Origin of the sequence: Streptomyces sp. NPDC006174, from assembly GCF_040614075.1 — a bacterium.
In the GTDB taxonomy this organism is placed as follows: Bacteria; Actinomycetota; Actinomycetes; order Streptomycetales; family Streptomycetaceae; genus Streptomyces.
This window is the reverse complement of record NZ_JBEXTJ010000006.1, coordinates 455,282-498,164: the sequence shown is the minus strand read 5'-3', so window position 1 is coordinate 498,164 and position 42,883 is coordinate 455,282. Positions and strand designations below refer to the sequence as shown.

Below are 42,883 nucleotides of genomic sequence, written 5' to 3'. Positions count from 1 at the left end.
CGTCAAGGTCGTTCGTACAGTGGCGCGCTCCACCTTGACGCCCTGAACCGCGACCGCTCCACGGTGTGTGGGTCGAAGGCGGACGGGATGGGAGCTGGGGTACGTGGTGCGTGGGGGTGATCTGTCAGCATGAAGGGCACGGGTAAGCCGCTACGTGGGGGATGTCATGTCAGATGGGCTGTACGGACTCTTTGGAGTCATATTGGGCTTGGTCGGCTCAGTCGGTATCAGCCGTTGGAGCCAGCAGCAAGCTCGTCGCGATCAACGGGAAGGCCGATTGGCGGCGCGCGAGGAGGAGGCCGCTCGGGAAGTCAGACAAGCCCTCACTTCGGTGCATCACTTGAAGTCGACCTTGTCCGGCAGAGAGAGGACGGGTGGCCCGGATGAGTTGTTCGCTCTGATCCACACCATCGACAGCGCGGCCCTGGTGCTGGCCTCAGAGGAGTTGCGCCGACGGTTGGACCAGGCGACGACGATCATGTGGCACTGGCATGTGCTCCATGGAGCGGAAGGCCACCCGCTTTGGATAGCGGCAGAGGACGCGAGTCGCTGTCTCGGCGCCTACCTCCGAGGCGAGAAATTGACCGAAGAGACGCAGGATGTGCGTGCCCTTGCCGACGAGGTGGCTGCTCTCAATATTCTCATCGATGAGTACTCGGGGGACGACTGATAGGTGGTTCCATCAAGCTGGAGCCCCTAATCGGTGGTTGCTACCTCGGTTTGGTGGGTGCCACCCGAACATCCTTACCTTTGATCGTCCGCTTCAGGGGAATTGCCTCTCACGATCTTGGCCGCCAGTGCCTTTAGTGCAGCATCTGCCTTTTCCCTGTGCTCTTCTGAGAGGTCATGAGGTGAATTACTATACGTAATGTATTGATTGGGGGTGGTCATGCGTGCCGCATGCCAGGTGAAGGTGAGGAGCGACCGCCAGCCTTTTCGGTGGCCAAGGCGAGCCTCGATCACCACTCGGTAGTTACGTGCTTCCGGTACGAACCCCGGGAACGGGGCACCGAACTCAATGAACATTTGTTCCGCGCCACGTCCGGCTACAGCGAAGACCGCTGGCAAAGCATGCCCGTCATCTGGCTTAGGCATGATCTGCGACCGTGAAGTACGCCACGGTAGCGGCAACGGCACACCAGGCTCGTCTGGAAAAATCAGTCGAAGGTCTTGCACGACGATCGGTTTTGCTCCGGTGTTGAGTACGACGAGAGGAAAGCGCAGTAGGGTCACCTGCTGATTCGCTGCAGCGGCGAAGGAGTGTGGCTCGTATGCCTTCAGGTGTCCCTGGCGTGCGTGGAGCCACCAGAACGAGCCGATCGTAAAGATCAGGGCCAGGATGGCCACGAAAGCAACGGGAGTCCATGCTGCGGATGGAATCTTGGCCTCTGCGGCAAGCGTCAGTAGTGTCACGCTCTGATCATCCCGGACGCAGCTTCCCCGCGCTGCCGTTAGTCGCAACTGGCAGCCCCCGATCGCTCCGCATTCGAGTCGCGGTACAGGGGGTGTGCAAGATGGCAGCGCCTGTGCCGGGGGTTGGCTGCGGCGGGTCGTCGGTGGTGAGTGTGCTGGGCAGTATCTGCGTGGTTCGAGCGATGCCGGCCAAACCCCCTTGGCTAAACAACCTTCCGAAATCGCGTCCAGCCTGCGCTCGGTGACCAGTGGAATATGTCACCTGTATTCCATGTGCTCATAGACCATAGGTGAGTTATTTCCTTTGGTAGCTGTGGGGCAAGCGTTGGTAGAGGGCCGTTAGGTCTCATCAACGGGTCAAGAGATTCAAACGGTGCCGTAGTGAAACCTGGGAGCAGGATAAACGCGTGTCGTTCAAGTGCTCCCGAGTAGCGAAGCTTGCCAAGGTTGTCAGACTGGCTGTGCTCGCCAAGCCAGTCGCTGACCCATTGAGAGAAGGCGTCACCAGTTTCGGGAACCCAGCCGCCAGACCGTTCGGTTGGCAGGCTGATAGTGCAATAGATACTGCCGGGGAAATCGGTCGGAGACTGGTAGGCGGAGATGATTCCCAATCGCTCGGCCCTCTCCATCAAGTCCTCGGTAGGGCTATGAATCTCACTGATCTGAGGAACGCGCATTGCCTTCAGGAGGGCTAGCAGTCGAGGGAGTTCGGAGCGTATGCGCTTGGCCCTTGCAGTCGGAGCAAGGGCCACCATCCATCCCCCAGCAAGCTCCTCTTGAATCCACCTGTCACCGCCGTTGATGATCTTCCACAGCTCCAGCGACGCCGCATCCGCAGCAGCCGTTACCTCCAAGGCCGCGAACCTGTCACCGTCGCGTACAAGGTCGAAGTCATGCATGCCTGGACGGCTACCGTCGTCGTGAAGCCGAACCTCCACATTTGGCAGTGCCTGCTGCAGACATGCGCGCACCCACTGTTCTTCGCTACGGGCTCGTTGCATACGAGGACTATGCCGACGACGAGCTGTCCCCGCGAGCGGTTTCGCGTAGCAGTTGGACGGAGGGGCCGCCGTGGGGCCGTCTCGGGGCCGTGAAAGGCCACTCAACGGCGAACAACGTTGACAACCGCTGACAGCCCGGCAGCAGGTCACAGCACTCCCCCCTACGTGACCCAGGTCAGAACCGCCCTAGCTCACTTCCTGCACAACAAGGAGCGGGAGTGGGAGAAGCACCGTAGCGATGCGACGGCTTGGCGCTGAAGAACTCGCTGAGGGCTGTTGGGTAGGCCTAGAGTCTGCGTATGCAGCTTCGGGCCGACGGCGCTTATTCCGTCGGCCCGAAGCCTTATGCAACCCCCTGAGTCGTCTGCGCCCTTCCTGCGCCTGAGACCGTTATGCGTCGGAGACCGTGCTGAGCGATGCGCTCCCTGTCGGCTTCTGCGCGATAATGAAGGCATGGCCTCAGCTTCCGACGTCCCCGGACTCCGTCGCGCCAGGTTCGCCCGGCGGGTGCCCGCCACGCTGGCGGAGCTTGCCGGCCCGAGTCACGGGACTGTGTCCCTGCCTCTTCACCTGGCGTGGTCGGGGCTGACTCAGTTCGATCTTGATCAGCCCCGCTTGCGGATGAGCTACTACCGCATCGTTCTGGCCGAGGGCATGCACGATGACCTGGTGGACTACCTCAATCGCAATCTGCTCCTCGCCCTATGGCCGACGCTGCGGACGCTGATCAGCCGCGATATCCGTGACGTGTGGGAGAGCACCTTCGATGAGCTGGCGCTGAGCGCCCGGGCCGCTGCGTGAACCTTACCGATCTCCATCGCCGGTTGCTGGCCGACGTATTGGCCGTCGGTGGCGCCTACCCGCTCGCGCTCACCGGCGGCTATGCCGTGCAGGCGCATGGGCTGGTCGACCGGCTCAGTCAAGACCTCGACGTGGCCACCGAGAATCCCGACCCGATGGAAGACATCGCTTCCACCGTCCGGTACGGGCTGGAGCAGCGGGGCTGGCAGGTGCGGGCGCTGGAGGCCGATCCGCTGTCCGCGCGGCTGATCGTCACCGATCCGGACGACGGTGAGGAGTGCGAGGTGGACATCCTCAAGGAGGCACTGTGGCGTCCACCGGTACGTACGCCGCACGGCTTGGTGCTCTCCCTCGAAGACGTCGTCGGCACCAAGGTTCGCGCACTGGCTGATCGTGGCCTCGCGCGTGACCTGATCGATGTGCGGGCCGCCGCCGACCGGTGGAGCCACGTCGAGCTGGAGGAGCTCGGACGGCGACATGCCCGGGACTCCTTCGACCTGACCGAACTTGAGGCGCGGCTGGGTGGCACCGACTGGATTGATGACACCGAGTTCGCCGCGTACGGGCTGGGTGACCCGGAGATCGCCGCCCTGCGGTTGTGGGCGCAGGAGTGGGCTCACGACATTGCCGAGAGGCTCCTGGAAGGGGAAGCGCCGGTCGAGGATTGACGTGGCGCGACCGGTGAACGCCGCACCTTCGGCCTGTTCAGCGCCTTATGGCCGCTCAGGCTTATGCGCCTATGCACTGCAGCCTTTCTCAGGCTTCGGTTGTGCAGAACACGCACCCCGCCCAGAATGGCAGCGCGTCCAGTATCCGACCGACGTACGCATGAAGCCATCGCCGCCCTTCTGCGGCCCGGGCGGGACGTCTGTGCTCACACAGTGAGCGTCAGCACGGCCACGAACACCTCTGTGCCGCCGTTGGCCATCTCCAGGTGCCGACCGCCGCCCTCGAACACGTTCATGCAGCGAGAGTACGGAGCAGGCGGGGTGGCGGGCGGCGGCACCGTTCTACACCGGCGGAGTCCCCGGCGGCGAAGGCGCCGGCGGCGACTTGGGCAGCGGAGGGCCCGGGTTGGGTGGGGGTGGGCCCGGGTCGCCTCGGTGTTTGGCGTTCGGGTGGACCTTGCGGAGTGGCAGGCCGTAGATGCCGAGTGGAGGGAACAGGTCCACGCGGCGCGGGTAGTTCGCCTCCGCGCACTCCTCGCAGAGCAGGTCCCGGCCGGCCTCCGTGTGGCGGGCCGCCGTGACCGGTGCGGTCCAGCAGGCCTCGCAGGTGCGGACGTCCGTGGTGGACAAGGTGATCATCGGGGCCTCCCGGGTCGGGCCGGAAGTAAGGCGTGAGGAACCGGCGTACGCATGAAGTGCCTCCGTCTCGCGGTGAGTTGGTGAGCTGTTCCCCTATGCGCGGGTCTCGCGCCACGCGCGGACGAGCTTCGTCGCGGTGGAGCAGACCGAGCCCGCGCGGCAGGCGCCGCACGTCGTCGTGTGGGCGAGCAGGTCGCGGTAGGCCGCGTCGGGCATGTCGGTCGTGGTCACGGTCGCCTCTCTGCTGATCTCGGCCCAGACGAATTCGGCGGTGCGGGTGAGGGTGTGCCCGAAGTGGTCGGCCGTGGCCAGGGCGGCCAGGACGGCCGCGTGCTCGGCCTCGGTGAGCTCGGTGGGGAGGTCCGCTTCGACACGGATGCCGGCCTCGGTCTCGGCTACGCGCGGCTCGGTGCCGATGGCCGCGGTGAGCATGCCGGTCAGTGCCGCTGCCCGCGCTTGTGCTGAGCGCACACTTCTCCCCTGGTGAAGCCGATATCACTCCGTGTAATGCTGAATACTCAGCTTCAACCTGATGGGTTAGCTTTGTCAATATCGAGCCCTGAACGCCGCACCCTCACGGAGCCGCCGAAATGCCTCGCGATACCCCGTACTTGCAGGTGGCCGACAAGATCCGTGCCCGGGTGCTGTCGGGTGAATGGGCCGTCGGCGACAAGCTGCCGTCCCGCACCCGGTTCGCCGAGGAGTACGGCGTCGGTCATTCCGTCGCCCAGCGCGCCATGGAACGCCTGATCATCGAGGGCATCCTCGAAGGCCGCGCCGGTTCCGGCACGTACGTCCGCAAAGCCCGCCAGCGCCTCAGGATGGTCCGCTCACGCCTCCGTCAGGAGCGCACCGGCTCGCCCTTCCGCGCCGACCTGAAGGACCACGGCGGCGAGGGTACCTGGGAGTGCAACAGCCGCGCACGGGTCCCCGCCACGGAGGACATCGCCGCCCGGCTGGCGATCGAGCCCGGCGACCTCTGCGTCATGACCCACTACGAGTTCCTCGCGGACGGCCAGCCGGCGCAGCTCGCCACGAGCTGGGAGCCGATGGCCATCACCGGCGGTACGGAGGTACTGCTCCCGGAGATGGGGCCGCGCGGCAAGATCGGCGTGGTCGCCCGTATGCGCTCCATCAACGTGAACATCTCCACCGCACTCGAAATGCCGCGACCGGCCCGCGCCACGCGCGAGCAGGCCAACTTCCTCAACATCTCCGTGGGCGACCTGGTCACGCAACTGGAGCGCATCTACTTCGACTCGGAGGGCCGTCCGGTCGAGACCGCCGACATCATCGTCCCGGACATCCGCTGGGAGATCGCGTACGAGATCGACGTCGACGACTCCCGGTTCTGAGCCGGTGCGGTCCTGAAGGCGGCTGCCGTGCCACGGTGCGGTGAGCCGCCTTCGGGCCGTCAGGCCGTGATGAGGGACGAGCCCGTGAAGTCGGTGGCCGGCGTGTCCATCAGGACCTCGTCGCACACCTCGCCGAGCCAGTAGCCCGCCTCGCGCAGGGTTCCGGCGGCCTGGAAGCCGGCCTTCTCGTAGGCGCGTCGCCCGGCATTGTTGGGGGCCGGCACCTTCAGCCGGACCATCCGCAGGTGGGTGTGGAACGCGTAGTCCAGCACCAGCCGGGTGGCGACCGTGCCCAGGCCGCGTCCGCGTGCCTCGGGAGCGAGCATCACGACGTACTCCGCCGTGCGGACGGACGGGTCGGGCAGCAGCGTCGCCACTCCGGCCGGGACGGGGCTGCCGATGGTGAGGTCGTACACCGTGAAGCGGATGTTGTCCCCGCGCAGTTGATGGGCCATGCCCTCCGTGCGGACCTCCAGTGACTCCGGCTGCTGACGTCCGTAACCGACCAGGAGCGCGGGGGCCTGCTCCCAGCGCCAGTACGTCTCCACCAGGTCCGACCGGTACGGGCCGAGCGCGCAGGATGCGGTGCCGATCCAGAGGATGGGGTCAGGCGTGGTGCTGATGGCGGGCTCCAAGGGGTGGCCGAGGCGGGCGGGACCTCGGCGTGCCACCCTCACCCGAACCCCCGCCCCATCTCGTCCAGCACCTCGTCGATCACCGCCGCCGGCTCGCGGGTCAGGTCCTCCTCGATCCACATGCGCATCGCGATCCGGAGCGAGGCGAGGAAGCCCGCCGCCAGGACGATCGGGCGGACCGGGGCCGAGGTCGGGCCCGGGCGGGCGGACACCGCTTCGGCCAGGTCGCGTTCCAGGGCCGCGTGGTTGGCCAACTGGCGGGCCAGGAGTGAGGGGTGGCGCATCGCCAGGCGGGTGCGGACCGCCCAGTCCCGTTCCGGAGGTGCGACCCGTTCCGCGAACTGGGCCACCGCCGCTCTCAGCGCCGGCCAGGCCGGTTCGTCGTCGGGGCGGGCGCGGACCGTGCGGACCAGGGCCCGGATCTGCTGCTCCTCGCCGTAGAGGAGGGCGTCCTCCTTGTTGGTGAAGTAGTTCGAGAACGTCCGGCGGGAGATTCCGGCCGCGTCCGCCACCGCCTCCACCGTCACCTGGTCGAAGCCGTGCTCCACGGTCAGGCGCAGGGTCGCCTCGTGCACGGCCTGCCGGGTGGCTTCCTTCTTGCGTTCCCGGAGTCCCGGGCCCGCGGTGCTGCTGTCCATGGAGGCATTATCCCTTGCCTCGAAAATTGTTGCTCAGTGGGCAAAATTGCGCAGTGTGCATGTATGGTGAAGCCTTCTCTCCCCGTACGAACCTTCCGGAGGTTGCGCGTGAGCGCAGCACACACCACCGCCGCCCCGGCCGGGGCGCCCGCGCCCGCCCCCGTACCGATGGACCACCGCCACGTCCTGCAGGCCCTCAGCGGGCTGCTCATCGTGCTGTTCGTCGCCATGATCAGCACCACCGTGGTCTCGGTCGCGCTGCCGCAGATCATCGGGTCGCTCGACGGCACCCAGTTGCAGTACACCTGGGTCGTCACCGCGACCCTGCTCGCCTCCACCGCCTCCACGCCGATCTGGGGCAAGCTCGCCGATCTGTTCAGCAAGAAGCTGCTGCTCCAGATAGCCATCGGACTCTTCGTCGTCTCGTCGGTCGCCTGCGGGTTCGCCCAGTCCACCGAGCAGCTCATCGCCTTCCGTGCCGTCCAGGGACTCGGCATGGGCGCGCTCCAGGTGCTCGTCCAGGTGATCATCGCCGCGATGATCAGCCCCAAGGAGCGCGGCCGCTACAACGGTTACCTCGGCGGTGTCATGGCCGTCGCCACCGTCGGCGGGCCGCTGCTCGGCGGGTTCATCACCGACGCCTCCTGGCTCGGCTGGCGCTGGTGCTTCTTCATCGCCGTGCCCTTCACGCTGCTCGCCTCCGTGATGCTCGCCCGCACCCTGCACCTCGCCGAGGTCCGCCGGCCCGACACCAAGGTCGACTACCTCGGCGCCTCGCTCATCGCCGCCGGTGTCAGCCTCCTGCTCCTCTGGGTCACCTTCGTCGGCAACGACTTCGACTGGATCTCCTGGCAGAGCGCCGTCATGGTCGGCGGCAGCGTGCTCATCCTCGGCGCCGCCGTCCTCGTCGAGGCGCGCGTCAAGGAGCCCGTCGTCCCGCTGCACGTCGTCCGGCGCCGCGACCCCGCTCTCGCCATCGTCGCCAGCCTCGCGGTCGGCATGGCGATGTTCGGCGGCGCGGTCTTCCTCGGCCAGTACTTCCAGATCGGCCGCGGCTACTCGCCGACCGAGGCCGGGCTCCTCACCATTCCGCTCATGGCGGGCGTGCTCGTCTCCTCCACCGTCGCCGGACGCCTCGTCTCCAAGACCGGCAAGGTCAAGCCGTACATCCTCACCGGTGTCGTCGTCCTGGCTCTCGGCTTCCTCGGGCTCTCCTTCATCGACCACGAAACGCCGCTCGTCGCCGTCTCGTTGGGGATGCTCGGTGTCGGCATCGGTGTCGGTATGTCGATGCAGAATCTGGTGCTCGTCCTCCAGAACACCGTGCCGCTCAGCGAGATCGGCGCGGCCAGCGGAGCCATCACCTTCTTCCGCTCCCTCGGCGGCACCATGGGCGTCTCCGTCCTCGGCGCGGTCCTCGCCCACCAGGTCGCGAACAAGATCGCCCACGGGCTGGCGGAGCTGGGCATCGATCCGGCCGCCTCCGGCTCCGGCGGATCCACGCTGAACGTCGCCGCCATGCCGCCGCAGATCCAGGAGGTCGTCCGGGCCGCCTACGGGGACGCCACCGGGCACATCTTCCTCATCTCGGCCGGCATCGCGGTGGTCGGAGTCATCGCCTCGCTGTTCCTGACGCCGACGAAGCTCCGCGACAGCGTGGATCTGTAGACCGCCGTACAACAGCCCGCGCCCACCTGGCGCGGGCTGTTGTACTGTTACGACCCCCCGTGCACCGGTACGGGGACGGACCGAGGAGGTGAGACCCATCAACGCTCGATCAGGCCGGGTGCTCACCTCGTACGATCGCGTCGACCGACCGGCTTAAGCAGGCTGGACGGCCCGAACCGATCGCGGAGCGCCCATCGGATGTCCCGAAAGGCATTGCCCCGCATGTCGGTTCACCCCGTGAGTTCTCTCTCCGCCACCGTCTCCGCCCTCCGCCGCGCCGGATGCGTCTTCGCCGAGGACGAGGCCCGCCTCCTCCACGAGGCCGCCGCGTCCCCGGACCAGCTCGCCTCGCTCGTCGAGGACCGCGCCGCCGGACTGCCGCTCGAACACGTCCTGGGCTGGGCCGAGTTCCGCGGCCGGCGCCTCGCCGTGGACACCGGCGTCTTCGTGCCCCGCCGGCGTACCGAGTTCCTGGTGGCGCAGGCCGCCGCCCTCGCGCCCCGCCGAGCCGTCGTCGTCGACCTCTGCTGCGGCTCGGGCGCACTCGGCGTCGCGCTCGCCACCGAGGCGTCCGCCGGCCCGGGCCGGGTCGAGCTGCACGCCTGTGACGTCGAACCCGCCGCCGTACGCTGCGCCCGGCGCAACATCGGCGGTCTCGGGCAGGTCTATCAAGGCGACCTCTTCGAGCCCCTTCCCGCCGGTCTGCGCGGCCGCGTCGACGTGCTGCTGGCCAACGTCCCGTACGTGCCGACCGCCGACGTCGAGCTGCTTCCGGCCGAGGCCCGCGTCCACGAACCGCGCGTCGCCCTGGACGGCGGCGGAGACGGGCTCGACGTCATGCGCCGGGTCGCCGCCGAGGCTCCCGGCTGGCTCGCGCCGTGCGGCAGTCTGCTGGTGGAGGCCAGTGAGCGGCAGCGGGACGCGGCGGTGCGCATGCTCCGCGACGCCGGACTGGTCCCGCGCGTGGTGGTCTGCGAGGAGCTGTACGCCACCGTCGTCATCGGGACCAGCCCTGCGGATCACCCGAACCGGTAGCGCGTCTGGCTGTACGGCTCTCCCTTGCCGAAGCCGAACGCCGTACGAGGACGGACCGCGAACACGTGCGCGTGGCCCGCCTCCGGCTGGACGAAGCCGCCGTCCGCGACGTCGAAGTGCCAGTCACCGCCGTACTTCGCCTCCCACTCCCGGGCCAGCGCGGTCAGCCGGCCGTGGTCCGTGACGCGGTCCGCCCGGCCCTCGACCACCACGTCGAAGCCGGAGTCGAGAGCGTTGGCGCCCGTCGTCAGGACCACCTCGGGGTTGGCGGTGAGGTTGCGCGCCTTGCGTTCCGCCGGGCCCGTACAGAAGTGGAGGGCGCCCTCCGACCACACGCCGATGAGCGGAGTGACGTGCGGGCGGCCGTCGGGGCGGACCGTGGAGAGCCAGTACAGCGGGGCTTCGGTGAGTACGACGACCGTCTCCGGCCAGGGACGCGCCGTCGCGCCCTCGCTGCTGTAGCGGGCGTCCAGCTCGGTGGCCGGGGGAGTGGCGGAGAGGGGCTGCTCGGGTGTGGACATCGTTCCTCCGTGGTGACGTAAGGGCCGCGAGTACGGCGTCGTAGGTGTCTGTCAGGTGCTTTCCCCGTGGGTGGACTCCGCCCCCGCACCGAATTCATCGGCACAGGACTAGGCTCGGAGAGCTGGTCGCTGCGAGAGAGCGGCCGAGCAGATAAGCAGATCGGGTCGGGCGGCAGGAGAGCGTGCAATGACGACGGTGCCGGGACGCAGGAGCAGTACGTTCACCAGGCTGCTGCGGCACGGATTCACCGACCCGTCCGCCGCCGAGCAGCTCCTGGAGCTGGACGACCTCGCCTCCGTACGGTCCGATCCCGTCCTCCTGGAGGCACTCGGCGCCACCGCCGACCCCGATCTGGCCCTGCGCGGCCTCGTCCGGCTCGTGGAGGCCGAGGAGGAGGCCGAGCGGCAGGTGCTGCTCGACACGCTCATCACCGCCAAGCCCCTGCGCGACCGGCTCCTCGGCGTGCTCGGCGCGTCCGAGGCGCTCGGCGACCATCTGGCCCGGCACCCGCGCGACTGGCAGGCGCTCGTCACGTACGAGGCGATCGACCTGCACCCGGGCGTCGCCGAGTTCGAGCGCGGGCTCGCCGACGCCGTCGACCCGGACTCGCTGCGCGTCGCCTACCGCCGGTGCATGCTGACCCTGGCCGCCCGCGACGTCTGCGGCACCACCGGCCTCGCCCAGACCGCCGCCGAACTGGCCGACCTCGCCACCGCCACCCTCCGCGCCGCCCTCGCCATCGCCCGCACGGCGGCTCCCGAGGACGCGGCGCAGTGCCGGCTCGCCGTCGTCGCGATGGGCAAGTGCGGCGGACACGAGCTGAACTACGTCTCCGACGTCGACGTGATCTTCGTCGGCGAGGCGCGTGACGGGGTCGAGGAGCACAAGGCCATGCAGGCCGCCACCCGGCTGGCCGCCCACATGATGCGGATCTGCTCCGAGACCACCGTCGAAGGCACGATCTGGGAGGTCGACGCCAACCTCCGGCCCGAGGGCCGCAACGGGCCGCTCGTCCGCACGCTCAGCTCCCACCTCGCCTACTACCAGCGGTGGGCCAAGACCTGGGAGTTCCAGGCGCTGCTGAAAGCGCGCGCGGTCGCCGGCGATCCGGAGCTCGGCGCGGAGTACGTCGACGCCGTCTCACCGCTCGTCTGGCAGGCCGCCGACCGCGAGAACTTCGTCCCCGACGTGCAGAAGATGCGCCGCCGCGTCGTCGACAACATCCCCGTCGACCGCATAGACCGCGAGCTGAAGCTCGGGCCCGGCGGGCTGCGCGATGTCGAATTCGCCGTCCAGCTCCTCCAGTTGGTGCACGGGCGCAGCGACGCCTCGCTCCACAGCGGGACCACGCTGGAGGCGCTGCGGGCGCTCGCCGAAGGCGGATACGTGGGCCGCGCGGACGCCGCGCAGCTCGACGAGGCGTACCGCTTCCTGCGCTCCATGGAGCACCGCATCCAGCTCTACCGGCTGCGCCGCACCCATCTGGTCCCGGAGGACGAGGCGGATCTGCGGCGGCTCGGACGGTCGCTCGGGATGCGGACCGACCCGGTCGCCGAGCTGAACAAGGCGTGGCGGCGGCACGCCTCCGTCGTCCGGCGGCTCCACGAGAAGATCTTCTACCGGCCGCTGCTGGACGCCGTCGCCCAGCTGGCGCCCGGCGAGTCCCGGCTCAGCACCAAGGCCGCCGCGATCCGGCTGGAGGCGCTGGGCTACGCGGACCCGGCGGCGGCCCTGCGCCACCTGGAGGCCCTCTCCTCCGGGGTCTCGCGCAAGGCGGCGATCCAGCGCACGCTGCTGCCGGTGCTGCTCGGCTGGTTCGCGGACTCGGCCGACCCGGACGCCGGTCTGCTCGGCTTCCGGAAGGTGTCCGACGCGCTCGGCAAGACGCCGTGGTACCTGCGGCTCCTGCGCGACGAAGGCGCGGCGGCGGAGAACCTCGCCCGGGTCCTCTCCGCCGGCCGCCTCGCCCCGGACCTCCTCATGCGGGCTCCGGAGGCGGTGGCGATCCTCGGCGACCCGGAAGGGCTCACACCCCGCACCCGCGAGCACCTGGAGCAGGAGGTGCTGGCGGCGGTGGGGCGTGCGGGAGGCGCGGAGCCGGCGATCGCGGTGGTACGGGGCGTGCGGCGGCGGGAGCTGTTCCGTACGACGGCCGCCGACATCATCGGCTCGTACGGCACCGAGGACAGCCCGGCCGAGCAGGACCACGGAGCCCTCGTCGACCGCGTCGGCTCCGCCGTCACCGACCTCAACGCCGCCACCATCGCGGGCGCGCTGCGAGCCGCCGTACGCGAGCAGTGGGGCGACACCCTGCCGACCCGGTTCGCCGTCATCGGCATGGGCCGCTTCGGTGGCCACGAGCTGAGTTACGGCTCCGACGCCGACGTCCTCTTCGTGCACCGGCCGCGCGAGGGCGTGAGCGACGAGGAGGCGGCGCGGGCGGCGAACGCGATGGTCGGTGAGATGCGGCGGCTGCTCCAACTGCCGACCGCCGACCCGCCGTTGCTGATCGACGCCGACCTGCGGCCCGAAGGCAAGACCGGGCCGATGGTGCGGACGCTGAAGTCGTACGGGGCGTACTACCGGCGCTGGTCGTTGGTCTGGGAGAGCCAGGCGCTGCTGCGGGCCGAACACATGGCGGGCGACGAGGAGTTGGGGCGGGAGTTCATCGAGCTGGTGGACCCGTTGAGGTATCCGGTGGAAGGGCTCGGTGAGGACGCCGTACGCGAGATCCGCCGGCTCAAGGCGCGGATGGAGTCCGAGCGGATGCCGCGCGGCGCGGACCCGACGCTCCACGCGAAGCTGGGGCGCGGCGGGCTGAGCGATGTCGAGTGGACCGTGCAGCTGATGCAGATGCAGCACGGGTGGGCGGAGCCGGGACTGCGGACGACCCGTACGCGCGAGGCGCTGGCGGCGGCGTGTGCGGCGGAGCTGATCCCGGGTGAGGACGCGCAGATGCTGGACGAGGCGTGGGTGCTGGCGACACGGGTGCGGAACGCGGTGATGCTGGTGCGGGGGCGGCCGGGCGACACGTTTCCGTCGGACCCTCGGGAGCTGGCTGCGGTGGGGCGGTACCTCGGGTACGAGCCGGGGCATGTCGGGGACATGTTGGACGACTACCGGCGGATCACACGGAGGGCTCGGGCGGTGATGGAGGAGCGGTTCTACGGGGCGGTGGTCTAGGGCGCGTCCTCGCGGGGCTCGCCCCGCACCCCGCCTCCTCAAGCGCCGGAGGGGCTGGAATTCGGGCCTCCGTGCGCGAGCCGAAAGATGTCCTCAAGCGCCGGACGGGCTGGTGTGGGACCGGCAGTGGTCCACGAACGCCTTCAGTGCCAGTTCGAACGCCGCGTCCGCTCGTCTCGGTCCCGTCGCCGCCAGGGCCTCCGCCAGGCTCTTCGTTCCCGAGGCGTCCTGCGGTAGTTCCCACATCCTCTCCGGGGCCGCCAGGTCCAGTGCCGAGCCCAGGACCAGGTTCTCCAGCGTTCTTCCGGAAGATCCCGCACCGCGAGGGCGTCTTGCGCACCGTCGTCGCTCCGCTGGTGGCGGCCGTGCTGCTGACCGGGGCCATCGGGCTCGTCTCGTACAACGTGGAGCTGTTCACCGGCGCCTCGACCGGCGTGAACGTCCTCCTCGTCGCGCTCGTGCCCGGCGTCTTCCTGCTCGGGCTCCTCCTCGCCCGCCGGCTCCGGCGCCGTCGGCCCGAGGTGTAAGCCTCCTTCGCCGCCGAGCCGCCGGAGGACGGCCGCGACGGCCTCCCGGACCCGCCCGCGAAACCCGTCTCCACCTCCGTAACCCTCTGACCAGCCTGCAAGGAGCCTCCACCGTGCCGTCCTCAGCCGACCTCCTCATCACCGGAGCCCGCGTCCGCACCCTCGATCCGGACCGGCCCGCCGCCACCGCCGTCGCCGTCCGGGGCGGGACGATCATCGGTGTCGGGGACGCCGACGACCTGCGTGAACTGCGCGGACCCGGTACCGAGCGGCTCGATCTCGGCGGAGCCACCCTCACCCCGGGACTCACCGACGCCCACAGCCATCCCGTCTGGGGTCTGGAGATGGCCACCGGCACCGACCTCACCGCCGTCCGCGATCTCGACCAGCTCCGCGCCGCCCTCGTAGCCGCCCCGCGCACCGAAGGGTGGGTGATCGGATGGGGACTGGATCACAACGTGTTCGGGCGGCTGCCTGTCAGCCACGCTCACATCGAGGACGCTCTCGGTGGCGCGCCCGCCTTCCTCCGGCTCTACGACGGGCACTCCGCTCTCGCCTCCGCGGCCGCCCTGGAGCGCGCCCGCGTCACCGGGCCGCGTACCTTCGCCCAGCGCGCCGAAGTCGTCTGCGATCCGGACGGCCGGCCCACCGGGCACCTCGTCGAGCATGCCGCGATGGACCTTCTCGCTCCGTTCCTGCCCCGGCCCTCCGTCGCCGAGCGGCGGGCCGGTCTGGTGGAGCTGCTCTCCGCGATGGCGGCCACCGGGCTGACCGGGGCGCATGTGATGGACCTCGGCGACGGTTCCGTACCCGCCTTCCTCGCCGCCGTGGAGGAGGACGCCGACCTGCCCGTACGGCTCCGGCTCGCGCCCTGGTGCATGCCGGGCGCGGACACGGAGGTGCTGGAGGAGCTGGTACGGCTCCAGCGCGAGGCCGGGCGGCTGTGGCGGGTCGGCGGGGTCAAGTTCTTCATGGACGGGACCGTCGAGGGCGGCACCGCCTGGCTGGAGGAGGCCGACTGCCACGGTCAGGGCACCGAGGCGTTCTGGCCGGACCCGGCCGCGTACACCGAGGCCGTCACGCATCTGCACCGCGCCGGCGTCCGCACCGCCACCCATGCCATCGGGGACGCGGCCGTACGGCATGTCCTGGACACCGTGGAAGGGCTCGGCGGGAGCGGGCGGCTGCGCCACCGCGTCGAGCACATCGAGTCGATCCCGCACGAGGTGGCCGAGCGGTTCGTCCGGCTCGGCGTGATCGCCGCCCGGGTTCCGGGCCGATCTGACCGCCTTCGGCGTGGATCCGGTGGAGGCTCCGGCGGACGAGCTGGGCGATGCGCCGGTCCGGCTCACGGTGACGGGTGGACGCGTCGGGCACCGGGGTTGGAGCAGCGGGAAGCGGGCGGACATGGCGTCCGCCCGCTTCTGAGTACCGGCTGAGGTCTCCGCCTCCGTACCGGCTAAGGTCTCCGCGCTCCCGCGGGCTCCGGCTCTCCGGCCGGCTCCTCCGACGGTCGTGGCAGCCGGGCCGTCGCCCGTACGCCCGTCAGCCGGCCGCCGCGCTTGGCCGGGACCCACTTCGGCAGGTGGTGCGGCAGTGAGCCGTACCAGACGCGGGACACCGCGTAGCCGAAGGCGAGACAGGCCATGCCGCCGACCGCGTCCAGCCAGAAGTGGTTGGCGGTGGCCACGATGACGACCAGCGTGAGCGTCGGGTAGAGCAGGCCCAGGATGCGGGCCCAGGGCGCCGAGGCCAGCGCGAATATCGTCAGGCCGCACCAGAGGGACCAGCCGATGTGCATCGACGGCATCGCCGCGTACTGGTTCGACATGTTCTTGAAGTTGCCCGAGGCCATCGAGCCCCAGGTCTCGTGCACGAGCACGGTGTCGATGAAGTTCTCGCCGTTCATCAGACGCGGTGGCGCGAGTGGATAGAGGTAGTAGCCGAGCAGCGCCACCCCCGTCGTCGCGAAGAGGACGAGGCGCGTGGCCGCGTACCGGCCCGGGTGGCGGCGGAAGAGCCAGACGAGGACGCCGATGGTCACGACGAAGTGCAGCGTCGCGTAGTAGTAGTTCATCGACACGATCAGCCAGGTCACGGAGTTGACCGCGTGGTTGACCGTTTCCTCGAACGCGAGGCCCAGGGACTTCTCCGCCGACCAGATCCAGTCCGCGTTCCGCAGGGCCTGGGCCTTCTGCTCCGGTACGGCGTTTCGCACGAGCGAGTACAGCCAGTAACTGACCGCGATGAGCAGGATCTCGAACCAGAGCCGGGGGCGACCGGGCGATCGCAAGGAACGGAAGCGGTCCGACCAGCCGGTCTTCCCGTCTTCCTGTGCTGTCACGTCCGTTTCACCCATAGGCAGAGAGTCTTCCATAGAGATTCCCCTGCCCCCGATCATCCTCCGGTCGGGTTCGGGTCGCACATCCTGCATCTCAAGGACGAGGACATCGGCCTCAAGGACGAGACGGAAACCCTGAGACGCCCACCGGTCCCGAAGCCGTCGTCCCGCGCACCACCAGCTCCGGCATAAAGACGAACTCGCTGTGCGGCGCGGGTGTTCCGCCGATCTCCTCCAGCAGCGTGCGCACCGCGGCCTGGCCCATCGCCGTGACCGGCTGCCGGATGGTGGTGAGCGGCGGGTCGGTGAACGCTATGAGCGGTGAGTCGTCGTAGCCGACCACGGAGAGGTCGCGCGGAACCTCCTTGGAGAGCCGGCGGGCCGCGCGGATCGCGCCGAGCGCCATCATGTCGCTCGCGCAGACGACCGCCGTGCAGCCTCGCTCCATCAGAGCGGAGGCGGCGGCCTGGCCGCCCTCCAGCGTGTACAGCGAGTGCTGGATCAGCTCCTCCACCGCGTCCGGGTCCAGGCCCAGCTGCTCGCGCATCGTGGCGTGGAAGCCCTCGATCTTGCGGAGCACCGGCACGAAGCGCTTCGGGCCGACCGCGAGGCCGATCCGGGTGTGGCCGAGCGCCACCAGGTGCGTCACCGCCAGCCGCATCGCCGCCCGGTCGTCGGGCGAGATGAAGGGCGCCTGCACCTTGGCGGAGAAGCCGTTGACCAGGACGAAAGGGACGCCTTGGCCGCGCAGTTGCTCGTAGCGCTGCATATCGGCCGAGGTGTCGGCGTGCAGCCCGGAGACGAAGATGATGCCCGAGACGCCCCGGTCCACCAGCATTTCGGTGAGTTCGTCCTCGGTGGAGCCGCCGGGCGTCTGCGTGGCGAGGACCGGCGTGTATCCCTGCCGGGTCAGCGCCTGGCCGATCACCTGGGCCAGCGCCGGGAAGATCGGGTTCTCGAGCTCGGGAGTGATCAGTCCGACCAGGCCCGCGCTGCGCCGGCGCAGCCGTACCGGACGTTCGTAGCCCAAGACGTCGAGCGCCGCGAGGACGGATTCGCGGGTGGTCGCCGCGACCCCGGGCTTGCCGTTCAGGACTCGGCTGACCGTCGCTTCGCTGACCCCCGCCTGAGTTGCGATATCGGCAAGCCGTGCGGTCATGTCAGTGGACTGTACCGGGCCGGTGTCGGATTGCCCACTGTGCGTCGGCAGGGCACACACACCCCTGTACCGGGCCCGTCCGAGCCCCATACCTCGGCAAGGTCTTGCAAGCTCTTGCGGCCTTCCACTGCGGGCCGCGTTCGGATCGTCGCGCTGCGGTGATGGCGTGCGTATCCCGTGCGTGGCCTGCCCTTGCCAGGGTTCCACCGGTTCCGTCAAGGGGCTTGACGGCAACCTTGAGGACACGCGAATGTAACGATCAGCAGGGCTTGCAGAAATCTTCCGCAAGGTCTTTCGGTGGTCTTTCATCCTTGTTACGTTCACGTCGACCCGGCGCCGCGACGGAGCGGTACGGCAGTTGAAGGAGTTCAGATGCGACGTGGCATAACGGCCACCGCCCTGGTCGCGGCCCTGGCGCTCGCGGCGACCGCCTGCGGCAGCGGCGACGAGACCGGCGGCAGCGAGAGCTCGGGTGAGCTCTCCGGCACCGTGACCTGGTGGGACACCTCCAGCGTCGGCAGCGAGGACAAGGTCTTCAAGAAGCTGGCCGAAGGCTTCGAGAAGAAGCACCCGAAGGTCGACGTCAAGTACGTCAGCGTCCCGTTCGGCGACGCGCAGAACAAGTTCAAGAACGCGGCCCAGGCCGGCAGCTCCGCGCCCGACGTGATCCGCTCCGAGGTCGCCTGGACGCCGGACTTCGCCTCGCTCGGCTACCTGGCCCCGCTGGACGGCACCGCCGCGCTGAAGAACCAGGACGACTTCCTGCCGCAGGCCGTCGCGTCCACCAAGTACGAGGACAAGACCTTCGCCGTCCCGCAGGTCATCGACTCCATGGGCATCTTCTACAACAAGAAGCTGATGGAGAAGGCGGGCGTCGAGGCGCCCACCGACCTGGCCGAGCTGAAGAGCGTCTCGAAGAAGATCAAGGACAAGACCGGCAAGACCGGTCTCTACCTGCGCGGCGACGACCCGTACTTCTTCCTCTCCTTCCTGTACGGCGAAGGCGGCGACCTGGTCGACGCCGAGTCCAAGACCGTCACCGTGGACAAGCCGGAGGGCGTCAAGGCGTTCAAGGCGGTCAAGGCCCTGGTCGACGACGGCACCGCGAAGACGGATGCCTCGGACGGCTGGGAGAACATGATGCAGGCGTTCAAGAACGGCGACGTGGCGATGATGATCAACGGCCCGTGGGCCGTCGCCGACACGCTGACCGGCAAGGAGTTCACGGACAAGGACAACCTCGGCATCGCCACGGTCCCGGCCGGCTCCGCCGCGCACGGCGCTCCGCAGGGCGGCCACAACCTCGCCGTCTACGCCGGTTCGAAGAACCTGGAAGCCTCCTACGCCTTCGTCGAGTACATGACGTCCGTGGAGTCCCAGGCCACCGCCGCCGGTGAGCTGAACCTGCTGCCGACGCGCACCTCCGCGTATGCCAAGAAGGAAGCCGTCAACAGCGAGATCGTCGGCTTCTTCAAGCCGGTCGTCGAGACCGCCGTCGAGCGCCCCTGGATCCCCGAGGGCGGCAGCCTCTTCGCTCCGCTCGGCATCGAGTACACCAAGGTCCTCACCGACCAGACCACGCCGGAGAAGGCCGCCAAGGCCACCGGTGACGCGTACCGCAAGCTCCTGAAGGACTGGAAGTAACAGGAAGGTTGGCCGACTGATGGCTGTCCACACCAGCCAGTCGGTGGTGAAGGCCGCGGGCGATGACGTCGCCCGCGGCCGGAGCCGCGGTACTGGCACCCCACCACCGGCCCCCGGCCGTTTCCGGCGCGGCCTGTCGACCCACTGGTACGCCTGGACCATGGTCGCCCCGGTCGTCGTCGTGATCGGCGTGATCATCGGCTACCCGCTGCTGCGCGGGATCTACCTGTCGATGACCGACGCCGACGAGCGCAACGTCGCGCGCTCCATCGGCGTCAACGAACTGCCCGCCACCTACAAGTTCGTCGGTGCCGACAACTACATCGACGCGCTGACCGGCTCGCAGTTCCTCGGCACGCTCGGCTGGACGCTGGTGTGGACGGTCTCCTGCGTGAGCATCACGTTCGCGCTCGGCATGGCACTGGCCAACATCCTCAACCGCCGTATCGCCGGCCGCTCCGCCTACCGCATGGCCCTCATCCTGCCCTGGGCCATCCCCGGCTTCGTCTCGGTCTTCGCCTGGCGCTTCCTCTACAACGAGGAGCGCGGCCTGCTCAACACCGTCCTCGGCGGTATCGGCATCGACGGCATCCCGTGGCTGAACGACCCGACCTGGGCCAAGTTCGCGGTCATCGCCGTCAACGTCTGGCTCGGCGTCCCGTTCATGATGGTCGCGCTGCTCGGCGGACTGCAGTCCATCCCCTCGGAGCAGTACGAGGCCGCCGAGATGGACGGCGCCACCGCCTGGCAGCGGTTCCGCCACATCACGCTGCCCGGACTGCGCCCGGTCTCCACCACGGTGATCCTGCTCTCCACCATCTGGACCTTCAACATGTTCCCGGTGATCTTCCTGCTGACCCGCGGCGGACCCGGTGAGGCCACCCAGATCCTCGTCACCCAGGCGTACAAGTTCTCCTTCGAGATCAGCCCGCGCGACTTCGCGCAGTCCTCCACGTGGGGCGTGCTGATCCTCGTACTCCTGATGCTCTTCGCCGTGGTCTACCGGCGAGTCCTGCGCTCCCAGGGAGACAACTGGTGACCACCGTTACCGACACCTCCGCACGCCGCACCGGGCGCAAGGTCCGCCTCCGCGGCGACCGTTCGCCGCTCGCCTCGGTCGTGCTGCACCTCACCCTGATCGTCACCTCGGTGATCGCGGTCTTCCCGGTGCTGTGGGTCCTGCTGACCTCGCTCAAGCCCGCCAAGTTCGCGACCACGACGGACTTCTTCCGCGAGACCACGTTCGTCAACTACACGAACCTGATCCGCGACACCGAGTTCCTCACCTGGTTCGCCAACTCCGCGATCATCGCCGGGCTCTCCACCGTCATCGGTGTCTTCGTCGCCGCCACCACCGGCTACGCGGTCAGCCGCTTCCGCTTCCCCGGCAAGCGCGGGCTGATGTGGACGCTGCTGATCACGCAGATGTTCCCGGTCGCCGTCCTCATCGTGCCGATCTACAACATCATGGCCAACCTGGGCCTGCTCAACCAGCCCGCCGGTCTCGTCATCACCTACCTCACCATCTCGGTGCCGTTCTGCGCCTGGATGATGAAGGGCTTCTTCGACACCATCCCGCGCGAGATCGACGAGTCGGGCGAGGTCGACGGCCTCACGCCGTTCGGCACGTTCTGGCGGCTGATCCTGCCGCTGGCCAAGCCGGGCCTCGCGGTCACCGCGTTCTACTCCTTCATCACCGCCTGGGGCGAGGTGGCGTACGCCTCCGCCTTCCTGGTCGGTGACGAGAACCTGACGCTCGCCGGCGGACTCCAGAAGTTCGTCAACCAGTACGGCGCCCAGTGGGGCCCGATGACGGCGGCCTCCGTGCTCATCGCCATCCCGGCCGCCCTGGTCTTCCTGTTCGCGCAGAAGCACCTGGTCACCGGTATGTCCGCCGGAGCCGTCAAGGGCTGACACCGCCAGGACGCCAGCACCCGCACGCACCACCGCATTCGTCACGGCGGCGCCGGACACACCTCGACCGGTCACCGGCGCCGCTCCCCACCCAGACACCCCAGGGACGACATGACCCAGCACCTCGCTGCCCCCTCCACCGGCACGTCCGACGACGCCCCGGGCCACCGCACCGGCTGGTGGCAGGACGCGGTGATCTACCAGGTCTATCCGCGGAGCTTCGCCGACGGCGACGGCGACGGCATGGGCGACCTCGCCGGCGTCACCGCCCGCCTGCCCTACCTGCGGGACCTCGGCGTCGACGCGGTGTGGCTCTCCCCGTTCTACGCCTCTCCGCAGGCCGACGCCGGTTACGACGTCGCCGACTACCGGGCCATCGACCCGATGTTCGGCACGCTGCTGGACGCCGACGCGCTGATCCGCGAGGCGCACGGCCTGGGCCTGCGCATCATCGTCGACCTGGTCCCGAACCACTCCTCCGACCAGCACGAGTGGTTCAAGCGCGCCCTGGCCGAGGGCCCCGGCTCCGCGCTGCGCGAGCGCTACCACTTCCGGCCGGGCAAGGGCGCGAACGGCGAACTCCCGCCCAACGACTGGGAGTCCATCTTCGGCGGACCTGCTTGGACCCGTACGGTGAACCCGGACGGCACCGCCGGCGACTGGTACCTCCACCTCTTCGCGCCCGAGCAGCCCGACTTCAACTGGGAGCACCCGGCCGTCGCCGACGAGTTCCGCTCCATCCTGCGCTTCTGGCTCGACATGGGCGTCGACGGCTTCCGGGTCGACGTGGCCCACGGCCTCGTCAAGGCCGAGGGCCTGCCCGACCTCGGCGCCCACGACCAGCTCAAGCTGCTCGGCAACGACGTGATGCCGTTCTTCGACCAGGACGGCGTGCACGCGATCTACCGCAGCTGGCGCACCATCCTGGACGAGTACCCGGACACCATGGGGACCGAAGGGCCTTCGACAGGGGGGCGGCGGGTGACGGGCGGGCGGATCGCCGTCGCCGAGGCGTGGACGCCGACCGTCGAGCGCACCGCCAACTACGTGCGTCCCGACGAGATGCACCAGGCCTTCAACTTCCAGTACCTCTCCACCGCCTGGGACGCGGCCGAGCTCCGCAAGGTCATCGACACCTCGCTCGACGCCATGCGCCCGGTCGGCGCGCCCACCACCTGGGTGCTCTCGAACCACGACGTCACCCGCCACGCCACCCGCTTCGCCAACCCGCCGGGTCTCGGCACCCAGATCCGTACGCCCGGCGACCGCGAACTCGGCCTGCGCCGGGCCCGCGCCGCTAGCCTGCTCATGCTCGCGCTGCCCGGCTCCGCCTACGTCTACCAGGGCGAGGAGCTCGGCCTGCCCGACGTCACCGACCTGCCCGACGAGGCCCGCCAGGACCCGTCGTTCTTCCGCGCCGAGGGCCAGGACGGCTTCCGCGACGGCTGCCGCGTCCCGATCCCGTGGAACCGCGAGGGCACGTCGTACGGCTTCGGCGAAGGCGGCAGCTGGCTCCCGCAGCCCGCCGGCTGGGGCGAGCTGTCGGTGGAGGCGCAGACCGGTGCGGAGGGCTCCACGCTGGAGCTGTACCGGGCCGCCATCGCCGCGCGCCGCGACCACCCGGGCCTCGGCGCCGGCACGGACGTGGAGTGGCTGGACGGCCCCGAAGGCGTCCTCGTCCTCGCGCGGCCCGGCTTCGTCTGCACCGTCAACACCACCGGCGCACCGGTCCGCATCACCGCCCGCGGCCGGCTGCTGCTCGCCAGCTCGCCGGTCACCGTCGACGGCGCCGAGGCCGTGCTGCCCGCCGACACCACGGTGTGGTGGACGGTGTGACACTGCCCGCACCCAGGACCACGGCCACGCCACGCCTCTCCGACATCGCCGGCCAGGCGGCGGTCAGCGAGGCCACGGTCAGCCGGGTCCTGAACGGGAAGCAGGGCGTCGCGGACACCACGCGTCAGCGGGTGCTCGCGGCGCTCGACATCCTGGGCTACGAACGGCCCGTACGGCTGCGGCAGCGCAGCGCCGGACTGATCGGTCTGGTGACGCCCGAACTCACCAACCCGATCTTCCCGGCGTTCGCGCAGTCCGTGGAGCAGGTGCTGGCCGGACACGGCTACACGCCCGTGCTCTGCACCCAACTCCCGGGCGGCGCGACCGAGGACGAGCTGGTCGAACAGCTCGTGGAGCGCGGTGTCGGCGGCATCGTCTTCCTCTCCGGACTGCACGCCGACACCTCCGCCGACCCGGCCCGGTACGCCGCGCTCACCGAGCGCGGTGTGCCGTTCGTCCTGATCAACGGCTACAACGAGCGCATCAGCGCGCCGTTCGTCTCGCCCGATGACAACGCTGCCGTGCGCATGGCCGTCGGCCACCTCGCCGACCTCGGCCACCGCCGGATCGGCCTGGCCATCGGCCCGCAGCGGTACGTGCCGTCGCGGCGGAAGCGGGACGGGTTCGTGGAGGCGGCGATCTCGCTGCTCGGGATGGACCGGGCGGAGGCCGAAGGGCTCGTCTGCTCCACGCTGTTCAGCGTCGAGGGCGGCCAGGTGGCGGCGGGCGCGCTGCTGGACGCGGGATGCACCGGCATCGTCTGCGGCAGCGACCTGATGGCGCTGGGCGTGGTGCGTGCGGCCCGGGGGAGAGGGCTGGACGTGCCGCGTGACGTCTCGGTCGTCGGCTTCGACGACTCGCAGCTCATCGCGTTCACCGACCCGCCGCTGACGACCGTGCGCCAGCCGGTGCAGGCGATGGCGGCGGCCGCGGTGGGCGCGCTGCTTGAGGAGATCGGCGGGAGCCCGGTGCAGCGTACGGAGTACGTCTTCCAGCCGGAGCTGGTGGTACGCGGCTCGACGGCGGCGGTACGGAGCGACTGACCCGGACACGGGCGACACGTACAGGAGAGGCACCAGGAGTCGGCCCAGGAAGGGCCGGCGGGGAGTTCTTGCGACTCCGGGTGCCTCTCCTTGTCGTGACCGGCCCGGCCGGCCGGGCGCGTGGAGTCCGGGCACGGTGAAGCGCCGGAACCCTCGGCCGACCGGACCGGAGTCAGGTGAAACGTAACAGGCCCGCAATATCTTGCGAAAGACCTTGCAGCAAGAAACCGCGAAGAAAAATGGCTTGTTTCGTGGATGTGAGCGGGGCGTGTCCAAAGGGTTGACCGGTGCCTGACGGCCTCGTACGGTCTGGTCCGCAGCAAGGTTTGCATTCTTGCAGCAAGAACCTTCAGGAGCCTTGAGGGCATGGCGCGTTGCCGACTGAGGCTGCACCGTCACCCGCGTTTCCCCCACCCGCAGGAGGAAAGACATGGCACGCAGACCCCTGTCTGCCGCGCTCGCCCTCGTGGCCGGCGCAGCCGCCGCCCTGGTCATCCCCACCGGATTCGGCACCACGGGCACCGCCCAGGCCGCCGCTCCGGGCGCCAAGGACGTCACGGCCGTGCTGTTCGAGTGGAAGTTCACCTCCATAGCCAAGGCCTGCACGGACACGCTCGGTCCGGCAGGCTACGGCTACGTCCAGGTCTCGCCGCCTCAGGAGCACATCCAGGGCGGCCAGTGGTGGACGTCCTACCAGCCCGTCAGCTACAAAATCGCCGGTCGCCTCGGTGACCGGGCCGCCTTCTCCGCCATGGTCAACACGTGTCACTCGGCCGGGGTCAAGGTCATCGCGGACTCCGTCATCAACCACATGTCGGCGGGCAACGGCACCGGCACCGGCGGCTCGTCGTACACCAAGTACGACTATCCGGGCCTCTACTCCGGCAACGACATGAACGACTGCCGCGCCCAGATCACCAACTACAACGACCGCGCCAACGTCCAGAACTGCGAACTCGTCGGCCTGGCCGACCTGGACACCGGCGAGGAGTACGTACGCGGCAAGATCGCCGGCTACCTCAACGACCTGCTCTCGCTCGGCGTCGACGGCTTCCGGATCGACGCGGCCAAGCACATGCCCGCCGCCGACCTCGCCAACATCAAGACCCGGCTCACCAACCCGAACGTCTACTGGAAGCACGAGGCGATCCACGGGGCCGGCGAGGCCGTCTCGCCGTCCGAGTACCTCGGCAGCGGAGACGTCCAGGAGTTCCGTTACGGGCGGAGCCTCAAGCAGGTCTTCCTCAACGAGAACCTCGCCAACCTGAAGAACTTCGGCGAGGGCTGGGGCTTCATGGAGTCCGGGAAGTCCGGCGTCTTCGTCGACAACCACGACACCGAGCGCGGCGGCGACACCCTCAGTTACAAGAACGGCTCCGCCTACACGCTGGCCAACGTCTTCATGCTGGCCTGGCCCTACGGCTCTCCGGACGTCCACTCCGGCTACGAGTTCAGCAACCACGACGCCGGACCGCCGAACGGCGGCCAGGTCAACGCCTGCTACGCCGACGGCTGGAAGTGCCAGCACGACTGGCGCGAGATCTCCTCCATGGTCGGCTTCCGCAACACCGCACGCGGCCAGGCCGTCACCAACTGGTGGGACAACGGCGGCGACCAGATCGCCTTCGGCCGCGGCAACAAGGCGTACGTGGCCATCAACCACGAATCCTCCTCGCTGACCCGGACCTTCCAGACCTCGCTGTCGGCCGGTGACTACTGCGACGTGCAGAGCGGCAAGGGCGTCACGGTGAACAGCTCCGGCCAGTTCGCCGCCACGCTCGGCGGAGGCACGGCGGTGGCCCTGCACACCGGCGCCCGTACATGCTCCGGAGGCGGCGGCTCGAACCCCGACCCGGGTCCGGGCAACGGCCAGTCCGGCGCCTCCTTCGGCGTCAACGCCACCACGCAGCTCGGCCAGAACATCCACGTCACCGGCGACCAGGCGGCCCTCGGCAACTGGAACCCGGCCACCGCGCCGAAGCTCGACCCGGCCACGTACCCGGTCTGGAAGCTGGACGTGAACCTGCCCGCCGGGACCACGTTCGCGTACAAGTACGTCCGCAAGGACGCGAGCGGCAACGTCACCTGGGAGAGCGGCGCCAACCGCACCGCCACCGTCCCGTCCTCCGGAAAGGTCACGCTGACCGCCGACGTCTGGCGCAGCTGACCCGTACGTCCCTGTGGGCCGGAGGCGCTGCCTCCGGCCCACAGCCAACCCTCCTGCCACATCAGCCGAGGAGCAACCCTCTCGTGTCCAGAACCACCCTCAGGCGAGGGGTGATCGCCGCGCTCTGCGTGGCGCTGCTGCCCGTCGTCCCGGCGGCCACCGCCGCCGCATCGTCCCGACCGCCCGCACCGCCCTCCGACGCGAAGCTCGCACGCGAGGCGGCCCGGCACGACCTCACGCGTGAGCAGTTCTATTTCGTGCTGCCGGACCGGTTCGCCAACGGCTCGACCGCCAACGACCGTGGCGGGCTGACGGGTTCACGCCTGGAGCACGGCTTCGATCCCGCCGACAAGGGGTTCTACCAGGGCGGCGACCTCAAGGGGCTCAGCCAGAAGCTGGACTACATCAAGGGCCTCGGCACCACCGCGATCTGGCTCGCGCCGATCTTCAAGAACCGGCCGGTCCAAGGCACCGGCAAGGACGCGTCGGCCGGCTACCACGGTTACTGGATCACCGACTTCACCCAGGTCGACCCGCACTTCGGCACCAACGCCGACCTGGAGAAGCTGATCGACAAGGCCCACGCCAAGGGCATGAAGGTCTTCTTCGACGTCATCACCAACCACACCGCCGACACCGTCGACCACGCGGAGAAGGCCTACGGCTACAAGCCGAAGGGCGCCTTCCCGTACCTCGACAAGGACGGCCGTCCCTTCGACGACCGCGACGGCATCAAGAAGGTCGACCAGGACTCCTTCCCGTACACGCCGGTGCAGGCTCCCGGCACGGAGAAGAAGGTCCCGTCCTGGCTCGACGACCCGACGATGTACCACAACCGAGGCGACTCGACGTGGGCCGGCGAGTCCAACGAGTACGGCGACTTCTCCGGGCTCGACGACCTGTGGACCGAGCGTCCCGAGGTCGTGGAGGGCATGGAGGAGATCTACGAGAAGTGGGTCCGCGACTTCGACATCGACGGGTTCCGCATCGACACCGTCAAACACGTCGACCTGGACTTCTGGACCCAGTGGGCCACCGCGCTGGACGCGTACGCCGCCAAGCGGGGCCGGGACGACTTCTTCATGTTCGGTGAGGTCTACTCGGCCGACCCGGCGATCACCTCGCCGTACGTCACGCGCGGCCGGCTGGACTCGACGCTGGACTTCCCGTTCCAGGAGGCCGCCCGGCAGTTCGCCTCGCAGGGCGCGCCGGCGGACCGGCTCGCCTCGGTGTACGGCAACGACTACCGCTACACCACGGACAAGGCCAACGCCTACGAGCAGGTCACCTTCCTCGGCAACCACGACATGGGCCGCATCGGTTCCTTCCTCGAGCAGGACAACCCGCAGGCCGATGACGCGGAGCTGCTGCGGCGGGCCCGGCTCGCCAACGAGCTGATGTTCCTCGGCCGCGGCAACCCGGTGATCTACTACGGCGACGAGCAGGGCTTCACCGGCGCGGGCGGCGACAAGGACTCCCGCCAGACCCTCTTCGCCTCGAAGACCGCCGACTACCTGGACGACGACCAGCTCGGCACCGACCGCACCCACGCCTCGGACGCGTACGACACCAAGCACCCGATCTACCGCTCCATCGCGGGCCTCGCCAAGCTCACCAAGGAGCACCCGGCGCTCCGGGACGGCGTGCAGAGTGAGCTGGCCGTCGAAGGGGCGGCAGGGTCCGTGTACGCCACTTCGCGCATCGAGACCAAGCGGCCGTACGAGTACCTCGTCGCCTCCAACAACGCGACCACGCCGAAGGAGGTCGAGCTCTCCACCGAGTCGGCCGGAGTCAACTTCCGTACGATCTACGGTGGTTCCGGCGCGGTCCGCAGCGGTACGGACAAGAAGGTCACCGTCACCGTGCCGGCGCTCTCCAGCATCGTGCTGCGCGCGGACAAGCCGGTCGGCGCTCCTGCCGCCAAGCCCGCGATCGCTCTGAAGGCTCCGGCCGCCGGCGCCACCGGCACCGTCGAGATCAGCGCGGACGTGAACGGCGGTCAGCTCAACCGGGTCGTCTTCGCGGCGCAGGTCGGCAACGGGACGTGGCGGACGCTCGGTTCGGCCGACCATGCTCCGTACAAGGTCACGCAGTACCTCGACGAGTCCGTGAGGGCCGGAACGCCACTGCGCTACAAGGCCGTTGTCGTCGACCGCACGGGCCGCACCTCCAGTGCTCCGGCCACCACCACCGCCGGTCAGACCCCGCCGGCGCCGAAGCCCGTCGCCGTCGAGCGCGACCGGGCCGTCGTCCACTACCAGCGTGCCGACGGCGACTACGAAGGCTGGCAGCTCAAGTCCGGTGAGCGGACGGCCGAGTTCATCGGCCGGAGCGCTTACGGTGCGTTCGCCTGGCTCGACCTGGAGAAGGGCACGGACTCGGTTCCGTACACCGTCGAGAAGAACGGTACGGCGGACGGGCCGCAGCGGACCATCGACCTCGGAGTGACCGGGCAGGTCTGGATCGAGCAGGGCAAGGACGAGCAGGCCACGCAGGCGCCCGAAGCGCCGCCGCAGGACACGACAAAGGCCGTGCTCAACTACCACCGTGCCAACGGCGACTACGAGGGCTGGGGTCTGCACACCTGGACGGGCGCCAAGGAGCCCACCGACTGGGCCAAGCCGCTGATGCCGGTGAAGAGGAACGCCTACGGAGTCACCTTCGAGGTGCCGCTCACCGACGGTGCCACCTCGCTCAGCTACATCCTGCACAAGGGCGACGAGAAGGACCTGCCCGGCGACCAGTCCCTGGACCTCGCCACGTACGGCCACGAGGTCTGGCTGCTCGGCGGCAAGGCCGGCTACCTGCTTCCGCAGGTCGGCGGCGGCGCGGCCCCGGACCTCGCCAAGGCCGAGGCGCAGTGGATCGACGCGAACACCGTCGTCTGGAAGGTGAAGACGACCGACGCCACCAGCCAGCAGCTCGTGTACGCGAAGAAGGGCGGCATCTCCGTCGTCGACGGGGCGCTCTCGGACGAGGGCCAGTGGCTGCGGCTCAGCCAGTCCACGCTGAGCGATGCGCAGAAGGCCAAGTTCCCGCACCTGAAGGACTACCCGGCCTTCACCGTCGACCCGCGCGACCGGGACCGCGTCCGTGAGTCCCTGCGCGGCCAGCTCATCGCCACGCAGCGCGCCGCCAATGGCGCTCTCCTCGCCGCAACCGGCGTACAGACAGCGGGAATTCTGGACGACCTGTACGGGAAGAAGGCGGCCACCGCCGAACTCGGTCCGGTCTTCCGCACGTCGGTGCCGACGCTCTCCGTCTGGGCACCGACCGCCACGACCGTCGCGCTCGAACTCGACGGCCGTATGCACCCGATGAAGCGCGACGACCGCACCGGCGTCTGGTCGGTCACCGGAAGCAAGGACTGGCGCGGCAAGCCCTACCGGTACGTGGTCACCGTGTGGGCGCCGACCGTCCAGAAGCTGGTCACCAACAAGGTCACCGACCCCTACTCCACCGCTCTGACCGCCGACTCCGCGCGCAGCCTCGTCGTCGACCTCACCGACCCGAAGCTGGCGCCGAGCGGCTGGTCCGGTCTGAGGAAGCCCGCCGCCACTCCGCTGCGGGACGCGCAGATCCAGGAGCTGCACGTCCGTGACTTCTCGATCACGGACCGCACGGCGAAGCATCCCGGTGAGTACCGGGCCTTCACCGACACCCGGTCCAAGGGCATGCGGCACCTGAAGAAGCTGGCCGACTCCGGCACGAGCTACGTCCACCTGCTGCCCGTCTTCGACATCGGGACCATCCCGGAGAAGAAGAAGGACCAGGCCAAGCCCGCCTGCGACCTGCACGTCCACGCACCCGACTCCGAGGAGCAGCAGGCCTGCGTCTCCAAGGCCGCCGCGAAGGACGGCTTCAACTGGGGCTACGACCCGTTCCACTACACCGTCCCGGAGGGCTCGTACGCCTCCGACCCGGACGGCACCAAGCGCACGGTCGAGTTCCGGCAGATGGTCCAGGGCCTCAACCAGGCCGGGCTGCGCACGGTCATGGACGTCGTCTACAACCACACCGTCGCCTCCGGCCAGGACGACAAGTCGGTGCTCGACCGCATCGTGCCCGGCTACTACCAGCGGCTCCTGGAGGACGGCACCGTCGCCACCTCCACCTGCTGCGCCAACACCGCGCCCGAGAACGCCATGATGGGCAAGCTCGTCGTCGACTCGATCGTCACCTGGGCGAAGGAGTACAAGGTCGACGGCTTCCGCTTCGACCTGATGGGCCACCACCCCAAGGACAACATCCTGGAGGTCCGCAAGGCGCTGGACCGGCTCACGCTCGCCAAGGACGGCGTCGACGGCAAGAAGATCATCCTGTACGGCGAGGGCTGGAACTTCGGCGAGATCGCGGACGACGTCCGCTTCGTCCAGGCCACGCAGAAGAACATGGCCGGCACCGGCATCGCGACCTTCTCCGACCGGGCCCGTGACGCCGTACGCGGCGGCGGCCCCTTCGACGAGGACCCCGGCGTCCAGGGCTTCGCCACCGGCCTCTACACCGATCCCAACTCCTCACCCGCCAACGGCACCCGCGCCGAGCAGAAGGCCCGGCTGCTGCACTACCAGGACCTGATCAAGGTCGGCCTCACCGGCAACCTCGCTGACTACACCTTCACCGACACCTCCGGCCGTACGGTCAAGGGCTCGGACGTCGACTACAACGGAGCGCCCGCCGGCTACGCGGCCGTCCCCGGCGACGCGCTGGCCTACTCCGACGCCCACGACAACGAGACGCTCTTCGACACCCTCGCCTTCAAGCTGCCGGTGGGGACGAGCGCCGCCGAGCGGGCCAGGGCTCAGGTCGTCGCGATGGGCGCCTCCGTCCTCTCGCAAGGTCCTTCGCTCTCCCAGGCGGGCACCGACCTGCTGCGCTCCAAGTCGCTGGACCGCAACTCCTACGACAGCGGCGACTGGTTCAACGCCCTGCACTGGGACTGCCGTGACGGCAACGGCTTCGGCCGAGGCCTGCCGCCGGCCACCGACAACCAGGACAAGTGGTCGTACGCGAAGCCGCTGTTGACGGCCTCCGCGAAGATCGCGCCCATTTGCGCCCAGATCGACGGTGCTTCGGCCGCCTACCGCGACCTGCTCACCATCCGCTCCACCGAGAAGGAGTTCTCGCTCTCCACCACCGGCCAGGTGCGGTCGGCCCTGTCCTTCCCGCTCTCCGGCCCGGCCGAGACGCCCGGTGTGATCACCATGCGCCTGGGCAAGCTGGCGGTCGTCCTCAACGCCTCTCCGGAGACCGCCACGCAGAAGCTCGCCGCACCGGCCGGGAAGACGTACGCGCTGCATCCGGTCCAGGCCAAGGGTGCGGATCTTACGGTCAAACGAGCCAGGTACGACGGGAAATCAGCCAGTTTCACCGTACCGGGACGCACGGTGGCGGTCTTCGTCCTGCGCTGACCCGCCCCGGCACTACGGTGACGGCAGACGTCGGCGATGGAGCCGCGACAGCCGTCCTGGCCCACCACCGGGCCGGCCCCGCCCCCTCGCGTGAGGGAGGCGGGGCCGGCCCGGTCCGCGTGGCAGGAAGCCCCGGCCGGGGCGGCCGGCTCACCGGCGCCCTCTGACCCAGCGTGCCGGACGGTGATGATGACCAAGGTGGGATTCCTTCCCGAGGAGACGAGCAGCTTCGTCGGGAGGCGGGCCGAACTGGCCCGGCTGGAGACCGCGTTGACCACCCGGCGGATGACCACCTTGATCGGCCCCGGCGGCGTCGGCAAGACCCGGCTCGCGCTCCGGGCCGCCCGCGCCGCCGCCGACCGCTACCCGGACGGCGCCTGGTGGGCCGACCTCTCCCCGCTCTACGACGACGCGCTCCTGCTTCCCACCGTCTCCGACGCGGTCGGGCTGGCCGACCACACCTTGCGGATGCCGGTGGAGGCGCTCTGCGAGTGGCTCAGCGACAAACGCCTCCTGCTCGTCCTGGACTCCGCCGAACACCTCCGCGCCCCTTGCTCCCACCTCCTCGCCGAGCTGATCACCACCTCGCCCGGCCTGACCGTGCTGGTCACCAGCAGGCAGCCGCTCGGCACCCGGGGCGAGCACGTCGTACGGATCCCGCCGCTGCCGGTCGACGGCGCTCCGGACGCGCTCCAGCTCTTCGAGGACCGGCTGCGGGCGTCGGACCCGCACGCGGGGCTGGACGCGCCGGGTGACCGGGCCGCCGCCGCCGACATCTGCCGCCGCCTCGAAGGCATCCCGCTCGCCATCGAACTGGCCGCCGCCGGTATCGGCCGCCACACCGTGGCCCAGCTCGCCACCCGCATCGGGACCCGCTTCGACGCGCCGGTCGACGCCGAGGACCTCACCGCCTCCCGCCTCGACCTCCTCGCCGACGACTCCCTCTGGCCCCGCCGCCACCGCACCCTGCGCACCACGATCGGCTGGAGCCACGAGCTCTGCACTCCGCTGGAGCGGCTCCTGTGGGCCCGGCTGACCGTGCTGCGTACCGACTTCGACGAGGCGACCGCGCGCGAGGTCTGCACCGGCGGGCCGCTCACCCCGGACGAGGTGGACCGGGCGCTGCAAGGGCTCGTCGCGCAGTCCGTCGTCCAGCGGGACGGCACCTGCTACCGGATGCTCGACACGCTGCGCGAGTACGGCCGTATGTGGCTCGCCGAACTCGGCGAGGAGCGGGCCGCCGCCGACCGGCACGCGAAAAGCTTCCTCGGCCTCGCCCGCCGCGCCCACGACGGCTGGACCGGGCCCGACCAGATCTCCTGGTACCACAAGGTCTCCGACACCCACCTGGACCTCTGCGCCGCCCTGGACCACCTGCTGGCCCACGATGTGACCGGCGCGCAGGAGATGGCGGGCCGGGTCGGCTTCTTTTGGGCCTGCTGCGGCCACCTGTCGGAGGCGCGCGGCTACGCCCAACGGGCCCTGGAATCAGGCCCGGTGGAGGGCCCGCACCGGACCCGGCTGCAGTGGGTGCTGGGCGTCGCGGCGCTGCTCCAGGGAGACTTCGCGACCGCCGAGAAGTACGGTGCGCTCTGCACGGCCATCGCGCTGTACGACCGGGACGACGAGGGCATGCTCGGCGCCACGTATCTCTCGGGCCTCACCCAGCTGATGAACGGCGAGCCCGCGGCGGCGCTGGAGGCGGCGGAACGGGTGCTGCGGATGACGGAGACGGCGCCGCCGGACGGAGGGTCCGCCGCTTTTGGGCCTACCGCTTCCGAGTCAGGCGCTTTCGGGCCCACCGCTTCCGAGTCCGGCGCGGACCCTGACTCCGACTCCGGCTTCGCTCCCGTCGAGTCCGCCCACCGGCTGCGGTGCCGCCTCATCACCGTGTTCGCGCTCACCGCGCTGGGCCGGCTCACCGAGTCCTGGCGGGCCGCCGCCGGGCTGCGGCGGTCCTGCGAGCGGGGCGGCGAGTACTGGACCCGCTCCTACGCCGACTACCAGCTCGCCCTGATCGCGCTGCTCCAGGGCCGTCCGGCGGACTCGGCCGAGCACGCGCGGGCGATGCTCGCGGGCAAGCACCGGCTCCGCGACAGCTTCGGCATCGCGCTGGGCCTGGACATCCTGGCCGCCGCCATCGCCGCCCAGGGCGCGGGAACGCTGGCCGCCAGGGTGTACGGCACCGGGCACGCGTACTGGCGCATGGTCGGCCATCCGCAGCGCGGTACGCCGGAGCTGGGCGCGGTTCGCCAGACCTGCGAGCTCCAGGCCCGGGCGGCGGTGGGTGACGAGGCGTACCAGCGCGCCTTCGAACGCGGTCAGACGGACAACGCGGAGGTCGGTCTCGCGGCGGCGCTGCAGAGCGAGCATCAGCTCTGACGGGCCCCGAAGGAGCGACGTACCGGCTCCGAGGGCTTTGGAGGGGTGACGTACCGGCTCCGAGGGCCTCGGAAGAGTGACGTACGGGACCGATCCGTGCAGCCGGACTACCCGGACCCGCGCATCGTGGGTTAGGTTAGGCATACCTAAGTGACCGCTTGGGTTTCCTGACCGCCTCTGGAGAGTTCGGATGCGTCCTTTCAGCCCTCGTGCCACGCAGCCGACCCGCGCCGAGCGCGTCCGGTCGATCCTCGTCGTCGCCCACTCGATGACGGTGGTGAGCGACGGCGTGCAGACCGAAGTCCGCCGCCTGGACGGCACGGGAGCGATGGGCCACATCCACCTGCACGCTCCTGCCGAGGACGGCCACGCACCGGCCGGCGAGCGGGTCCCGGCGCGCCTGGAGTTCACGGACATCGCGCCTACTCCCGTACGTGAGCGGCTGCGCGCCCGGGTCACGGTGACCGGCCTGCTGGCCGCCCCGTACAGCACGGACACCGAGAGCTCCACCTGCATGGAGTTCGGCCAGGCGGTCCTGGAGGACGCCGAGGGCCGCACCTTCATCACCCTCGAAGAGCTGGAGCGGACGGAGACGGACCCGGTCGCCGCGTGCGAGGCGGGCATGCTGACGCACCTGGTCGACGACCACAGCGAGCTGGTGCCGCTGCTGCTGCGCCTGGTCCGCCCGCAGCCGGACCGGGGAATGGCGCGGGCCGTGCCGCTGGCGATGGACCGCTACGGGGTCACGCTCCGCCTGGAGTATCCGCGCAGCCACCGCGACGTACGGCTGCCGTTCCCGAAGCCGGTGACCGACATCGACCAGGCGGGCCCGCAGATCCACGCGCTCCTGGCCGCCGCCCGCCGCGTCTCGCACCGCAACGGCCTGCCCGCCTAAGGGGCGTTGTCACCCGGCAGTCGTTGCGCCGGGACGGCCGGTGCGGCCGGGGCGAGCGCCGAGAGCCGGGCCAGCAGGTCTCCGAACGGGCCCTCGGCCGGCTCCTGCGCGAGCGCCCGCAGCACGATGTCCGCCATCTCCTGGTCGTACGCGGCGCTGACGGCGGCCAGCGCCGCGAAGTCGTGCACGAGCTGGATCTCCAGCTCCGCGCGCGGGATGCGCCGTCCGTCCAGCCAGATCAGCGCGGTCGACTCGGCGAGCGAGACCCAGGAGCGGACCACCAACTCCAGCCGGACGGGCGGGCCTTCCACGCCGAGGTGCGTGATGATCTGCTCGTACGCGGCCTGCCGCACCCCGTCGATCATGGCGTTGGCCGTCGACGAGCCGACCGCCGGACCGCCGCGCATCAGCGCCGAGAAGCCCGGCCCGTGCTCGTCGACGAAGTCGAAGAACCGGCCCATCACCCGCAACAGCCGTGCTCCCAAAGGCCCTTCGAGCGGCTCCAGGAAGCGGGCGGCCAGCTCGTCGGCGGCTCGCCGCAGCGCCGCCTCGTACAGGCTCTGCTTACCCGGGAAGTAGTGGTAGACCAGCGGCCGCGAGATGCCCGCGGCGGCGGCGATCTCGTCGATCGACACATCCTCGGGGGAGCGCCGGCTGAACAAGTCCAGTGCGACGCCGATCAGTTGCTGCCTGCGCTCATCGACGCCCATCCTGCGCCGTACCCCGGTCGTCATCCGGACAGCCTAACCGGGGTGCGGCCGCGTGGCTCCTACAGGTCCAGCACCAGCCGCCCGCCACGGCAGCGCGAGACGCAGATCAGCATCGAACCGGCGCGCTCGTCGTCGGTCAGCAGCTCGTCACGGTGGTCGATCTCGCCTTCCAGGACGCGCTGTTGGCAGGTTCCGCAGAAGCCTTGCTCGCAGGAGTACGCGACATGCGGCAGCTCTTCGCGGACGGCCGCCAACACGGACTGCCCGGCCGCCACTTGCACGGTACGGCCGGTGCGGTGCAGCTCCACCTCGAAGGCGCCGGACTCCGCCGGGCCCGTCGCGTCCGCCGTCGTCGCGGAGAACCGCTCCAGGTGCAGCGTGCAGCCCTCCGGGAGCGCGGCCGTGACGGCGGCCATCAGCGGCTCGGGCCCGCAGCAGTAGACGGCCGTACCGGGCGCGATGCCGGCCAGCGCGGCGGCGGTGTCCGGATGCCCGGCCTCGTCCTGCGCGACCACCGTCACCCGCCCGTCCTCGGCGCCGAGCTTCTCGACCTCGTCCAGGAACGGCATCGATCCCCGCGACCGGCCTCCGTACACCAGCCGCCAGTCAGCCCCGCGCGCGGCCAGCGCGCGCAGCATCGGCAGGACCGGCGTGATCCCGATCCCGCCCGCGACGAAGACGTACGCCTCCGCCTCCACCAGCGGGAACCGGTTGCGCGGCCCGCGCACCTCGATCTCCGCGCCTTCCCGAAGCTGCTCATGCACCTCCCGCGACCCGCCTCGCCCGGCCGCCACCAGCCGGGTCGCGACCGTGTACGTACCGGGATCGTCAGGATCACCGCAGAGCGAGTACTGCCGCACGAGCCCGGACGGCAGCACCAGGTCCAGATGCGCACCGGGCTGCCAGCGCGGCAACCGCGCACCTTCCAGCCGCAGTTGTACGACTCCGTCGGCGACGGAGACACGCTCGGTGACGGTCAGCCGTCTGATGGCCGTAGCCCGCCGCTGCGAGTGCCCGGAGACCGGCTCGGGCAGCGCGGGCATCGGCCACAGCGGCGACCGGGCGATCCGGCGGCGCAGCGCCCGCCGGGTGAGCAGGGCGGTACCGGCGACGAGGACAGCGGCGCGGAGAGGCGGCAGAGCCATGGGTCAGGACGTTCCCGTCGTACGGGCCTCGGCGGCGAGCGCCGCGGGCGAGTGGGCGAGGTAGTCGACGGCCTGGGCGGTGCTGCCCTCCTGGGAGGGGTGGTAGGAGCGGCTGAGGTAGCTGGGTATGGACCGCAGGATCGCGCCGGTGCTCGGCAGCGTTCCTTCCTTGCCGCTGGCGTGGAACGCCTTGAACGTGGCCTTGCCGTCCAGCAGGCTCGGATCGTTCTCCATGAAGAACCGGATGCCGCGCTGCCAGAGGAAGACCAGCGCCGAGAAGGCCGCCGCCCATGTCCGCACCCGCCTGCGGTAGCCGCCGTCGACATGCATGAACACCTCGAACGCCACCGACCGGTGCTCCACCTCCTCCGCACCGTGCCAGCGCAGCAGGTCCAGCATGGTCGGATCGGCGCCCTTGCGGTCCAGTGCCTCGGCGTTGAGGATCCAGTCGCCGAGGAAGACGGTGTAGTGCTCGATGGCCGCGATCATCGCCACCCGTTCCATCAGCCACCACTGCGACGGCCGCCCCGGCGGCAGCGTCCGGTCCCCGAGCAGCTTCTCGAAGAACCAGTCGACCTGCGCGGTGTACGGCGTCGGATCGAGCCCCAACTCCCGCATGTGCGGCAGCACATCGTCGTGCGCCTGCGAGTGCACCGCCTCCTGCCCGATGAACCCGATGACGTCCTCGCGGAGTTGCTCGTCATGGATGTACGGCAGGACCTGCCGGTACACATGGATGAACCAGCGTTCCCCGGCCGGAAGCAGCAGATGGAGCACGTTGATGGTGTGCGTGGTGAACGGGTCGCCCGGCACCCAGTGCAAGGGGGTCTTCTCCCAGGCGAAGGAGACCTTGCGGGCCTTGAGCACCGTCCGCTCCGACGCGACCGCCGCTGGCTGCGTGTTAGACATGGTGTCAATGTACTGACGGGTACTGGACGGGGCCAGAGGTGTGCACGGATTTCCCGCCGCCTCGTGCGGGAAGGGGCCGGGCCATGATGAAGGGATGACGACGAACTCAGCCCGTGCCCGCTCCTTCGACGCGGTGGCCGCCTCCTACGCCGCCAACCGGCCCTCCTACCCGCCCGCTCTGCTGGACGCGATCGAGGAGCTCTCGGGCCGCCCATTGGCCGGGGCCCGGGTCGCGGACGTCGGGGCCGGTACCGGTATCGCCACCGTCCTCCTGGACGACCGGGGTGCCAGGGTCACGGCGGTGGAGCCCGGTGACGGGATGGCCGGGGAGCTCCGCCGAGGACTGCCGCAGGTGCCTGTGGTGCGGGGTGACGGCAACCGGCTGCCGCTGCGGACCGGGTCGCTGGACCTGATCACGTACGCCCAGTCCTGGCACTGGACCGACCCCGCCCGCTCCGTACCCGAGGCGCGCCGCGTCCTGCGGCCCGGTGGTGCGCTTGCGCTGTGGTGGAACGACTCCGATCCTCGGGTGACGTGGATCGGCGAGCAGCGGCGGCGGGTGCTGGACGCCTTCGGCGAGGGCCAGGAGGACCAGCACGTGGCGGCGTACGACCCCGATGCCCGGCTCCGAGCCGAGCTGCCCGCCGGGGTCGACTTCCGTACGCGGCAGGTGGAGTGGGGCCGGGAGGTCGCGTTGGACGTCCACCTCGCCAACCTCGCCAGCCACTCCGTCTTCCTGGTCGCGGACCGGGCCGTGGCCGAGACCGTCCTGGAGCGGGAACGTGCTCTGCTGGCCGCCGCCTTTCCCGGCGGCACGGTCCGGGAGGCCTATGTGACGAGCCTGGCCGTCACCCGTACCTGAGACCGGATTTGGGTGCAGGATGGGCCGATGGCGACAGAACCGCAATGGCGAGTCGGAGCCGGCCCCCGGGCCGCGGGCACCCTCCTGGCAGCGCTGCTGCTCCTGACCGGGTGCAGCGCGGACGGCAAACAGAACGCGGCCGACGGCGCCGGGAACGACCGTCCCTCGGCACCGCCGACCGCGACGGGAACCCTGGAGCAGCTGGCCGAGAAGGCCGGCTGCGCACCCAACGTACAGACCGACGCCCAGGAGCTCCGGCAGGCCAACTGCAAGAGCACGAGCGGGCGTTACGTACTGACGACCTTCGCCACCGACCGCGGCCAGCGCGAGTGGATCAACGAGGCCAAGGACTACGGCGGTTCGTACCTCGTCGGCCGCCGCTGGGTCGCCGTCGGCGAGGCGAAGGTGGTCGCGGCGCTGCGCGGCCGGCTCGGCGGGACGGTGGAGACCGCCTCGCCGCACCACTCGGGGGAGAGCGGCGGTGGGGGGAGCGAGGAGGGGCACTCCGGTCACCACGGGAGCTGACCGCGCAGGTTGAGGGGGCGCTATCGGTGCCGGTGCCGTGTCAGGGCACCGGCACCTTCGGTTTCGGATCAGCGGCACCTGCGGCCGTCGTTGATGCACCGCACCATCTTCTTCATCAGCCTCTGATCGAAGACGTTGATGAAGTCGCCGTGGTCGGTGATCGGCTTGTGCAGCTGCTCCGGGAAGGAGTCGACGGCGAAGCCGGGCCCCGGCGGCACGTCGTACACGATCCGCTGGACCAGCTGCGGCACCGCCCGGAACCCGCTCGGGCAACGGCCGTTGGCCTGCGCGAACGCCACATGCGTGCGGTGGTTGGCGCTGTCGGTGTTCTGTCCGTCCCAGCAGTTCTGGAAGGCGAACGTACGCACCACCTGGCTGCCCTCGGGACAGATCGGGTACTTGTCCTTCAGCTGGCGGTTCTCGAAGCCGGTGCAGCTCCAGGAGGCGTTGGCGTTGGCATCGCCGTTGGTGAACGCCTTCGCGTCCCCGGTGATGATCCGCAGGAAGCGCGGCATCGCGGTGACCCTGCCGACGGGGGAGCCGACGAACTTCAGGGTCACCTGGGACGGCGTCTGGATCTGGCCGACGTTCTGGTCGCGCCCGCCGCCGTCGGCGTTCACATCGGCCTCGTCCTGGCCGTTCTGCAGGCGCAGCACGGGCCAGTAGTAGGTCGACCGGTCGCCTTGGTTCCGGCAGGTGGTGGCGCCGTTCGCCAGATCGTCGTCGCTGGCGAAGGCGTCGTTGGCCTGGTTGCCGATGTAATCGTGCATATGGTGCGCGCCGTTGCTCACGCCGGGCGCGACGATGACGTTGTCCGGGTTGAACTTCCCGTTCTCGTTACGGCCGCAGTCGGTGGTGAAGGTGCCCCGGGAGGCGCCGCGGCGCTGGCGGGGGCGCTGGACATTGGGCTGGACGGACTGGATGTCGACAAAATCGCCCGGCTCGGGCCCGTTGCCGCCCTGCCCGGGCCCTTGGCCGGGATTCTGGCCCGGGTCTTGCCCGTCGCCCGGGTCCTGACCGTTGCCTTGGCTCTCACCTTGGCCCTGGTTGTCACCCTGACCTTGGTTGTCACCCTGGCCCTGATTCTGGCCTTGGTCCTGCCCTTGGCCGTCGTCCTGACCGCCGTTGCCGCCGTTACCGGTATCCCCGCCGTTGGCGCCGTCACCGTTGCCGCCGTTGTCGCCGCCCTGGCTGCCGGAGGCACTGTCATCGGCGCGCAGGCTGCACCCGGCGAGGCCTTCGAGCCCGGCGGGCCGTTCCGCGACGCGTCCGATGGCCGTGGCGATGCGGTCGAGGCTCGCCGTCCGCTTGCTCCGCAGCGGGCCGAGCACGGCGTTCTCGGCGAGTCCGGGGTCCTGGGATATCTGCTCCTTGCGGTCGGCGAACTCCCGGTAGGCATCGGTGATCTGGGTATCCATCGTCGCGAGTTCGCGGTCGACCTCGCCGCGTGCCTGATCAGGCACCTCGCGCAGTTCGTTACCGGCATCGGGACAGTCGATGGTGGACATCTGGCGGCCCACGTTCTCGCTCCGGGTGGTGGGCGGCGAACCGGACGGCCCTTCCCCCGCGGAGGCGTAGACATTGACCGCCACCAGCCCGCCCCCGCCCAGGATCAAGGCGGCGGAGGCAGCTATGGCCCGGTTGGCCAGGCTGGAGCGTTTCTTGCGGGACGTACGGGGTGTACGTGCTGTGCGTCGCATGGGACTCCTCTGCTTCGAGGGAGAAGCGTGACGTCCCATACGGCCGCACCCGCAGCCCCGTTCAGCTCCCCGCCCGATTCGTGCGAAGCTCCAGCGGGAAAGCGGCCCGAACACCCAACTACCTTGCGAAGAAGGTCAATACGGCATCAACCAGAGGCCAGGCGGTCGCCGGCCGGTGGTCAGCCGTGGTCCAGATAGGCCAGCACCGCCAGCACGCGCCGGTTGTCGTCGTCCGAAGGCGGCAGGTCGAGCTTTCCGAAGATGTTCGAGGTGTGCTTGGCCACCGCCCGTTCCGTGATCACCAGCTGGGCGGCGATCGCCGTGTTGGACCGGCCCTGGGCCACCAGCTCCATCACCTCCCGCTCGCGCGGCGTGAGGCCGCCCATCGGCTTGTCCTGCGAACGCCGGGACAGGAGCTGGGAGATCACCTGCGGGTCCATCGCCGTGCCGCCCGCCGCCACCCTCCGTACCGCGTCGATGAACTGGTCCGCGTCGAAGACCCGGTCCTTCAGCAGATAGCCGATGCCCCCGTTGCCGTCGGCCAGCAACTCCCTGGCGTACAGCTGCTCCACGTGCTGAGAGAGCACCAGCACCGGCAGCCCGGGCCGTGCCCGCCGGGCGGCCAACGCGCACTGCAGGCCCTCGTCCGTGTGGGATGGCGGGAGCCGTACGTCGACCACCGCGACGTCCGGCTCCAACTCGGCCAGCGCCTTGCTCAGTTCGGGCCCGGTCTCCACCGCTGCGGCGATCTCGAACCCGTACGCCTCCAGCATGCGCACCAGTCCGTCCCGCAGCAGGAAGAGGTCTTCGGCTAGGACAACACGCAAGGCAGCTCCATGGTGACCATGGTGGGGCCGCCCGCAGGGCTGCTGACGGCCAGGACGCCGTCGAATGTACCGAGTCGGCGCTCGATTCCGCTCAGCCCGGAGCCCGAACCGATCCGCGCACCGCCTCCGCCGTTGTCCGTCACGGATATCCGCAGCATCCCCTCGCCGTGGTGCAGGTCCACCCAGATCCGGTCGCCGCCGGAGTGCTTCACCGCATTCGTCAGGACCTCGCTCACCGCGAAGTACGCCGCCGACTCCACCGGTGCCTCCGCCCGCCCCGGCAACTCCACCGTCACCTCCGTGCCGACCGGCAGCCGCAGAGCCAGCGCCTTGACCGCGTCGCCGAGGCCCCGCTCGGCGAGGACCGGCGGGTGGATGCCCCGGACCAGGTCACGCAGCTCGGTCAGCGCCTCCGCCGACGACTCCCGGGCCATCGCCAGCAGCTTCTTCGCCTGCGCCGGGTCCTTCTCGACGAGCGCCTCGATCGCGCCCAGGTTCATCCCCATCGCCACCAGCCGCGCCTGCGCCCCGTCGTGCAGGTCCCGCTCGATGCGCCGCAGCTCGGAGGCGGCGGTGTCCACCGCCTCGTGCCGGGTCTCGGTGAGCCGGTCCACGCGCTGCGCCAGCGTCTGCTCGGGCGTCGGCGCCAGCAGCACGCGGGCCAGCAGGAAGTGCGCCCGCAGCACCGGCTCGGCGGCGCGCGTGCCGAGGTGGAAGAGCACCACTCCGAGCGCCAGCGCGGCCAGCCCCGTGAGCTGGCTGTCCACCGGCACGAACCCGTACCAGTACGGACTGCCGTCCTGGAACACCCGCCACAGCCCCGCCGCCAGCACCACCGACTCGACCGGGTAGATCATCAGCGCCGCGGCCAGCACGGCCAGCACGGCTCCGACCGTCATGTCGACCAGCAGCCACTGGAGGTCCCGCCAGGTCGCCGGGTCCTTCAGCAGCAGCGTCGTCCGCGCCACCTGCCCGGTGACGCCTCGGCGCAGGTCCGGCGGGAGCGGGCGGTACGGCGCCGGTATCCGTACGCCGGACCAGTCGGCCGCCCACACCCGCCGCTGGTTCGCGTGGCGGCGCACCGCCTCCAGCACCACCGGCGTCGTGAACACCCCGATGCCCAGCAGGATGAAGGCGATCGAGAGCACCGCGAGGACGAACAGCGTGATGGAGACCGCCAGCCCGTAGACCGACAGGACGAGCCCTCGTCCCGCCGCCAGCATCGGCGGCCGTATCCGTGTCGCGAGTGCGTTCATCGTCGTCCCTCTCCCCTGACAGGACCCGAGCCGGCCCCCGTTGTCCTGCAAGTCTCGCCTCCGACCGCCCGG

33 protein-coding genes and 3 pseudogenes are annotated in these 42,883 nt (G+C 69.9%); 20 read left to right on the top strand and 16 right to left on the bottom strand.

The window, feature by feature from the left end:
* The first annotated feature begins 166 nt into the window (after positions 1–166).
* Positions 167–670, top strand: a complete 504-nt coding sequence (locus tag ABZ267_RS16920; RefSeq protein WP_356751611.1) for a hypothetical protein — start codon at positions 167–169, stop codon at positions 668–670.
* A 74-nt stretch (positions 671–744) separates the two neighbouring features.
* On the opposite strand, the gene ABZ267_RS16915 is transcribed toward ABZ267_RS16920, so the two are convergent.
* A complete protein-coding gene (locus tag ABZ267_RS16915; protein ID WP_356751613.1) occupies positions 745–1,413 on the bottom strand; it encodes a hypothetical protein in 669 nt (222 codons plus the stop codon).
* Positions 1,414–1,616: 203 nt separating this feature from the next.
* A complete protein-coding gene (locus ABZ267_RS16910; protein WP_356751614.1) occupies positions 1,617–2,312 on the bottom strand; it encodes a hypothetical protein in 696 nt (231 codons plus the stop codon).
* A gap of 555 nt (positions 2,313–2,867) precedes the next feature.
* On the opposite strand from ABZ267_RS16910, the gene ABZ267_RS16905 reads away from it, so the two are divergent.
* Together ABZ267_RS16905 and ABZ267_RS16900 are read left to right on the top strand one after the other, a co-directional pair.
* On the top strand, positions 2,868–3,215 hold the full coding sequence (locus tag ABZ267_RS16905; protein WP_356751616.1) for a transcriptional regulator: 348 nt from the start codon (positions 2,868–2,870) through the stop codon (positions 3,213–3,215).
* Positions 3,212–3,883, top strand: coding sequence for a nucleotidyl transferase AbiEii/AbiGii toxin family protein (locus tag ABZ267_RS16900; RefSeq protein ID WP_356751618.1), 672 nt, complete (start codon positions 3,212–3,214; stop codon positions 3,881–3,883). Before ABZ267_RS16905 ends, ABZ267_RS16900 begins: the two co-directional genes overlap by 4 nt.
* 342 nt (positions 3,884–4,225) lie before the next feature.
* On the opposite strand, the gene ABZ267_RS16895 is transcribed toward ABZ267_RS16900, so the two are convergent.
* Both ABZ267_RS16895 and ABZ267_RS16890 read right to left on the bottom strand, forming a co-directional pair.
* Positions 4,226–4,522, bottom strand: coding sequence for a hypothetical protein (locus ABZ267_RS16895; protein ID WP_356751620.1), 297 nt, complete (start codon positions 4,520–4,522; stop codon positions 4,226–4,228).
* Positions 4,523–4,615: 93 nt separating this feature from the next.
* A complete protein-coding gene (locus ABZ267_RS16890) occupies positions 4,616–4,954 on the bottom strand; it encodes a hypothetical protein (RefSeq protein WP_356751843.1) in 339 nt (112 codons plus the stop codon).
* Between the two features lie 158 nt (positions 4,955–5,112).
* Between ABZ267_RS16890 and ABZ267_RS16885 the strand changes: the two genes are divergently transcribed.
* On the top strand, positions 5,113–5,877 hold the full coding sequence (locus ABZ267_RS16885) for a GntR family transcriptional regulator (RefSeq protein ID WP_356751622.1): 765 nt from the start codon (positions 5,113–5,115) through the stop codon (positions 5,875–5,877).
* Between the two features lie 59 nt (positions 5,878–5,936).
* On the opposite strand, the gene ABZ267_RS16880 is transcribed toward ABZ267_RS16885, so the two are convergent.
* Together ABZ267_RS16880 and ABZ267_RS16875 are read right to left on the bottom strand one after the other, a co-directional pair.
* Positions 5,937–6,548 carry a GNAT family protein gene (locus ABZ267_RS16880; RefSeq protein ID WP_356751624.1) on the bottom strand — a complete coding sequence of 204 codons (612 nt, stop codon included), beginning with the start codon at positions 6,546–6,548 and terminating at the stop codon, positions 5,937–5,939.
* A 2-nt stretch (positions 6,549–6,550) separates the two neighbouring features.
* On the bottom strand, positions 6,551–7,150 hold the full coding sequence (locus ABZ267_RS16875; RefSeq protein WP_356751626.1) for a TetR family transcriptional regulator: 600 nt from the start codon (positions 7,148–7,150) through the stop codon (positions 6,551–6,553).
* 168 nt (positions 7,151–7,318) lie between these two features.
* On the opposite strand from ABZ267_RS16875, the gene ABZ267_RS16870 reads away from it, so the two are divergent.
* Together ABZ267_RS16870 and ABZ267_RS16865 are read left to right on the top strand one after the other, a co-directional pair.
* On the top strand, positions 7,319–8,818 hold the full coding sequence (locus ABZ267_RS16870; RefSeq protein WP_356751845.1) for an MDR family MFS transporter: 1,500 nt from the start codon (positions 7,319–7,321) through the stop codon (positions 8,816–8,818).
* A gap of 222 nt (positions 8,819–9,040) precedes the next feature.
* Positions 9,041–9,853, top strand: a complete 813-nt coding sequence (locus ABZ267_RS16865) for a putative protein N(5)-glutamine methyltransferase (protein ID WP_356751628.1) — start codon at positions 9,041–9,043, stop codon at positions 9,851–9,853.
* On the opposite strand, the gene ABZ267_RS16860 is transcribed toward ABZ267_RS16865, so the two are convergent.
* Positions 9,838–10,374, bottom strand: a complete 537-nt coding sequence (locus tag ABZ267_RS16860) for a pyridoxamine 5'-phosphate oxidase family protein (RefSeq protein ID WP_356751630.1) — start codon at positions 10,372–10,374, stop codon at positions 9,838–9,840. The two genes, ABZ267_RS16865 and ABZ267_RS16860, sit on opposite strands and share 16 nt — an antisense overlap.
* Before the next feature lie 187 nt (positions 10,375–10,561).
* Between ABZ267_RS16860 and ABZ267_RS16855 the strand changes: the two genes are divergently transcribed.
* The gene (locus ABZ267_RS16855; RefSeq protein WP_356751632.1) at positions 10,562–13,558 is read left to right on the top strand and encodes a bifunctional [glutamine synthetase] adenylyltransferase/[glutamine synthetase]-adenylyl-L-tyrosine phosphorylase; all 2,997 of its coding nucleotides are present in this window, start codon (positions 10,562–10,564) and stop codon (positions 13,556–13,558) included.
* A 93-nt stretch (positions 13,559–13,651) separates the two neighbouring features.
* Here ABZ267_RS16855 and ABZ267_RS16850 read toward each other — a convergent pair.
* A pseudogene (locus ABZ267_RS16850) lies at positions 13,652–13,855 on the bottom strand (TetR/AcrR family transcriptional regulator); the annotation flags it as partial.
* 2 nt (positions 13,856–13,857) lie between these two features.
* Here ABZ267_RS16850 and ABZ267_RS16845 point away from each other — a divergent pair.
* Positions 13,858–14,175, top strand: a pseudogene (locus ABZ267_RS16845) (amino acid transporter); the annotation flags it as partial.
* 23 nt (positions 14,176–14,198) lie between these two features.
* Positions 14,199–15,513 (top strand): annotated as a pseudogene (locus ABZ267_RS16840) (amidohydrolase family protein).
* A gap of 31 nt (positions 15,514–15,544) precedes the next feature.
* On the opposite strand, the gene ABZ267_RS16835 reads toward ABZ267_RS16840, so the two are convergent.
* Both ABZ267_RS16835 and ABZ267_RS16830 read right to left on the bottom strand, forming a co-directional pair.
* Complete coding sequence (locus tag ABZ267_RS16835) at positions 15,545–16,444, bottom strand: phosphatase PAP2 family protein (protein ID WP_356751634.1); 900 nt, start codon at positions 16,442–16,444, stop codon at positions 15,545–15,547.
* 97 nt (positions 16,445–16,541) lie between these two features.
* The gene (locus ABZ267_RS16830) at positions 16,542–17,585 is read right to left on the bottom strand and encodes a LacI family DNA-binding transcriptional regulator (RefSeq protein WP_356751636.1); all 1,044 of its coding nucleotides are present in this window, start codon (positions 17,583–17,585) and stop codon (positions 16,542–16,544) included.
* 372 nt (positions 17,586–17,957) lie between these two features.
* Here ABZ267_RS16830 and ABZ267_RS16825 point away from each other — a divergent pair, with 372 nt between their 5' ends.
* The 9 genes from ABZ267_RS16825 (at position 17,958) to ABZ267_RS16785 (ending at position 34,877) form a co-directional block, all read left to right on the top strand.
* A complete protein-coding gene (locus ABZ267_RS16825) occupies positions 17,958–19,229 on the top strand; it encodes an extracellular solute-binding protein (RefSeq protein WP_356751638.1) in 1,272 nt (423 codons plus the stop codon).
* A 19-nt stretch (positions 19,230–19,248) separates the two neighbouring features.
* Positions 19,249–20,268 (top strand): sugar ABC transporter permease, encoded by a 1,020-nt coding sequence (locus ABZ267_RS16820; protein ID WP_356751640.1) that lies wholly within the window; start codon positions 19,249–19,251, stop codon positions 20,266–20,268.
* Positions 20,265–21,143 (top strand): carbohydrate ABC transporter permease, encoded by an 879-nt coding sequence (locus ABZ267_RS16815; RefSeq protein WP_356751642.1) that lies wholly within the window; start codon positions 20,265–20,267, stop codon positions 21,141–21,143. The genes ABZ267_RS16820 and ABZ267_RS16815 overlap by 4 nt, the downstream gene beginning before the upstream one ends.
* A gap of 111 nt (positions 21,144–21,254) precedes the next feature.
* The gene (locus tag ABZ267_RS16810; protein ID WP_356751644.1) at positions 21,255–22,979 is read left to right on the top strand and encodes a glycoside hydrolase family 13 protein; all 1,725 of its coding nucleotides are present in this window, start codon (positions 21,255–21,257) and stop codon (positions 22,977–22,979) included.
* On the top strand, positions 22,964–24,022 hold the full coding sequence (locus ABZ267_RS16805) for a LacI family DNA-binding transcriptional regulator (protein ID WP_356751646.1): 1,059 nt from the start codon (positions 22,964–22,966) through the stop codon (positions 24,020–24,022). The genes ABZ267_RS16810 and ABZ267_RS16805 overlap by 16 nt, the downstream gene beginning before the upstream one ends.
* A gap of 430 nt (positions 24,023–24,452) precedes the next feature.
* Positions 24,453–26,189 carry a carbohydrate-binding module family 20 domain-containing protein gene (locus tag ABZ267_RS16800; RefSeq protein ID WP_356751648.1) on the top strand — a complete coding sequence of 579 codons (1,737 nt, stop codon included), beginning with the start codon at positions 24,453–24,455 and terminating at the stop codon, positions 26,187–26,189.
* 83 nt (positions 26,190–26,272) lie between these two features.
* Positions 26,273–31,600 carry a pullulanase-type alpha-1,6-glucosidase gene (gene pulA / locus ABZ267_RS16795; protein WP_356751650.1) on the top strand — a complete coding sequence of 1,776 codons (5,328 nt, stop codon included), beginning with the start codon at positions 26,273–26,275 and terminating at the stop codon, positions 31,598–31,600.
* A 186-nt stretch (positions 31,601–31,786) separates the two neighbouring features.
* Positions 31,787–33,982: an NB-ARC domain-containing protein gene (locus tag ABZ267_RS16790; protein ID WP_356751847.1), complete on the top strand. Its 2,196-nt coding sequence runs from the start codon at positions 31,787–31,789 to the stop codon at positions 33,980–33,982.
* Positions 33,983–34,172: 190 nt separating this feature from the next.
* Positions 34,173–34,877, top strand: a complete 705-nt coding sequence (locus ABZ267_RS16785) for a DUF2470 domain-containing protein (RefSeq protein ID WP_356751652.1) — start codon at positions 34,173–34,175, stop codon at positions 34,875–34,877.
* On the opposite strand, the gene ABZ267_RS16780 is transcribed toward ABZ267_RS16785, so the two are convergent.
* From ABZ267_RS16780 to ABZ267_RS16770, 3 genes are read right to left on the bottom strand one after another with little or no spacing between them, the layout of a single operon-like run.
* Positions 34,874–35,611 (bottom strand): TetR/AcrR family transcriptional regulator, encoded by a 738-nt coding sequence (locus ABZ267_RS16780; protein WP_356751654.1) that lies wholly within the window; start codon positions 35,609–35,611, stop codon positions 34,874–34,876. The genes ABZ267_RS16785 and ABZ267_RS16780 overlap by 4 nt on opposite strands.
* A gap of 35 nt (positions 35,612–35,646) precedes the next feature.
* Complete coding sequence (locus ABZ267_RS16775; RefSeq protein ID WP_356751655.1) at positions 35,647–36,732, bottom strand: PDR/VanB family oxidoreductase; 1,086 nt, start codon at positions 36,730–36,732, stop codon at positions 35,647–35,649.
* A gap of 3 nt (positions 36,733–36,735) precedes the next feature.
* A complete protein-coding gene (locus tag ABZ267_RS16770; protein ID WP_356751657.1) occupies positions 36,736–37,641 on the bottom strand; it encodes a metal-dependent hydrolase in 906 nt (301 codons plus the stop codon).
* A 94-nt stretch (positions 37,642–37,735) separates the two neighbouring features.
* Between ABZ267_RS16770 and ABZ267_RS16765 the strand changes: the two genes are divergently transcribed.
* Entirely contained in the window at positions 37,736–38,503 is a 768-nt protein-coding gene (locus tag ABZ267_RS16765; RefSeq protein ID WP_356751659.1) for a class I SAM-dependent methyltransferase, read from the top strand.
* A 27-nt stretch (positions 38,504–38,530) separates the two neighbouring features.
* Complete coding sequence (locus ABZ267_RS16760) at positions 38,531–39,028, top strand: hypothetical protein (protein ID WP_356751661.1); 498 nt, start codon at positions 38,531–38,533, stop codon at positions 39,026–39,028.
* Positions 39,029–39,096: 68 nt separating this feature from the next.
* Here the strand turns inward: ABZ267_RS16760 and ABZ267_RS16755 are convergent, their stop codons facing one another.
* The 3 genes from ABZ267_RS16755 to ABZ267_RS16745 all read right to left on the bottom strand — a co-directional run bounded on the left by ABZ267_RS16755 (position 39,097) and on the right by ABZ267_RS16745 (position 42,811).
* On the bottom strand, positions 39,097–40,728 hold the full coding sequence (locus tag ABZ267_RS16755) for a DUF1996 domain-containing protein (RefSeq protein ID WP_356751663.1): 1,632 nt from the start codon (positions 40,726–40,728) through the stop codon (positions 39,097–39,099).
* 179 nt (positions 40,729–40,907) lie between these two features.
* On the bottom strand, positions 40,908–41,555 hold the full coding sequence (locus ABZ267_RS16750; protein ID WP_356751664.1) for a response regulator transcription factor: 648 nt from the start codon (positions 41,553–41,555) through the stop codon (positions 40,908–40,910).
* Entirely contained in the window at positions 41,540–42,811 is a 1,272-nt protein-coding gene (locus tag ABZ267_RS16745) for a sensor domain-containing protein (RefSeq protein WP_356751666.1), read from the bottom strand. Before ABZ267_RS16745 ends, ABZ267_RS16750 begins: the two co-directional genes overlap by 16 nt.
* Positions 42,812–42,883: the final 72 nt, after the last annotated feature.

Coding starts and splice junctions, on each gene's coding strand:
- ABZ267_RS16825 (WP_356751638.1), top strand. CDS start 17,958: ATGCGACGTGGCATAACGGCCACCGCCCTGGTCGCGGCCCTGGCGCTC.
- ABZ267_RS16790 (WP_356751847.1), top strand. CDS start 31,787: ATGATGACCAAGGTGGGATTCCTTCCCGAGGAGACGAGCAGCTTCGTC.
- ABZ267_RS16895 (WP_356751620.1), bottom strand. CDS start 4,522: ATGATCACCTTGTCCACCACGGACGTCCGCACCTGCGAGGCCTGCTGG.
- ABZ267_RS16865 (WP_356751628.1), top strand. CDS start 9,041: ATGTCGGTTCACCCCGTGAGTTCTCTCTCCGCCACCGTCTCCGCCCTC.
- ABZ267_RS16770 (WP_356751657.1), bottom strand. CDS start 37,641: ATGTCTAACACGCAGCCAGCGGCGGTCGCGTCGGAGCGGACGGTGCTC.
- ABZ267_RS16905 (WP_356751616.1), top strand. CDS start 2,868: ATGGCCTCAGCTTCCGACGTCCCCGGACTCCGTCGCGCCAGGTTCGCC.
- ABZ267_RS16875 (WP_356751626.1), bottom strand. CDS start 7,150: ATGGACAGCAGCACCGCGGGCCCGGGACTCCGGGAACGCAAGAAGGAA.
- ABZ267_RS16810 (WP_356751644.1), top strand. CDS start 21,255: ATGACCCAGCACCTCGCTGCCCCCTCCACCGGCACGTCCGACGACGCC.
- ABZ267_RS16785 (WP_356751652.1), top strand. CDS start 34,173: ATGCGTCCTTTCAGCCCTCGTGCCACGCAGCCGACCCGCGCCGAGCGC.
- ABZ267_RS16855 (WP_356751632.1), top strand. CDS start 10,562: ATGACGACGGTGCCGGGACGCAGGAGCAGTACGTTCACCAGGCTGCTG.
- ABZ267_RS16780 (WP_356751654.1), bottom strand. CDS start 35,611: ATGACGACCGGGGTACGGCGCAGGATGGGCGTCGATGAGCGCAGGCAG.
- ABZ267_RS16760 (WP_356751661.1), top strand. CDS start 38,531: ATGGCGACAGAACCGCAATGGCGAGTCGGAGCCGGCCCCCGGGCCGCG.
- ABZ267_RS16830 (WP_356751636.1), bottom strand. CDS start 17,585: ATGACCGCACGGCTTGCCGATATCGCAACTCAGGCGGGGGTCAGCGAA.
- ABZ267_RS16820 (WP_356751640.1), top strand. CDS start 19,249: ATGGCTGTCCACACCAGCCAGTCGGTGGTGAAGGCCGCGGGCGATGAC.
- ABZ267_RS16920 (WP_356751611.1), top strand. CDS start 167: ATGTCAGATGGGCTGTACGGACTCTTTGGAGTCATATTGGGCTTGGTC.
- ABZ267_RS16910 (WP_356751614.1), bottom strand. CDS start 2,312: ATGCATGACTTCGACCTTGTACGCGACGGTGACAGGTTCGCGGCCTTG.
- ABZ267_RS16765 (WP_356751659.1), top strand. CDS start 37,736: ATGACGACGAACTCAGCCCGTGCCCGCTCCTTCGACGCGGTGGCCGCC.
- ABZ267_RS16800 (WP_356751648.1), top strand. CDS start 24,453: ATGGCACGCAGACCCCTGTCTGCCGCGCTCGCCCTCGTGGCCGGCGCA.
- ABZ267_RS16755 (WP_356751663.1), bottom strand. CDS start 40,728: ATGCGACGCACAGCACGTACACCCCGTACGTCCCGCAAGAAACGCTCC.
- ABZ267_RS16860 (WP_356751630.1), bottom strand. CDS start 10,374: ATGTCCACACCCGAGCAGCCCCTCTCCGCCACTCCCCCGGCCACCGAG.
- ABZ267_RS16835 (WP_356751634.1), bottom strand. CDS start 16,444: ATGGGTGAAACGGACGTGACAGCACAGGAAGACGGGAAGACCGGCTGG.
- ABZ267_RS16745 (WP_356751666.1), bottom strand. CDS start 42,811: ATGAACGCACTCGCGACACGGATACGGCCGCCGATGCTGGCGGCGGGA.
- ABZ267_RS16870 (WP_356751845.1), top strand. CDS start 7,319: ATGGACCACCGCCACGTCCTGCAGGCCCTCAGCGGGCTGCTCATCGTG.
- ABZ267_RS16890 (WP_356751843.1), bottom strand. CDS start 4,954: ATGCTCACCGCGGCCATCGGCACCGAGCCGCGCGTAGCCGAGACCGAG.
- ABZ267_RS16885 (WP_356751622.1), top strand. CDS start 5,113: ATGCCTCGCGATACCCCGTACTTGCAGGTGGCCGACAAGATCCGTGCC.
- ABZ267_RS16775 (WP_356751655.1), bottom strand. CDS start 36,732: ATGGCTCTGCCGCCTCTCCGCGCCGCTGTCCTCGTCGCCGGTACCGCC.